The organism is Streptomyces musisoli (assembly GCF_016741855.1).
Taxonomy (GTDB): domain Bacteria; phylum Actinomycetota; class Actinomycetes; order Streptomycetales; family Streptomycetaceae; genus Streptomyces; species Streptomyces musisoli.
Genome location: NZ_JAERRH010000002.1, coordinates 973,354 through 1,017,252 on the forward strand (window position 1 = coordinate 973,354; position 43,899 = coordinate 1,017,252).

The following is a 43,899-nucleotide window of genomic DNA, read 5'->3' on the forward strand; positions in this document are numbered from 1 at the left end:
CCGGAGGCGCGGGTCCGGTCGGGTCCGGTCGCGTTCGAAGGCGCGGGTCCGGTCGCGTTCGGTCGGCGGTGAACGGCCGCTCAGGACGAGAGCCGTAGTGCGGCACCGGTTGCGGAATCAGATCTTGGTCGTGGAAGATCACGCCCTGCAGGGGGATCCGATGCGCGGTCCAGGGAGCCCGTCTTCCCGTCGCGCGCCTGCTTTCCTTTCTCCAGACCACGTACACCGGCAACATCAGGGGGGACCATGACCGCTCACGACCACGACCGCACGACCAGACCAGGCACGCCGAGCACACCGGAGGAACCCGCGGTACGGGCCGACGAGCGCCCGGCGCCGCCCGCCCGGTCCGGGGGCGCCGCCATGCTCGGCTGGGTGCTCACCATCTCGCTCAACGTGGCCGCCCCGATCCTCACGTACAACGCCCTCCGCGACCAGGGCTGGAGCGAGTTCGCCGCGCTGCTGGCCGGCAGCGCCTGGCCGGTGCTCGACAGCGCCGTACATCTCGCGTGGCGACGTCGCCTCGACGAGTTCGCCGTGGTGACGCTGGTGTTCCTGGTGATCACGGCCGTGGTGTCGCTCGTCGGCCCCCATTCGGCCAGGGCGCTGCTGATCAAGGACTCGGCCGTCACCGGATTGTTCGGGCTGCTGTGCCTGGCCACACTGCTGGCGCCGCGCCCGCTGATGTTCTACTTCGGCCGCAAGTTCGCCACCGACGGCACCCCCGAGAGCACCGCCTGGTGGAACGGCCTGTGGGCGTTCGAAGGGTTCCGCCAGACCGTGCGGACGATGACGACGGTCTGGGGCGTCGCCTACTGCCTTGAGGCGGCCGCGCGGATCGCCTTGTCCTTCGTGCTGGGCACCGACACCATGGTGACCTTGAGCCCGGTCCTGATCTACGGCGTGCTCGGCGCCCTCATCCTGTGGACGACCATGTACGGCAAGCAGGCACGCCGCCGGGGCGAGGAACGTGCCGCCGCGGCCATGGCCCAGGCCTGAGACCGCGTCCGCGCGGCGAGGCGGGTGAGCCGCTCGTAGCAGCACAGGGCGGCCGGAAGCGGCTGCCCTGACGCGCGGCACCACCGACGACGTACGGCCGGAGCGGCCGGCCGTACGTCGTCCCGGCGGGGCCGCCCGCCGCCGGTTGGAGTGCGATCGATAACGATCTCGGCGTACTCCTTGTGCGTAGTGTGATCCGTTTTAGCCTCCCGACATGGGATTTCTTTCAAACCGCCGCAAACGAGTTCGTCTCGCCCCGGAACTCGACGACCAGGAACTGGGCAGGCTGCTGAAGTCCCTACTGGCGACGACCAGGACGGGAACCATCGCCACCACTGACCTGTGCATGGCACAGATGTCACGGCTCCTGGAGCAGGGCCCGGACGACTGGGACCGCCGGACGCATCGCATCAGCGTGCTGGCCGACTTCCTCTCCGCATCACATCTGCCGAAGTCCTGGGCCGCGCGCGAGCCTCGCAATCCGACCGCGCTCGTGCTCCACGCCTGGTCCCAGGTCGCGCAGGCCGGCCCGCGGGCCCAAGGGGGCGACAGGTCCGACGCCGCGGAGAGCTGTCTGCGCGCCGCCGAGCTGGCGCCGGACGATCCCGCCCCCTGGGTGGCCCTGCTCAAGGTGGCCCGCTGGGAACGCTGGAGGCAGCCCCAGGTGTTCGGGGTGTGGAACGAGGTCCTCGCGCGTGACCGCTGGAACCGCGAGGCGTACATGAACATGCTGGCCTATCTCAGCCCGGAAGAGGGGGGCTCCCGCCTTCAGGTTCTGGACTTCGTCGATGCGCTGATCGCCCGGGTACCGGCCAACGCGCCCTGCGTGGCGACGGAACTCACCGCCCAGGTCTTCCAGTACCAGGCCATCCTCGGCCGGGGCGGCTACGAAGCGCTGGTGGCACGCACCCACTGGTCCCAGGGGATGGCCGCTCAGGCACTCGACCGTGTGGTGCACACCTGGGGGCAGCCGGGATTCCTCCGGCACGCCAAGGCGCTCGCCGACCTGAACCTCCTCGCCTACGCCCTGATGGCCGGCGACCGGCGCGCCGAGGCCCGTGCGGTGTTCGAGGCGATCGGTGGTGTCGTCACCGCCTGGCCCTGGCAGATCGGCGGCGACCCTCTCACCGAGTTCGAACAGGCGCAGCGCAGGGCCACCGTCGGTATGTGAGCGGGCGCGGGTGGGCTTCGCAGGCACGGATCCCTGCCGGCGAAGCCGCTCCGACCCGAAGTGGTCCATACCTGATGCCCCGGAGAAGCGCAGGGGCAATGCCGGCGCCTGTCCTTCAGGTTCCGTTGCCGAGCCGGAGCCTCATCGGTCGGTCAGAGTGCGGTCCAGGAGGGAAAGCAGACGCTCCCAGTGGCGCTTGGTGCCGGAGGCGCTGAAAGCGTCGGTGTCGGACATGGTGAAGCCGTGGACGGTGCCGGGGTAGATCTCGGAGGTGCAGTCGACCCCCGCGGCGTCCAGTGCCTGGTTGAGTTCGCCGAGGGCCTCGGGTGTCATGTCGCCTTCGGCGTGGCCGAGGTGGACCCGGGCGGTGATCTTGGAGAACAGTTCGGGCCCGGCGGCGCCCACGGGGCCGTGGAACGCGGCGACGGCGGCCACCTGGCCGGGGTGCGCCGCGGCGGTGCGCATCGCCAGGAGGCCGCCTATGCAGTAGCCGGTCACCGCGACCGGCCCGGTGCCGACCTCGGGACGGGTGGAGAGGAACCCGAGGTAGGCGTCGGCGTCGCGCAGGACACGTTCGGTGGTGTGTGCCTCGACCAGGGGCATCACCTGGGCCATGACCCGGGGCCGGATCTCTCCTCCGATGTGCTCGGGAAGATCGATCACCGGTGCCGGGCCGTGCCGGTAGAAGAGGTTGGGGACGAGCACGTAGTACCCGTGCCCTGCCAGTTCCCCGGCCATCTCCCGCAGTACGGGCCGGATGCCGAAGCCGTCCGCGTACATCAGCACCCCGGGGTGCCGCTCGCCGTCGTCGGGGAAGGCGGCGAACGCGTCGGCCCGGCCGTCCTCGGTGGGAATGTGTAGCGTCTCGATGGGCATGAACTCTCCTGTCGGGTTGATGTGTCGAGCTTGTGATCAACACCGACGGAGGCGGATCCCGTGCGGCAACGCGGGAACCTCGATCGGACAACGGGCCCGCTACGGCCCGTACGGCGCTCAGGAGAGCACCGGGTCACCGATCCGTGTGTGGCGCGACGCCGTCCCGGTAATCATGGTCGTAGAACTTAGTCCACCGGTCCGGGCCGAGGCCAGCCGTTTGGCGCACGGTGCGGCACGGGGGACACTTCCGGCCAATACCACTGACCGCGCGGCAGGTTGAAGCCTCCGCGCGGGCACACCGGCCTCGCGGCTGCCGTCCTCACCGCACCTGCGAAGACCCTGGGCCGATCTCGTCTCGGCCTTGTCGTACAGCCGGGCCGGGAGCAGGGCTCGACCCGCTGTGTCACTTCTCCTGCATCCAGGCGAGCGAAATCCGTACTTCGCTGAATCGCCAGCCCTCCGGCGTCCGCACCGCCGTGTTGGCAACGCGCAGGCCGCTGGTCCGGTAGGGCGGTTCATCGTCGCGATAGAAGTACGTGAGTTCGTTCGCCGTGGCCTTCGCGCGGTCACCGTCGACCTCTATCAGCACGTCGCCGTGCAGGTGGAACGTGCGTTCCCCCTCGACCTGGCTGCCCTTGAGGTAGGCGGTCACCTTCTCCAGGCCGTGCAACTCGCCGCCGCGCGGGGAGTGCACCACCACGTCGTCGGTGTAGACGGTGTGGGCATCGCCGTGACGGTGCTCGTCCAACAGGTTGGCCAGACGGGCGAACAGTTCGACGATCTCGGCGCGGTCGGCGGTTCGGGTGTCAGCGGACACGACGTCTCCTTCGGAGGCAGCCCAATGTTGGTGCGACCAACATTAGTGGAGTGTGTTGGTTCCGCCAACACTGTTACGGTGGTTGCCATGGAAGAAGTCCCCGAGCGCCTGGCGGCGAAGCCGAGCTGGCTGATCACCCAGCTGGCCGTCCACGCCCGTCGGCTGGTGTTCGACGGTTTCACCGCTGCGGGTGCGCGCGGGTACCACTACCGCATCCTGGCCGCACTGGACGAGTTCGGCGCCGCGAGCCAGGCCGAACTCGGCCGGCGGTGCCGCATGGACCGCAGTGACGTCGTGGCGGCGGTCGGCGGACTGGTCGATCAGGGCTTCGTCGACAAGGCGCCGGACCCGGACCACGGCCGGCGCAACAAGGTGACCCTCACCCGGGCCGGTGCACAGCAGTTGCAGCGTCTGGACCGGGCGCTCGACCGGGCGCAGGACGACCTCCTCCAGCCACTGTCCGCCGAGGACCGTGAAGTGCTGACCCGCTTGCTCACCCGGGTCCTCGCTCGCCACGAGCCGAAGTGACCGCCTCTCGGGTAGCGGTGGCATCACGCGTGTGACGGGGGTTCGGGTCCGGGTGCCGGACAAGCCCGTGGCGGGGGGTGCGGTGGCCGGGTGGTCGCCCAGGGCGGCTGATGTCAGTGGCCTGTGGCAGTCTCACGGCCCATGCGCTACGACCGCCTTCATCTACTTCCCCATGGTCTACAGCATGGCGGAAGAAACCTCGGCCCACGCGGCGCAGGTCGCCTCGTCGCTGGGTCTCGTCTGCTACGACCCCCAGACTCAACGGCTCAGGTCATGAGCGCCCTTGGTCGGCGCGGCCGATGAGAACCGCGACCGCGCCGACGACGGCCAGGCGGCCTCAGCCCGCCGAGCCGGTCGGCGCGGGACCGCACCCCCCGTCCCTTCACGTCACATCGAACCGGAAGACCATGCCGGCCCAGTCAGGCACAGTTGCCGTGGCGTCGAGGGCTTCGCTGATCGTCCGTTCCTCATAGGTGAAATGGGATTCCATGATCGCCGCCAGTCCGTCGAGTTCGCGCCCGATCGCCTCCAGGGCCGCGTCGGTCGAGCCGGCAGCCCTGTCAGCGAGTTCCTTCACCCGGGACAGGATCGAGGAGATCATGGCGTGGTCCTCGACGAGGTTCGCGACGGTCGCCGCGAGATCCGGGCGTTCGCGGAGCAACCGGGAGAACATCCCGTCGTCCTCACCCTGGTGGTGTGACGTCAACGCGGCGCAGAAGGACAGGCAATGGGTGAGGAGGACGTCGTCGCTCAACCGGCGTCGGCCGAGACTCTTCCTGATGTCCGAGATCTGACGGCGCAGTTCTTGATGAGCTTGTGCGAGCTGATGACTCAGGGCGGCAACACGGCCGCCGTCGCGGGAAGCCACGGAGGGCGCCCCCTTCGGTTCCGCACCTCCATGCCTGGCGCAGTCCGCCACCGGCACGCGATGCTGTCGCCATCCGATCACGCGACACGGCCGACAGGCAACCGATCGCCTTCCCACCAGCATTCCGGGGGCCGTAAGAAAGTACGAGCGCGGATGGTATCGACACCCTCTCCGCGCGGCCCGCATCATTGGCTGGCAGCGCGGCCCAGGGGGAGGGCGGATGGAGCGGCACACGCCAGGCAACCCGTTTGCCGACTTTCTGTCACCCGACGCCGAACAACCGCCACAGCAGGGGCCGATCGGCAGTCTCGGTGAGAACCTGCTGGTGTACGAGGTGCTGCGCGGAGGCATGGGCGAGGTGCTGCTGTGCGGTGAACAGGGCAGCGGCGCACCGCAGTTCGCCCTGAAGACGTTCCAACGCCGGTTCTTCTTCGACCGTGCCGTCCGCGACGCCTTCGTGCGCGAAGTGGTCCTCTGGTCACGGCTGACCGGCCTGCCCCACATCATGCCCGCCCTCTCCCTGGAGACTTTCGAGGGACGCCCGTTCGTGACCATGCCGGTCGTCCCACCGGGACCACGGGGCGGCCGGACCGTACGCGACCTGCTCACCGACGGCACCGCCCTGCCCCCCTCGACCGTGTTGCCCCTGGCCTTCCAGACCGCCGTGGGCATGCACCTCGCCCAGCGGAAGATCCCCGGTCTCGTCCACGGTGATCTCAAGCCGGAGAACCTGCTCGTGCTGGGCCGGTGGCTCCTCGTCTCCGACCTCGGCCTGTCCCGGGTCACCGGTCGGCACGGCACCTCGGACCTGGAGAGCACCTGGGCCTACCGCGCACCCGAATGCTGGGACGCCGACGCCGACGCCGACGCCGACGCCGACGCCGACGCCGACGCCGACGCCGACGCGGAGGTGGGGGCGGACGCCGAGCCGTCCGTGGCGGCGGACATCTACGCCTTCGGCACTGTGCTGTTCGAGCTGCTCACCGGACACACCCCGTACACGGCGGCCGGGAGGCGGGAGTGGAAGGCCGCCCACCGCTCCGGGACACTGCCGGATGGGCCCCCGCCGTCGAACGGCTCGGCTGACGACCGTCTTGCCGGCACCCTGATGGCACTCGCCCGGGACTGCCTGGCCCTGCGTCCTCATCAGCGGCCGAATGACTTCGGCGCCGTCGTGGACAGGTTGCGGACCGCCGCGGACGCCCATGAACCGATGTCGTCACTGATGCTGATGCACGACAGCGCCGCTCTGGCCGCCGTACTGGCCGAGCAGCAGGACCGGCTCGACGAGCAGCGGATCATCAGCCTCTTCGGCATGGGCGAGTCCCAGCTCGGGCTGGAGGAGATCGACTCCCTGCCGCCCGAGAGGATCACCGCCACGCTGCGCTACCGGCGCGGGACCGCGCTGTCGCTGCTGGGGCAGGAAGACGAAGCCCTCGTATCGTTCCGGCAGGCGCTCGACATGGGGCTGCCGGAACGAACCGCCCTGGAGTGCCGGGTGGAGGTGGCGCTCTCGTACAAGCGGCTCGGTGACCTGGAACAGGCCGAGCGCCTGCTGAAGATGCTGGCCGTCGAGGCGCCGCCCGACATGCGGGCGGCCGTGCTGAGCAACCTGGCCACCGTGTACCTGGTGGCGGAGCGGCCGCAGGCGGCCGTGGACCTGCTGACCCGTGTGACCGCCGAATTCTCCGATGTGTGGCAGGCCTGGGGCAACCAGGGCCTGGCACTCGAACAGCTCGGTGAGTGGGATCGGGCGGTCGACGCGTACCAGCACGGACTGGAGATCGCCCCGCAGGAGACCTTTTTGCAGTTCCGGCTGGCCGTGGTCTGCATGGACCGCTTGCGCGACATCCACACCGCCTGGCAGGCCCTGGAGATGGCGCATGCCCAAGGGTTGTCCACCGAGGAGTGGTACGTCCGGTTTCTGGCCTGCCAGCTGCTGATGAACCGTACCGACGAGGCGCTGTCCCTGGACGCGGCGGCTCGCGACGACCTGGGAGAGGACGCGGCAACCGCCCTCTGGAACGCGGCGGTCGACCTGGCCCGCCGCATCGCCGAGCCCGTCGACGACCCGGCCGAGGCGAGCCCCCTCGATCCCGCCGAGGCAAGCCCCCTCGATCCCGCCGAGGCAAGCCCCCTCGATCCCGCCGAGTCGGGCCCGCCCGACCCGCCCGCACCGTCCGCCCCGTCCGGCCTGCCCGACCCGTCCGGCCCGCCCGGTCAGCCAGGGGCGGCGTCGCGAGGAGAGGCACCTCCCTCGCCCGCCGTGCCCTTCCTCAACATACGTCTCAACGCGGACACGTTGCTCTACACGGTCGACTTCTACCTGGACTGCGACGTCGGCCCCGGCAACTACGCGGACGCCTTCAACGACAACCTCCGCCGGTACAGCGCCCGACTGAGAGTGGAGTACCCGCGCGGGGAGCTGCGCGACACCCCGTTCTACTTCACCCGCTGTCCCGGCTGCGGCGGCGCCGTGCTGACCAACCGCGATCCGGGCAAGGAGCTGCGCTGCCGGTGGTGCGGAACGACCGCGCCCACCCGGGAGGAGGGGGACGGCGGACTGGACCGGCTTCGGCACGCGGCCGAGCAGGCCGCGGGACTGAACAGAGCCGACCTCTCCGGCCACGTCCTCTCGCTTCTCATCGAGACCGGGGACCAGGAACGTGCGAGCCGAGTGTGCTCGCTCGCCGCCGCCGCGGGGTGGGACCCGGTCGCGGCCGAACATCCCCTCTCCCTCTTTCTGCGCGCCGAAGCGGACCGGCGTGGCATGGCCGCGGCCGGCAGCCCCACCGCCCTCGTCCTGCGCAGGACCGCGCCACCAAGCAGCCACGCATACGCGGACCGGACCCCGCCCGACGTCGAGCGTCTGCTCGTCACCGTGCGCGAAGAACTCGGACACGTCGCGTCCCTGTCCCACGTGCACGACCCGGCCGGCGACGACCCCGTCACCCGCTCCCTGGAGGGAGACCGGGAGCACGCCGTCGGTTTCTGGCGGCGACTGGCGGACGAGCGGCCGCTCGACTCGCTGATCCACAGAGGACTGGCCGAGGCGCTGATGAGCGCCGAGCACTTCGACGAGGCCCTCGCCCCGGCCCGGCGCGCCGTCGGCCTGCTTCCCACGGACGCCGCCTGCTGGGCGACGCTCGGCCGAGTGCACCGGAGGAAGGGCGAGGCCACCGAGGCCGCGGAGGCCTTCGAGAAGTCGCTGGCACTGGATCCTGTGCAGCCCATGGTGTTGCTGATGCTCGCGGACTGCTACCGCGCACTGGACCGCCCGCAGGACGCGACGCAGGCGGCGACCCGTGCCGCCGCACTCGGCCGCAGCTGAGAGGAGCAGGCATTGGAACTCGTCACGCCGGTGGCCGGAGCGCTGGCCCGGGCGCTCCTCGGACCGGTCGGGGCCCGGATCGGCAGAGTCGTGCTCGGCCCGGCGGAGCGGCGTGCCCTGGAAAAGGCCTGCCGTGCGGCTCTGGAACGTGCGGTGGGCGACCTACGGGAGGAGGGCGCCACCCGGGAGGAGGCGGACCACGTCCTCGGCCTGCTACAGCGGCTCATGGAAGAGGTCGAGCCCGAGGACATGCCCCTGTTCGCACCGCTGCGCGCACCGGATCCGTCCGTGGCGGCGGCTCACGCCGGCACGGGCGGAGAGCCGGGGGCCCCGGACACCGAGCGCACCGGCGCCGTGCTGGTCTGGCGCCAAGCGGCCGAACGGGCCGGCCAGGACCCGGACACCTTTCCGATGGCGTTCGATCACCTGGTCGAGCGTCTCTTCACCCACATGCGCGCCGAGGTGACGGAAGCGGCGGCCACCCTCGGCAGCCCGCTGTTCCCCCGCGTCGTCCTCACCCGGCTCGAGCGGCTCGACACCTCCTTCCGGGCCCTCGTCGCGGCGGTGCACACTGCCGCCGCGCCGTTGATCCCGCTGGCGGAGCCGCTGCGCCAGGCACTCGACACCGCCAGGGAGGTCTGCCGCACCTCGCGACGGGCCTTCGTCACGCCTGATCTGCTGCTCGCCCTGTTGTCCATCCCGTACGGCAGGACCGCGGCGTGCTTCGACTCCGTCCGCCCGGCACTCGCCGACACCGTTCGCCACATGCTCCAGCGCTACCTGACCACCACGGAGTTCGGCCCGTTCCACCCGTTCGACTGGGCTGAGCGCGCCGACGTGCAACACGCCCGCGGTCAGGCCGCACGAGACGGGGCGCCCGTGGTGAGCGACGCCCATCTGCTGCTGGGCGTCCTGGAGGGCGAATCGGCGACCAATCTGCAACTGGCCAGGTGGCTCGGCCCCGACCACGGCAAGCTGCGTCGGGCCGCACTCGCCGCGGCCCGCGGCGCCCCGCCCGCCGCCGGAACTCCCGGCACCGTCTTCGGCGACGGCGACCCGTTCCCTCCCTGACCGGACCGCGGCCGCCCGAGAGGCGGGGGAGTGGATCGGATGGCCGTGGATGAGTACCTCAGCACGTCATCGCTTGATGCGGCCACGCAGGGCAAAGAGGGCGAAGCCGAGGAGGACGGGTTCAGCGATGCGCGAGCCCATTTCAATGTAGGTTCCGGCGGTGGTGAAGTTCTGGCCGCTGGAGCGGAAGACGACGCTGTTGATGAGCACGCGTTGGGCCTTCTCGGCGCGTTTCCCGGTGATGCGGTCGCCGTAACCGATGGTGAGCGTCGGGTCGGGGTTGTCGACGGTGAGCCGGACATTTTGGCCGACGGCAGTCTGTTTGCCGGTGATTTCGGGCTTGGGATCGGCATTGGGCAGGCCCCACAGCATGAGGGCGAAGAAGCTGAGGGTCATGGCCAGGATGAGCCAGGACAGGGCGCGCACGGCCCGGAGCGCGTAGCCGGACAGCGCCCAGTACAGGGTGAGCAGTATCCGTTCGCCGAGGGGACGTGCGGGGTCTTTGCGACGCATCTCCATTTCGCCGTAGTAGAAGTCGGCCGCGTCCGGCTCGTTCTTCGCATCCTCCGATCCCTTGCGCAACACCCGATACAGGGGCGCCAGGTCGTCCGGGTTGGGCGTGCGCGCAGGGTGCGTGGTGTGGTGGGGACCCGGCTTCCACTCGCGGGCGGTGGGAGCCGCCAGGTTCGCGGGCGGCTCCTGGAGGGCGCGCCAGGCATGTTCCTCGGCAAGTACGCGACGACGAGTCCATCGTCGTGGAACCCCCCACCTCCAGTGGACGCCGGCCGGCGGACAGGCGAATCGTGTGCTCCCTTCCAAACGCAACAAGTCCAGATGTGCCGCACCAGTGAAATGGCAGTCCGTCAGGTCCATGTCAGTCAGGAGCACGTGTGTTGCGTCGGTACTTGCCAGGGATACGACACGGACGTCCGGACTGCTTCCCCTGAACCAGGCAGTTTCCGCAGGGCGGGCGAACGGGCTGACCGAGACGGCGAAGGGCTGGGTGATGATGGCGCCGGTGAGGTCGAGATACGCGTACCGCAGGGCAAGCGAGGCGGTCGCATCCCACCGTGTCCGGTGGCACATCACGCGCTCCGCGGCTGCATCGATCCGTGTCGGACCTGCGAACTTCGCGTTTGAAAGGGCCAGCACCTGCCGACAGGTCACGTGCTCGATCCGAGCGTCGCCGCTGAATCGGGAGCCTACGAAAGTGGCAGTCCCGTTGACCACCATGCCGTTGAACGCGGCATCGGAGAACGTCGTGTCGTGGAAGTTGACGCCGCCGCGGGTGAAATGGGAGTCGTTGAAGCAGGCAAAGCCCGTGAAGGAGGCCAGATAGAAATTTGCGTCGCTTCCGGTGAAGTCCACTTTGATGAAGTCTGCACCGTCAGGGAAGTCGACGTGGCTGAAGTCGACTTCGCCTAAACGGGGGCGCCCGGCAACGCGAACCGCAGCAAGAAGTTGGCGCAGGAGGGGGGCGGTGATGCGAGTTCCCCGGACGTTGATGTCGGCGCCGGGGGCGAGGCCGGCCAGGTAGGCGGCGCGGTCGGCGGGTACGAGGTGGGCCAGGCACTTCGTGTGAGCGCCGATCGGCGTGCCGGAGCACGGGTCCGGCGTCGTTACGTCGCAGTGCGACCAAGGCGGCGGCCAGAGAGAAGTCATGTCTCCTGGGACAGCATGGTTGATCGGGTGGTTGCACTCAGGCCAGCGGCAGAAGTACCGCGACGAAGCACCACACCCCGCGCTTCATCGTCGTCCCCGCGCTCCGCGGGGAACTGTCGCGCCACCGCTGTACCGATGTTCCCCAAGCCCAAGCAAGATCAAGCGCTTGGCGCCGACGGCTGTCCCTTGTTCCCCGAGGCCGCACACGCACAGCCCTCACGGCGCGCGCACGCGCGGCTGTTCGGCAACGCTGGTGGCATGACAGTGCGTGTCGTCGTGTACGAGCCCGCCGAGGACGGCGGGCGGCGTGTACGTCTTGATGAGCGGTTCCTGGGTATGGCGTACACGCTGCTCGACATCGCCGAGTTCCTGCGCGCGGCCGGCCTGCCCGACGTGGAACCGGGTGAGGTGGCGAGCGCGAGCTGGGTGGAATGGCGTGGTGGTGGACCGGGTGCCTGGCAGCCGTGACCGCCTCCCCGGGGCGTGCCGGTGAGCCGTGCCCCCATCGGGCCGGCCGGCCCGATGGGGGCACGGCGCCGGAGGTGTGCGCCGCTCAACGGCCGGCCGGGCCCAGTACTCCTTCCACGAGCCGGCGCGCGTAGGCGGCGTCCAGCCCGTCCGGGCGGAAGAGGATGCGGTACATCAGGGGGGCGACGACGTGGTCGACGACCGTCTCGACGTCGGAAGTGTTCTCCCCGCGTTCGGTCGCGCGGGTGAGGATGACGTCGATCTGCCCGGCGGCGTACGCGGAGCACCGGCCGGCGTTGCCGCCGTCCGGGTCGCCGAGCAGAGCGTCGCGGATGTGGGCGCGGCCGGTGGGGGAGGACATCTCGTCGAGGAACTGTTCGGCCCAGGCCGTCAGATCGGACGACAGGGCGCCGTGGTCCCCCGGTGCGGTGTCGGGCCGTAGACGCTCGACCGCGACGTCCGACAGGAGTTCCCGGAGGTCGCCCCAGCGACGGTAGATCGTCGACGGTGTCACGCCCGCGCGCTGGGCGACCAGCGGCACCGTCAGGGCGTCGCGACCCAGCTCGGAGACCAGCTCCCGGACGGCGGCGTGCACCGATGCCTGGACCCGGGCGCTGCGCCCACCGGGTCGCACCATCTGCCTGCTCATATCACCCACCTTAAAGCCAAGTCGTTGCGTCAAGCGGGCCGCGACTGAGGAGAATCGGCGCGCTTAAAGCTAACTGATTGCGTTAGGTGACTGGAGGAACTAGGCTGCCTAAGGCAAAGAGTTTGCGTTTGGTGTCAGGAACGCCGCATCCCGAAGACCAGAGGAGCCGAACCGAGCATGGGTACCGCCCCGGCCGTCGACCCGACCGCGATTCCCGTCTGGAACGTGGGTGACGTCGCCGTACACCGCGTCGACGAGATCCCTTTGCCCGCCGCCACCGGACCGTGGCTGCTGCCGGATGCCACCCCCGACGTCGTCGCGGAGCAGGAATGGCTGCGTCCCTGCTTCGCCGATGACGACGGCGTCCTGCACATCGACAGCCACAGCTTCGCGTTCACCCTGGGCGGCCTGCGCATCCTGGTGGACACCGGCATCGGAAACGGCAAGGAGCGGGCCAATCCCGCCTGGCACGACCTGAACACCGGCTTCCTCCAGCGCCTCACCGCCGCCGGATTCCCCCCGGACTCGGTCGACCTGGTGATCCTCACCCACCTGCACGCCGACCACGTCGGCTGGAACACCCGTGAAGCGGACGGCGAATGGGTGCCCACCTTCCCCAACGCCCGCTACGTCACCTCCCGAGCCGAGCGGCAGTTCTGGGCCGGATACGACTTGGAGGAAGCGCGCGAGCAGATGTTCCGGGACTCCGTGATCCCGGTGGAGGAGGCGGGACTGCTCGACCTCGTCGACGTCCCCGCCGGGGGCGTCGACATCGTCCCGGGGCTGCGCCTGCTCCCCACTCCCGGTCACACCCCCGGCCATGTCGCCGTCGCCCTCACCAGCCGCGGCCGGACCGCCGTGATCACCGGCGACTGCGTGCACCACCCCGTGCAGTTCGCCCACCCCGGCATCGGCGCCTGTGTCGACATCGACCCCGAACGGTCCGAGGCTTCGCGCCGGGCGCTGCTCGACTCGCTGGCCGGCACGGAGGCCCTCGTCCTGGGCACCCACTTCGCACCGCCCACGGCGGGCCGAGTCGTCTCCCACGAGGGCGCCTACCGGCTCGTACCCGTCCCCGCCGACGCGTGCTGATCCGGCGCGTCCCCTTGGGTCCGCGGAGGGCAGGGCCCCGCACCTGATCCACGGCGCGGCGAGTGTTCGGCGCGTTGTTCCCGTCACTCCCTGAGCGACGCACGTGTGCGGTGCGGCCCGGGCCGACGGCCCGGACCGCACTCCGGAGGTCGCTCCCATCAATCTGGTCCAACCAGTTGACCAGTGGGTCGCCGTCGTCCACCCTCTGCGTCATGACTCAGCGACCCGTCCGGCGAGAGGCGGTCTCCGACCAGCTCTTCGCCCTGTTGCGCGACAGGATCCTCGGGGGCGCGCTGCCGCCCGGCTCCGCCCTCACCGCCGAACGCGACCTGGCCGCCGAGTTCGGGGTGAACCGGCACGCCGTCCGGGAGGCCGTCAAACGGCTCCAGCAGGCCAGGCTGGTCGAGGTCAGCCACGGTGGGCGCACCCTCGTCCTGGACTGGCGGCACACCGCCGGTCTCGACCTCGCCGTGGGGATCGCCGCCGCCGACGGTGGCCCGTCGGTGCAGGACCTGACCCGGGACGCTCTGGAGATGCGGGCGTGCATCGGCGCCGACGCGGCCCGCCTGTGCGCGCTGCGGCGCTCCGACTCCACCGCCGCACAGATCGTCCAGGCCGCCGACCGGTACGCCCGCAGCGGCCCCGACCTCGCCGCACTCGGCGAGGCGGACGTCGCCTGGTGGCGGCTGATCGTGGAGGGTTCCGGGAACCTCGCCTACCTGCTGGCCTTCAACAGCCTGGTGGGCGGTACGCTCCCGGTCGCCGACGTGCCGAACGACCTGCGCACCGCCGAACTCCTCGACGTCGAGGCCCACCTGCGGCTCGCGGCACACATCGAGGCACACGAGGCAGAGGCGGCCGAGCGGCTCGGTCGCGAACTGCTGTCCCGCAGCGTGCCCGCGGTCCCGAAGGCGGTGCGCTGAGATGATCCCGGCCGTGGTCTACGCGATACCGGCGTTCGTGCTCCTGGTCGTCGTCGAGGCGCTGTCCTACCGCTTCCTCCCGGACGACGACGAACGCGGCTACGAACTGCGCGACACCGTGACCAGCATGTCGATGGGTGCCGGCAGCCAGGTCGTCGCGGTGCCGTGGAAGGCCGCGACGATCCTTCTGTACGCGGTCCTCTTCACCGCCGCCCCCTGGCACCTCTCTCCGGCCTCCGGCTGGACCTGGGTGCTGCTGTTCTTCGCCGACGACCTCGCCTACTACGCCTTCCACCGGGCCCACCACCGGGTGCGGGTGCTCTGGGCGAGCCACGTGGTCCACCACTCCAGCGTGCGCTTCAACCTCTCCACCGCCCTGCGCCAGAGCTGGACGCCCATGACCGGCCTGCCCTTCTGGCTGCCGCTCGCACTGCTCGGCGTCCCGCCGTGGATGATCCTGCTCCAGCAGGCCGTCAGCCTCGTCTACCAGTTCTTCCTGCACACCGAACGCGTGGACAAGCTGTGGCGGCCGGTGGAGTGGGTCTTCAACACCCCCTCCCACCACCGCGTCCACCACGGTTCCAACGACGTCTACCTGGACCGCAACTACGGCGGCATCCTCATCGTCTGGGACCGGCTCTTCGGCACGTTCGAACCCGAGGGCGAGCGCGTGCGGTACGGCCTGACCAAGAACATCGACACGTACAACCCGCTGCGGGTGGCGTTCCACGAGTTCGCCGCGGCCTGGCACGACGTCCGCGCGGCACGACGCTGGCGCGACCGCGCCGGATACCTGTTCGGGCCGCCCGGCTGGACGCCCCGGACGCAGGGCTGACACGCGGGACGAGGCGCTAGCGGTGCTCCGGGTTCTCGTAGTCGTGGCGGCAGCCGGCGTCCCAGGCGGTGCGCTGGTTGCCGTACGCGGGAATGCCGCCCAGGTCCTTCAACGCCCGGGCCAGGTGCAGCAGGTTCCAGGTCATGAAGGTGGTGTTGCGGTTGGTGAAGTCGTTCTCCGGCCCGCCCGATCCGGGATCGAGGTACGACGGGCCGGGCCCCGCCTCGCCGATCCACCCGGCGTCCGCCTGGGGAGGGATGGTGTAGCCCAGGTGCTGCAGGCTGTAGAGGACGTTCATGGCACAGTGCTTCACCCCGTCCTCGTTGCCGGTGACGAGACAGCCGCCGACCCGGCCGTAGTAGGCGTACTGACCGGCGTCGTTGAGCAGGCTGGAGCAGGCGTACAGCCGCTCGATCACCCGCTTCGTCACGGAGCTGTTGTCACCCAGCCAGATGGGACCGGCCAGCACCAGGATGTCGGCCGCCATGACCTGCCGGTACAGGTCCGGCCACGCGTCCGTCTCCCAGCCGTGCTCCCTCATGTCGGGCCATACGCCGGTCGCGATGTCGTGGTCCACCGCCCGTACGACCTCGACGCGCACCCCCTGCGCGTCCATGATGGCGGTGCTCCGGTCGATCAGTCCCTGTGTGTTGCTCGTCTCCGGCGAGCGCTTGAGGGTGCAGTTGATCACCAGGGCTCGCAGGTCGTCGTACTGAGCGGGCGGGGCGTCCGCGGCGGGCGACGAAGCGGTCACACGATCCTCCCAGAGCCTTGCCGGCACCTGGTGGGCGGCGGCGCGTCCGTATCCAGCGTGCGGGCCGGCCGTGGCAGGCGCCATCACGGCACCTCCGAATGGCTGGGACGGCGGCCGTCGCCGGTCACCGTCCCCCTGCGGCGGAGCCCATCGCTTCGGCATCGCCGGAACGAGCGTCCGTGCCGCCGGCCTCCAGGAACCGTCGGCGTCCACGATCCGCCGGCCTCCAGGATCCGCCGGCCTCCAGGATTCGCCGGCCTCCAGGATTCGCCGGCGTCCGCGATCCGCCGGCCCGGAGTGGCCTTGAACTCGCGGCGGTTCAAGGCCGTCCGGGGCGTTCACGCCGAGGGGTACATCAGGGGCGCCAGTCCGCCTCCATGTCGTGGGAGTCGGTCTTGGTGAGCTTCGTCAGTCCGGTGCCGTCCGCGCGGACCAGGTAGAGGTGCTCGGGGTCCGCGTCGTCGCCACCGCCCCGGGTGAAGACCAGACGGCGGCCGTCCGGGGACCACGAGGGGTACTTGTCGTTGTAGCGGGCCGAGGTGATGCGGTGCACCCCGGTGCCGTCGGGACGGACGACGTAGAGGTGGGCGAAGCCCGTGGAGTCCACGCGGCTGAAGACGATCCGGTTGCCGTGCGACCAGTCGGGCGTCCAGTCGTGGGAGCCCGAACCGGTGACCGCCGTCTGGGCCAGGGTGGACAGCAGGATCCGCATCACCCTGCTGTGTCCGCTCGCGTCCGCGCGGTTGAACGCCAGGTACTTGCCGTCCGGGGACCACGTCGGATGGAGGTCGTCCGCCGCGGTGTGGGTGAGCCGGGTGGCGGGGGTGCCGTCGATGTCGGCCACGTAGATCTCGCGCTGGGTGCCGACCGGCTTGGCGTAGGCGATCCGCTTGCCGTCGGGGGACCACGCGGGGTCGGAGGCGCCCTTGGTGCCGGGGACGGCCTTCAGGTCGCCCCCCGAGGTCTTCATCGTCCAGATGCCGTCGATGGCGCCACCTGATCCGTAGCGGACGAAGGCCACCCGCTTGCCGTCCGGCGACCAGCTGGGCATCACGTCGCTGACGGTGGCGGTGTGCGTGAGCTTGACGGGCGTGCCGCCGCCGGCGGAGATCGCGTAGAGGTCTTCGACGGGCGCCGCCGCGGTGTAGCGGGCGAAGACGATCGGATGGTCCGTCGCCGCTCCCGCGTTCCCCGCGGTGTCGAGCGTCAGCGGCGCGGCCATGGCGAGCGCGCCGGCGATGATCGCCGCCCGGCGGCGCCGTGTCGTGCCGCCTGCGCCGGTCCTGCCGCTTCTTCGCGCCCGCCCGGCGGTTCCGCCGTCGCCGGTGCGGTGGTGTCGGTGTGTCAAGGTGCCCCCCGATTCCTGCCCGCGGCCCGCTGCGGGCCGCTCCGGCGGGTAAACATCCCACCCGGAGGGGCTCCGGGGAAGCGGCGGAACCCGGCCGTACGAGCTCTGTGACGTGTTCCGTACGCCGCTGTCACACGCGGTGCGGTGCGGACCCGCGGTGATCCCGGATCAGGGTGTCCCGGCCATGAAGTCGGCGACCAGCTCCGCAGGATTGGCGCTCGAGGTCAGCTCGAACATCGTGTCCGGGTCGAACATGTCGTAGAGGACCACCGGGACCGGCCGTCCCAGCACCTCCACGATCCGGCCGCTCTCGTGGAGGTGTCCGGCCGTCGCGACGCACACCTCGTAGAACCACTCGACCAGCCGTTCGTCGCGACCGTCCGGCTCGTCGTCGTCCTCGTACCAGAGCCCCCGGGACTCGGCCTCCCGCCGGTGCGACCGCGCGCCGTCGGGATCACGCCCGACGATCCTCACCCCTTCGAGCCCCGTCTCCGGGAAGAACGCGTAACTCCAGCGCGCCTCCCAGGCGTCCGGCGTCTGCCGCGCCGACAGCGTGGCGTCGGCCTCGGTCGTGTAGCCGATCGCCAGGTACGGAAACCGCGGATCCTGATCGACGCTGTCGATGCGGAACGTCACCGCGTGGATCCCGCTGTCCGCCGGGAATCCCCCGACGACCTCGCGGGCGACCCGTTCCACATGTTCCTGAAACGTCATGTGAGCCCCTCCTCGACCAGGTCGGAGATCATAGACGCAGCCGCCGCCCGGGCCCGCTACGGTTCCAGGTCGGTCGCGAGGCGGGCGTGCAGATGACAGTCGCGGAAGGCGTCCCGGCGGCCCTCCTCCCACATCGCGCCGCGCAGCGTCCCCTCGTAGCGGAAACCGCACCGCTCGGCGACCTTGCACGACGCCTCGTGACCGACGGCGTGGTCGAGTTCCAGGCGGTGCAGGCGCAGTCCGCTGAACACCCAGCGGGCGGTCAGCGTCAGGGCGCGGGTGGCGACACCCTGGCCGCGTGCCTCGGGCAGTACCCAGTAGCCGATGGAGGCCGACCGCATCGCGCGGTCGATCCGGGCGATGCCGACGTGTCCCAGCGGTGTGCCGCTGTCGGCGTCCTCCACGCAGAACGACGCGCCGGTCCCGGCGTCGGCAGCCTCGGCCTTGCCGTGCAGGGTGGCGCGGGCGGCCGTCAGATCCGTGACGGGACGCAGCGGAGTGTTCCAGCGCAGGAACTCCGGGTCGGAGCAGCCCCGGAGGAACGTTTCGACATCGGCCTCGTCGGCAGGGTTCCACCGACGGAGCCGCAGGCCGCGGCCGCGTATGGGCGGGGTGAGGGTGGGCGTGGGGGTCTCCTGTGTCATTCGGTCATTGAACAACAGGGGGTGGGGCGGACGGCTGGAATTTCGCGGAGGCGGAGCGCCGGGGGCCGCCGCCGAAGAACACCCCGTCGTTGATCCGTTCCGACTGTACGAACTCGAACCGGCGGCCAGGGTGCGCGCCGACGAACGCGAACATCAGGCCGCGGTCCGCGCCGTCGTCCTCCAGGACCCCGTCGGGCAGGGGCGGCCCGTAGACGCCGCCGCGCCTGATCATGCGGTGCAGACGCACCTCGCCGGCCACCCCGAGCATCTCGGACAGAGCGCTCTTGACCCGCGGCGCCTTCTTGAGCGGACCGTCGTTTCACTCGTTCGTCGATTGCGCTTCCGGTCGAATCCGCCCGGCGCCGTGAAGCTCTGCGGTGGCCAGGTACCCGGTGCCGGAGTAGACCGGAAGAGCACTGTCCTTCGGAGCGCGAAGGAGGCGACTCGGTGGTCGACACCGACGAAACCGCTGGCACCGGTGACGCCGGGACCGCGACATTGGACGCATTGTTCACCCAGGCACCGGTCGGGCTGGCCGTGCTGGACAGCGAGCTGCGCGTCGTACGCATCAACACCGCCACGCCCGCCATGCAGGGCATGCGCGAGGAAGAGGTCGTGGGGCGCAGGTTTCCGGCCTCGCACCATGTGGTCGACGGGGCCGCCGCCGAGGCCCTCGCACGGCAGGTACTCGAAACCGGCGTGCCCGTGCGCGAGCGGATCGTACGAGCACGGCCGCCCGCTCACGGCGGTCAGGAGCGTTTGTACGAGGTGTCCGCATTCCGTCTGCTGGATCGTGGCGGTGCGGTGCTCGGCCTGAGCATCACCGTCGTGGACGTGACCGAACGGGAGAGGGCCCAGGCCCGGCTCGCCGTACTGGACAAGGTGCGGGAGCGCGTGGGGGGCACGCTGGACATGGTGGCGACATGCCAAGAACTGGCCGACGCGCTCGTGCCGGCCTTCGCCGATGTCGCGGTCGTGGAATTGGTGGACGCGGTCATCGCGGGGGACGAGCCGCCGCCGACGCCGAACCTCAGCCGCCTCACACTGCGCCGGGCCGCCTTCCGGAGCGCCGCGGGGGAGGACCAGCCCCAGGCCCATCCGCTGGGGCACGTGGGCATCCTGCCGTTCCCCAGCCCCTACAGCCTGGCTCTGGGGGAGCGACGCCCCGTGACCGTCTCCATCGCTTCGGAGGCCGCCTGGCTGGACGCCGACCCGGATCGCGCGCGGGCCATCCGCGCGTCGGACGTCCGCACTCTCCTGGCGGTCCCCTTGACGGTGCGGGATGCGGTGGTGGGGCTGGTCAGCCTGTACCGCACCGCTCAGGGCAGCCCCTACGACGACAACGACGTCCTCCTGGCCCGTGACTTCGCCCGGCACGCGGCGCTGTGCATCGACAACGCCCGTCGCTACGCACGAGCCCACTCGGTCGCCGCCACCGTGCTCCGCCACATGCCTCCTCTGCACGTCGCTTCCCAGACGGCACTGGAAGTGGAGGGAATGGCACGCCCCGGCGAGGACGAGAGCGCGTGGTACGACACCATCCCCCTGTCCGGCGCGCGGACGGCTCTGGTGGCGGGGGCGGTCTCCGGGGGAGGCATCCACGCCACGGCGGCCATGGGCCAGCTGCGTACGGTGATCCACACCTTGGCCGCCCTCGGCCTGGAGCCCGCCGACCTGCTCGCGCGCCTCAACGACACCGTGAAATTCCTGTTGACGGAGCGGGGATCGTCCGCGACGGGCAGCCGGACGCTCACCGCCGGATGCGTCTACGCCGTGTACGACCCTTTGACGACGGTCTGCACCATCGCCCGCGCCGGCCACCCCGGCCCGGTCATCGCCCACCCGGACGGTACGGTCGACCAGCCCGAGATCCCTTCCGGGCCCCGGCTCGGCAGCCCGGACGATGCCCCTTTCGCCGCGACCGAGATCCGCATCCCGAGCGGCAGCGTGGTCGCCTTTCCCGCCACCGCCGCACTGACCGCCCAGCTGACGAACACCACCAGCCTTCTGCGCAAAGGCCCTTCACTCGCCGACGTGATGCTTCATGAGCTGTGCGACGACATCCTCTGCGCTCTCCCGCCCGACGCCGTGGCCGGCGGCGCCGTCCTGCTCCTGGCTCGCACCCGTGCCTTTCCGGCCGACCGGGTCGCCACGTGCCCGCTCGACAACGTACTCACCGCCGCCGCATCGGCCCGGGGCTTCACCGTCGACAAGCTCTCCGGCTGGAGAGTGGCGGCGGAGACGGCGTTCAACGCCGAACTCATTGTCAGCGAGCTGGTCACGAACGCGGTCCGTTACGGCAGCCCGCCGCTGGAGTTGCGCCTGATCCTGGACCGCACCCTGACCTGCGAGGTGAGCGACGCGGGCGCCAGCGCGCCACACCTCAGGCACGCCCGCACCACCGACGAGGGCGGGCGGGGGCTGTTCATCGTCGCGCAGTTGGCCGAGGCATGGGGAGCCCGTTACTCGGCCGAAGCGAAGACCATCTGGACCGAGCAGGCACTGGAACCGACGTGAGCGAGGCCTGCCGCTGAGCAGACCTGGACGGGCCGGCCCTGGACCGCGGACGAGGGCCGCGTCGTGGAGTGAGACGGATCACATGCCGGACACCGCATCCCTTTGTGTCGCTGTGGAGTCGGACCAGCGAACAGGATTGTTTAAGGGGTAATTAAGGTGACCAAGCGCACTCTTTTGGCGACGGCCGTACTTTGCGTGACGGCCGTGACGACGCTCACCGCGTGCGGAGACGACAAGAAGGCCGAGGACAAGGGCGCGGGCACCGCTGCCTCCGCCACTCCGTCGCCCGCCAAGCCGGCGGATCCGTTCAAGGGACTGACCGCGGCTCAGATCTCCGAAAAGGCCCGAGTGGCCATGACGAAGCTCGACTCGTTCAAGGTCAAGGGCGGGATGACCGTCGACGGCAAGCAGATGACCTTCGACTTCTCCGTCGCCAGGAAGGGCGACTGCCAGGGCACCTTCACCTCCAGGGGTGCGTCCGCCGATGTCCGTCAGGCCGGCGGCCAAACCTATATGAAGGGTGACGACAAGTTCTGGCAGCAGATGGGCGGTGAGCAGGGCTCGTCGGCCGAGGAGACGAACGCCCTGACGGAGTTGCTCAAGGGACGTTGGCTCAAGATGCCGGCGGGCGACGGGCAGGCGGACGACCAGTTCCCCTTCTGTGACATCGGCGCGATGTTCGAGAAGGACAAGGAGGAAACCCGCCTCACCAGGGGCGCGGACACCGAGGTCAACGGCACGCCCGCCGTGACGCTCACGGGGAAGGACGGCGCCGAGACGCAGACCCTCCTCATAGCGGCCGAAGGAGAGCCCTACGCGCTCAGGATGTCCGCCAAGGGCGGCAAGGAGCCCGGCTCGTTCGACTTCTCGGCGTTCAACGAGCCCGTGACCGTCACGGCCCCGCCGGCCGGTGAGGTCATGGACCCGTCCAAGCTCAAGGGCTGACGCCCCGGGCTCGCCGCCGCCCCCGTCCGCAACACTCGATACCGGATCAGCGGCGGATGAGGCCGAGGCCGGTGGCTGCGGCCACGGCGGCCGTGCGTGAGTCGACGTCGAGTTTGGTGTAGACGCGGGCGAGGTGCGATTTCACCGTTCCCTCCGTGAGATGGAGGCGCACGCCGATCGCCTGGTTGGACAGGCCCTCGGCGACCAGGGCGAGGACCTCGGTCTCACGAGTGGTCAGTGCGGTGCCGGGCGCGCGCAGCCGGTTCATGAGCCGTGCGGCGACCGTGGGGGCCAGGGCGGTGCGGCCGGCCGCGGCGGTGCGGACGGCGGCGGCCAGTTCCTCGGGCGGTGCGTCCTTGAGCAGGTAGCCGGTGGCCCCGGCTTCGATGGCGGGCAGGGTGTCGGCGTCGGAGTCGTAGGTGGTGACGATCAGCACCCGGGGACCGCCGGGCCGGGCGGTGATGGCGGCGGTGGCCTCGGCCCCGCCCATGCCCTTGCCGAACTGGAGGTCCATGAGGACGACATCGACGTCGCCGGCGGCGGCCCGGGCCACGGCGTCCTCGGCGGTGGCGGCCTCGGCCACCACGGTGAGACCGGGTTCGGTCTCCAGCACGGCGCGCAGACCGGCCCGGACGACCGGGTGATCGTCGGCCAGGAGAAGGCGGATGGGAGTGGCGGTCACAGGCAGGCCTCGGGCTCGGTCTCGGCGGACGGGGTCAGGGGCAGCCGGGCGGTCACGCTGGTGCCGTGCCCCGGGACGGACGCGACGGTCAGGGTGCCGCCCAGGGCGTGGGCGCGTGCGCGCATGGTGGTCAGACCGAACCCGCCGCCTTCGGAGCCGGAGTCGGAGTCGGGGCCATAGCCGGAGCCGGGGCCCGATCTGGGGCCGGGGCCGGAGCTGGGGCCGAGGTCGGGGCCGGGGCCGGGGTCGGAGCTGGGGCCGAGGTCGGGGTCGGGGCCGAGGTCGGGGTCCAGGTAGGGGCTGGAGCCGCGGTCGGTCTCGGTGTTGGTGTCGGGCAGTCCGTCGGCGTCGAACCCCGTGCCGTCGTCGACGACGTCGAGGGCGATCCGGCCATCCGTGTAGTCCAGGGTGATGTCCGCGCTGGTGGCCCGTGCGTGCCGGACGGTGTTGGCGAGGGCGGACTGGGCTATGCGCAGGAGTGCGACTTCGTGCGCGGTCGACAGCGGTGCCGGGGTGCCGGTGAGGTGGAAGCGCACGATGAGCCGGTGGCGGGCACCGGTGGTGGCGCACAGGCGTCGCAGCGCGTCCGCCAGTGTGGCGCCGTCCAGGGCGGGCGGCGCGAGGGCGGCGACGAAACGGCGGGCCTCGGCGAGGTTGTCCACCGCGGTCTGGCGGGCCTGCTCCACGTGCCGGGCGGCGGCCTCGGGCCCGTCGGGAAGAACGCGTTCGGCCGCCCGGAGCAGCAGCTGGATGCTGGTCAGGCCTTGGGCGAGGGTGTCGTGGATCTCGCGGGCCAGGCGTTCGCGTTCCGCCAGGACACCGGCGGTGTGCTGGGCGTCGGCCAGCTCGGCACGGGTCGCGGTGAGCTCCTCGATCAGCCGGCGACGATGCTCGCTCTCCCGGTACAGGGCCTGATAACCCCGCACCACGGCGACGGCCACGGCGGCGCCCAGCGCGGGGCCGATGGCCATGGCCGGGCTGAAGACGTCCTGGTGGGCCGCGAAGCCTGTGATGGCCGCGATCGCGGTGGCCGCCACCGTGACGAGGCCGGCGCGTCGGGACAGCAGGTGCAGCTGGAGGAAGTAGAGCGGAAAGGCGACCCAGACGCCGTCGGCGGACAGGGCCAGCAGCGCCAGCCAGACCACGCCCACGGCGGCCAGCCACAGTGCGGCGGCCCGGCGCGACCCGCGGACGCGGGGCAGGAGCGGCCCCACCGCGTAGACCAGCGCGCAGAGCACCGCCACGGCGACGATGAGCCCCGAGTACGGCCGGCTGTCGGCAACGGCGCGGACCGAGGCCAGGGCGAGCAGGGCGACGACCAGCAGGTGGAGGCACCAGGCCAGGGCCCGGGTGGTCGGGGTCGGGGTGAGGGCGGTGGTGTTCACGGTCCTCACAGGCTAAGGAAGGCCGGGGGCTTACGCCTCTGCCGAAAGTTACAACTCGTGTGCCGCCTTTCGACCTCCGGAATGCCGTCCTGGGCCGGATGCCCGTGCGGCGGGCTTGCGGCGACGGTGGAGGCATACCGCTTCCACCGCAGGAAAGGGCAGGACCGAGGCCGTGTTCGTCGCCTGGAGAGACCTGAGGTTCGCCAAGGGGCGCTTCGCCCTGATGGGGACCGTCATCGTACTGATCACCCTGCTGGTCGGGCTGTTGTCCGGCCTGACCGCGGGCCTGGCACGGCAGAACACCTCCGCGATCACGTCCCTGCCCGCCGACAGGATCGCCTTCGGCGCACCCGGCGGCGGGCAGGCTCTGGCATACGCCGATTCCACCGTCACCGAGAGGCAGTGGCAGCAGTGGGCCGGGACGCCGGGCGTCACCGCCGCCGAGCCACTGGGGATCACCACCACCAGGGCCACCGCGGGAGCCAGGAGCGCCGGGGTCAGCGTCTTCGGGGTACGGTCCGGCTCCTTCCTCGCGCCGGACGGGGGCATGCTCGACGACCACACCGCGGTGCTGACCGCCACGGCCGCCGACGAGCTGGGCCTGGAGCACGGGGACGCCTTCGTCGTCGCCGGGCAGCGGCTCACCGTCGGTGCCGTCCGCGGCGACGCCCACTTCAGCCACACCCCGGTCGTCTGGACCGACCTCGGAGTCTGGCAGCGGACCGCACCGCCCACCGGCGGCCGGCCCTCCGCGACCGTGATCGCCCTGCGCGCGGCCGCCGGCACCGACGTGAAGGCCGCCGACCGGGCCGCGGGCACGAGGACGGTCTCCAAGGACGACTCGCTCTCCGCGATCGGCTCCTACACCTCCGAAAACGGCTCCCTTCAGTTGATGCGCGGATTCCTTTTCGTCATCTCCGCGCTGGTCGTCGGGGCCTTTTTCACCGTGTGGACCATCCAGCGCAGCGGCGACGTCGCCGTGCTGAAGGCGCTGGGCGCGTCCACGGCGGGGCTGCTGAAGGACGCGCTCGGTCAGGCCGCCGTCCTGCTCGTCTGCGGGACGCTGACCGGCACCGGCATCGCCGCCGGCATCGGTGCCGCCGTGGCCGGCTCCGCCGTGCCCTTCGTCCTGGACCCCGCCACCGTCCTCGTATCGGCAGCGGTGATGGTCCTGCTCGGCGTGCTCGGGGCCGCCCTGGCCATCCGCCGCATCACCTCCGTCGACCCGCTGACCGCCCTGGGGAGCGCCCGATGAGCCTGACCCTGACCGGTATCACCCTCACCTATCCCGACGGCGACTCCCGTCTGACCGCCCTCGACCACGTCGGCCTGGACGTCCCCCGAGGCACCCTGACCGCGGTCGTCGGACCTTCCGGCTCCGGCAAGTCCAGCCTGCTCGCCGTAGCCGCCACCCTCATCAGCCCCGACGCCGGCACCGTGGCCGTCGACGGCATCCGCACCACCGGCCTGTCCCGCGGCGAGCTGACCGAGTTGCGCCGCCACAAGATCGGCATCGTCTTCCAGCAACCCAACCTGCTGCCCTCCCTGACCGCCGCCGAACAACTCCAGGTCCTGGCACACATCGCCGGCCGTCCGCCGGCCGAGGCGCGCGGCCGGGCCCTTGAGCTGCTCGACGCCGTCGGCCTGGCGGGCTTCGCGCACCGCCGCCCCCACCAGCTCTCCGGCGGCCAGCGCCAGCGCGTCAACATCGCCCGCGCGCTGATGAACGATCCGACCGTCCTCCTGGTCGACGAGCCCACCAGCGCACTCGACCATGAGCGCGGCGCCGCCGTCGTGGACCTGATCACCCGCCTCACCCGCCGACAGGGCACCGCCACCGTCCTCGTCACCCATGACCGAGCCCATCTCGCCGCCGTCGACCAGATCGCCGAGATCCACGACGGGCGCCTCGCGGTGTCGACACCGACGGGCCCCGACGGCACCCATGGGACGAATGGGACGAACGACCCGTGTGATCCGCCGCCGCGACAGGGAACGCTATGAACGGGAGCAAAGACGTGACGCTCGGGACCTGACGACATCAGTGGCGGTGAAAACCATGGCCGTACTGGACGAGAACGGACCGGAGCCACCCACCCCGCACGCGGACCCCCGAGGGAATCCGCTCCTCCGGACGCAGTTCGTCATACCGGCGCGCCCCCCGACCTTCCTGCGCCGCGAGAGACTGCACAAACACCTCGGTGAGGCCCTCGCGACGCCGCTGACCGTGGTCGACGGAGCCGCAGGGGCGGGCAAGACGCTCCTGGTCGCCGACTGGGCCGCGGCACAGGAAAGGCCGGTCGCCTGGCTCACCGCCCGGCTGGCGGGCAAAGGATGCGGAACCTTCTGGGCCTACCTCCTCCAGGCACTGCGCCTGGCCGACGTGCCACTGACCGGTGACATCGGCACCCCCGCCGGGCCCGGCCGCGTGGACGACGCGCTTTTGACACGCCTCGCCGGAGAGCTGAGCGCCAGGGACGCACCGGTCGTCGTGGCGATCGACGACTACGACCAGGCGACCGACCCGGAGATCGCGGATCAACTGGACTTCGTGCTTCAGCAGGCGGGCCGCGGCATGTGCCTGGTCCTCGTCACCCGCACCGAGCCGCTGCTGCCGCTGCACCGCTACCGGGCGGCCGGCGCGATCACGGAGATCAAGAACGCCGAGCTGGCCTTCACCCCCCGCGAGGCAGCCGAACTACTGACCCTGCACGGACTGCAACTGCAGGCCGACGACGTCGGCGCCCTGGTGAAGCGCACCCAGGGCTGGGCGGCCGGACTACGGCTGTGCGCCCTGGCCGCCCAGGGACAGACGGATCCGCGTGAGTATCTGAAGGGGTTCGAGGCCGACCGCACCACGATCGCCGACTACCTGATCGCCGAGGTGCTGAAGCGGCAGAGCCCCAGGACGCAGGATCTGCTGCTGCGGACCAGCATCCTGGAACGCTTCCGCCCGGACCTCGCCGACGCCCTCACCGGGCGTACCGACGCCGGACTCATCCTGACCGAGCTGCACCGCGAGAACGCGTTCGTCGAGTACCTCGGGCACGGCTGGTTCCGGTTCCACCCGCTGTTCGCGGAGATCCTGCGCGCCCACCTCAGAGTGTGCTGCCCCCGTCTGGAACCCGAACTCCACCGCCGTGCGGCGCACTGGCTACGACGCTCGGGAACCCTCGACGAGACACTCGGCCACGCGGTCGCGGCCGGAGACTGGGAAGCCGCCGCCGACGCCCTCGTAGACGACCTCGCCATCGGCGAGATCTTCACCGGCCTCCGCTCCGACGCGCTGTCGGAGCTGTTCTCACCCATGGGGCCGGAGCCCACGAGTCCCGCCACGGACCTCGTCCGCGCGGCCCAGCACCTGTCCCGGTGCGACCTCGAGCGCGGCCTCAGCTGCCTGGAACGGGCCGAAGACGCCCTGGCACGGCAGAACGGACCGTCCGCGGACGACGGACCCGGCCCGGCCGCGGCCCGGCTGAGCTGCGCCCTCCTGGAGACCCTGGCCGCACGACTGACCGGCTCCCCAGGGCGGGCGGAGGCGGCCGCCCGGACCGCCGAGCAGCTGCGGAGCGAGGTGCCCGGCCGGCTTCTGGAAGACCATCCCGAGCTGATGGCTCTCCTGGTCACCCACCTCGGCTCCGCCCGGCTCTGGGCGGGCCGCTTCAGGGACGCGCGAGCGGCCCTGACCACGGTGGCCGACTCCGGCCGCGCGGCACCTACGGCACATCTGCGCGAGGAGTGCATGGGCCACCTGGCCCTGATCGACTACCTGAACGGCTGGGCGGGAAGAGCCGAGCGCAAGGCAGCGGCCGTGGTCGCCGCGGCCGACCGCTGCGATCCGCCGCCGGTACCCGGTCCGGGGCTGGCCTCGCTCGTCCTTGCCGCGGTGGCCGTGGACCGCAACGAACTGGACCGGGCCGAGACACTTCTGGACGCCGCGGTGGACGCCGGGCACCCGCTCCTGGATCCGGTCGCGCGAGCCGTCCACGTCCTGGTGAGCGGCCGTGTCCTGCTGGCCAGGGGCGACGCGCGGGCCGCCCTGGAGGCGGCGGACCGTGCCGTCGTGGCCGACGTGGCGTCCCCGTGGGCCGAAGCCCACACGACAGCGGTGGCCGCCGCCGCTCACCTCGCCGAGGGCCGGCCGGAGATGGCCGTCAAACTGCTCGAGGAGGAGCCCGACGGCGAGCCAGTGTGTCTGGCGGGAGCCGTGCGGGCGGAGCTGGCCGCGGGCAGGACCGGCGCCGCGATCGAACTGCTGGAGCGAGTGCGGCCACAGAGCCAGGTCGGACCCGCGATCACCGTGGGGACCGCATTGGCCCGGGCGCAGGTGGCGGGCGAAGTGGGGGACCTCGCCACCCAGCGCAGGCTCGTGGCCCGGGCCCTCGAGGAAGCCCGGCGCGAGCGGCTGCGGCGCCCCTTCCTCGAATCCGGACCGTGGCTGCGGACACTGCTGCGCACGGTCCCGCTGCGCGGACTGGCCGAGGGGTGGCTCGTACCCGGATCACCGTCATCCGGTCACCCGGAGCCGGTCCGGGAGCGGCCGCCGCTGCCGGTGGTGCGGGAACTCAGCGGACGCGAACGCGACGTGCTGCGACGACTGGCCCAGATGATGTCGACCGAGGAGATCGCCGCGGACCTGTACGTGTCGGTCAACACGGTCAAGACGCACATCAAGAGTGCCTACCGGAAACTGGCCGTGAACCGGCGTCATGACGCGGTGCGTCGTGCCCGCGAACTCGGGCTGCTGTGACGTTGACATGGAGGCGGTCGTGACCGCGGCTTCCGACGGCCATGCGCGGCGAGGCGCGGTATCGGAGCCGGTATCCCCTCCTGGGGGTGAAGCCGAGCGGTGTGCGAAGGGCACAGGATCACCCTTACAGCGAGTGGTACGCCTTTTCCGAGGCACGTGGGGGAGAGCACCTCATGCGCTATGAGATCCGCGTCGACGGACAGATGACAGAGACGCTGGCCAAGGCGTTCCCTGAACTCGACCACGTGGTGATGTCCGGGCAGACCGTCTTGTTCGGGCCGGTCGTCGACGAGGCGCAGCTGTTCGGTCTGCTGGCCCGCTGCCAGTCGTTGGGCCTGCACGTACTCGAAATGCGGCAGATGCCGGAGTGACCCGCCCGCCGATCCGCCGGCCGCCTCTTCCTCGGCCCCCGCCGGACCGCCCGGCCCGGCACCCGGCCCCGGATCACCCGCACAGGGTGACGCGGACAGCGACGGGCCGGCGGGACGCTGGTCCGGTGAGGTCCCCACACGGGCCCCGCCGGGCCGTCCGGATACGAACCCTCCCATCACGCGAGGAGGAGCCATGACCGAGTCTCGTGATCACGGGGCGTATGCCGGAGCGGAGCAGGATCCCGGCGGGGCCCCCTCCATGGCCGCCACCGAACCGTCGGACGTGCTGGCGAAGCTCGGCGGCTCCTGGACGTGGATCCTGGGATCGGCCGTGACCACCCTCGTGGCCGGCATCCTGGTCCTCGTCTGGCCGGACGCGACCCTGCACGTGGTGGCCGTCGTCATCGGCCTGTACCTGCTGGTGGCAGGGGCGTTCCGGTTCGTCGCGGTCTTCGGCAGGCAAGCCCAGGGGGACCGGCTGCCGGTACTCCTCGCCGCCGTGCTGTTCGTACTGGCCGGTGTGCTGTGCCTGCGCCACCCGCTGCAGACCATCACCGCCCTGTCGCTCATCGTGGGTATCGTCTGGCTCGCCTCCGGCATCCTCACCCTCTACACGGCGATCGCGGTCCGTGGCCTGCCGCATCGCGGCTTCGTGGCCGGCAGCGCGGTGGTCGGCATCGTCGCGGCGATCGTCGTACTCGCCCTGCCGGCTGAGTCGGCCCGCGTACTGACCCGGCTGCTGGGCCTGTGGCTCGTCCTGCTCGGCCTCGCCGAGGCCGCGCTCGCCCTCGCCTGGCGAGCCGCACTCCGCAGGTCGGGCCTCACGGGTGCGAACGCCCGCGGCGCACATCCCTGAAACGCCGCTCGGAGCGCCGACCGCGGTCCTCGCCGCCGCGAGCGTCCGGGCCGGCCGGCGGTAGGGCGGCGCACCGCCCCGCCGGACCGACCCGGCGAGCCCTGTTCACCCGCTTAGGGTGAGGCGGCCGGGCTCCTGCCCGGCGCACGCTGAGTACGGTCCAGAACGACTTCCGGGCTCTCAGCCGGGACGGAGGAATCCATGAGCGCGCAGACCAACCTCGCGTATGACTATCCGGTGCTGGGCTTCTTCTGGTCCATGCTGGTCCTGTTCCTGTGGATCATGTGGTTCATCCTGCTCTTCCGGGTCATCGTCGACATCTTCCGAGACGACGACCTGGGCGGCTGGGGAAAGGCCGGCTGGACGATATTCGTCTGCATCCTGCCGTTCCTGGGCGTGTTCGTGTACCTGATCGCCCGCGGCAAGGGCATGGGGAAGCGGGAGATGGAACACGCCCGTGCCCAACAGCAGGCAGTCGACAGCTACATCCGCCAGACCGCCCTGGGCGGCGCCGGCACCAGCAGTGTCGACGAACTCGCCAAGCTGTCCGAGATGCGCTCCCGCGGCGACATCACGAACGAGGAGTTCACCCGGGCGAAGGAACTGGTCCTGGCCGGCCGCAGCCCGTCCGAAGCAGCGGGAGCCACCCCGTCCGCCTCCCCGAGCTGACAGCCTCCCACCCAAGGAGAGACGAAACGGCAACATGCCACCGGGGGAGAGGAGAAGCGGCGCCATGCCACCGAGGGGGAGGAGAAACGGCACCACGACGGCCGCCCCAGGCCCCGCCAGGGCCTGGGGCGGCCGTCCTGCTCGGGCGATAGACGGGTCCGACTCCTCCTGCACCGTCCATGGCACCCCGACCGGGAGGGCCTGGGACGCCTCCCCGATGCCGCGCCCCGGCAGCACGACGACCGAGACCGCGGCCAGGGCGCGAAGAAGCCAGTCGACCGCCCAGGGCATCCGGCCACTACGCGTCGCCAGGCCGGCCGGGCGCACCCAGGAGCGGGAAAGTCCTCTCCTCCTCCGTGACATCGGCCGGCACAGCCGTCGGCCACGCCCGGTCCGCCCTGTCCGGTCCGGGCGGCTCCGTAGACCGCCAGGCATCCATGGAGGCATCCATGTCGAGCAATGAGCCGACGAGCGCCGGGCAGCAGCCGCGTTCCGAAGCGTGGAAGACGGCACTGACCCTGCTCCAGATGGCGAAGCCGCTGTCCATCCCGGAGGGGGCCGAGGCGATGACCGTGATCGTCGAGTTCCCGCCGGGCGACCCGGGCACCCCTCCACACCGGCACTCCGGTCCCGCATTCGGCTACATGCTGGAAGGGGAGATGCTCTTCGAACTCGAAGGCGAGCCGGAGCGCGTGATCAAGGCCGGGGAGACGTTCTGGGAGCCGGGTGGGGACGTCATCCACTACCAGGACGGAAACAACCGGACGGACTCCTGGAGCCGCTTCCTGGTGACGATGATGTGCGCGCCGGATCAGCCCATGCTGACCCTCGTCGACGACGAGGAACTGGAGCGGCGCAAGGACCGCCGGGCCCCCCGCCCCACCTGACGGCGCAGGCGCGCACCCCGTCCGTCAAGCCTCCTCACGGACGATCAATTCCAGGAGGAGACGGTCAGTGTCGTCCTTCCCGAAGAGCGTTGCTTCGTCAACCGGCGTGAGCGGAAGCGCCGTTGGGAGGCGGGCCTGGACCCCTCCACGGGCGAGCCCTGGCGATAGCCGCCGCGGAGGGCCGCCTGCCGCATCGGCCGACCGCAGGTGTGTCCGAGAGCGGTTGCGGGACCCCGGGCGGCGACCGCCCCTCCGCGGCCGCGGGCGGGGCTCAGCGGTCGCCCTCAGTGGGCTGCCCGCCGAGGGCCGCGCGGGCGGGGCTCAGCGGGCCGCGGGGTTGCCCTGGTGGGTGAACGCGGCCCACAGGTGGATCTCGTGCAGGTCGGCGCGGGTGGCCTCGCGGTGCAGCGGGTCGCCCAGGCCGGGCGGGGGCCGGCGGTCCGGGTCGAGCATCCACAACTGGGCTGCCCGCAGCGCGTCGCCGGGAGCCAGACCCCGGCCGGTGAGGAAGTGGTGGAAGACGGCCATCATCAGCGCGGTCGCGCTGTCGTCGACCGCCCAGCGGGAGCCGACCACGTCCGCCGCGCCCCGCGCGACCAGGGCGGTGGAGAGAGTCAGCGCCTCGTCGTGGTCGCCCGTACTCAGGTCGGTCTCGCAGGCGCTGAGCACGACCAGCGGGCCGTCCGGGCCGGGCGCCGCGGCCGCGGCGTGGTCCAGGATCCGGGCGACGGTCAGCTCGCCGTCGGCCAGGGACAGCGCCGATCGCGTGGGACTCGGACCGGCCACGCCGTGGCAGGAGACGTGCAGGACCGACGCCGGCCGATCGCCGCCCGGCAGCACGGCCAGCAGGTCCTCGCAGCTCCCCGGCGCATCCGGCACGCCCTCGGCCACCACGAACTCACCGTAGCGCCGGGCGTCCGGGTAGCAGGCCGAACGCAGCGCCTCCGTCTCGATCTCGGCCCATGTCAGGCTGAGCCGCGGATCACTGACCAGCACCGGGAGCCCGGTGGCGGGCAGCCGGTCACGGGCGGCGGCCCGCAGGAACTGCGCCCCGGACGGCGCGTAGCTGAACACCGCGTCCTGGCAGGCGTACCGGTGGCCCCCCAGCGGAACGTGCGTGCGCGCCGCGTGCCAGGGGACGACCCCGAGGGGACCACAGGGGATCAGCACGATCCGCGGCGGCCGGCCGAGGGGTTCCAAGGAGTCGAGGACCGGCCCTACGGCGGCGGGCCACGCCCAGTCGCACAGCTCGCCCAGTGCCGCCTGCCATTCCTTCTCGGCGGCCTCCCGCGACGCACGCGACGCGTCCGGGTCGGCCGCCTTGCGGGAACGGTCGGCGGCGGCGGCGAGGTAACGCTCCAGCTGGTGGCTGCCGGGGGAGAGCAGCAGCGGCAGGGAGACCACGGCGGGCTCGGCACCGCCGGGGCGCAGGATCAGCGCGCGGCCCGGGATGTGGGGGCGGAAGCCTTCGCCCGGGACCAGGTAGACCAGCGCGTCGGCCCCCGAGACGGCCAGCGCGGCGGTCAGCGCCGCGGCGTCCGGAGTACGGAGCAACTCCCGCGCCCCTGTACCGTTTCCCGCTCCCAGCGCGGCGAGCGCCTTGCGCCGCAGGCTGCTCGGCAGCTCGGCACCGGGGGCCGGGGCCACCACCACGGCCGCCCCCCTCGGCCGGAGTGAATCCCTCTCGCCCCGATCCCACTGGCCTGGGGCCGTCTCGCCCTGATGTCCCCGGACTTGGGCCTGCTCGCCCTGACGTCCCCGGCCAGGGTCCTTCTCGGCCGGGTGTCTGTGGCCTGGGTCCTTCTCGGCCGGGTGCCCCCGGCCAGGGTCCTTCTCGGTCAGAGGTCCGCAGCCCGCCTCCCCCTCGGCCGGGTGTCCCCGGCCCGGATCCTTCTCGGTCAGAGGTCCGCGGCCCGCCTCCCCCTCGGCCGGAGGCCCCTCGTCGGCGTCCCCCTCATCCCGGTCCTCTTCGCCCGTACCCTGCTGGAACGGATGCCGCGGTGCCTGCGCCCGCCACCGCTCGGCCAGGTCGGAGTGACCCCGGTCCGCCAGCAGCAGGGGCACGCCGTGTGCGGCCGCGGCCGTCTGGAGCACCAGGGCCCGACCCAGCTCCAGCGCCTCCACGGCCTCGGCGGGGCGGTGGTCCTCGGCGCACCGCAGGGCCAGCCACAGCACGTGTCCGGTCGCGGCCCGGGCCACCGACAGCGAGTGTTCGGCGCCGAGTTGGAGGAGGACATCGGCGGCCATCAGTTCCAGTGCCTCGCGGCGGGTGTCAAGGCTCGCCTTCCGGTCCTCGGTCGCGCGCCCGCCGCCGGTCGTCGCGCTCATCCAGTACGCCCCGGACAGCTCCGTGAGTACCTCGACGTTCAACGGAGGGCCATAGCCTTCGGCGGCCAGGGCACGGACCCGGCTCAGCTCGGCGATGCACGGGTCGAGCAGGCTGAGGTCACTGCGGTGGGTGGTCGCACGCAGCATGACCTGGCCGAGGGCGAGCCTGAGCCGGGCTTCGTCCCAGGGCGACGTCCGCGATTCCCCGATCACCCGGTGGACCTCCCCGATGGCCCGGTCGACGACCTCGCGGCGGGGGTCGGCCCTGGCCAGCTCGATCATCAGCTGGGCCCGCACCGCGGGGAAGTACGCCGCGTAGAGCGGCGCGATCGTGCCCGGATCGATCTCCACCGCCTCCCGCAGATACCGCGCGGTGGCGCGGAGATCGGCCTGGTCTCCGGTGCGGGCGCCGCGCTCGCAGTGGGCCATGCCGAGCGTCCCGGTGACGACGAAGCGCGTGACCGCGTCGGGCGCGGGGGAGGCGTACCGGCCGCTCAGCGTCCGGATCAGGTCCTCTGTCGTGCGGGCCAGCGCGGCCTGGTCCCGGCTGCGGCGGGCCAGTTGGGACCCGGTCAGGAGGCTGAACAGCGCCTGGACGTCGTCGCGTTCATCGGCGGCGGACAGCCTCTCGGCCATCGACTGGGCGGCGGCACCGTCCTGGAGGCTGCCTCCGAGTGCGGCGGCGGTGGCGATGCGGTGGGCGAGGAGGCTCGTCAGGTACCGCCGGGCGGCCGCGGCCCCGTCCGCCGGAAGGGCGTCGATCCACTCCCGGAGCCATGCCGCGCTGCGCTCCACTCGCGCGATCTCGCCGTTCGACACCCACAGGTTGTCGATCGAGGTGGCAAGGATCAGTTCCAGGCTCAGCTCACGCCGCCAGACCCCACGCGCCGCGGGATCGGGATCCGGGCGTATCGAGGCCTCGTCCACCTCGCCGAAGTCCAGCGATTCGGGCATCCGGAGGTTTCCCGCCACCAGCAGGGCCGCGTGGAACTTGGCGACGCGGATCCGCTCGGGTGTGTCCGCGGGCAAGGCGAGCAGGGCCTCCCTGGCCGCCCGCGCGGCACCGCGGACGCGTTCGACGAGCGACCGGGTATCCGGCCGGCCCGATCTGAGTGCGACGAGCAGTTCCCGCAGCGGGGCGAACTCCCGCTCATCCAGTCCCAGTTCCGTCAGCTCCCGGCCGGCGTCGGTCATGGAGACCGGGGATTCGTGCACGGTGACGCACAGCCACTCCAGCAGGCGCGCGACACGCACCCCGTCCCGGCGCGCCCAGGCCACCATCTCCTGGACAGCGCCGGACAGCGCCTCCGGCACGGGCTCCCCGCGGGACCCGGCTGCGGCCGGCCCCACCGCATCCCCGCCCTCGTCGCCCTCTCGGGGTGGAGGCGGCGTCTTCCCCTCGGGCGGGTCGGGGAGCGAGGACAGCATCGTCGCGACGTGCTCCATGAGGGTCAGTACGCTCGCCCGCATCGTCAGGTCACCGGCCACGATGCGGGCGAGAACGTTCAGGGCCTCGGTCAGCTGTTCCCGCAGGGACTCGGCCAGGGCGGGCGGACCCGAGCCGTCGCGTGCCTCCGGCGGAATCCCCGGCGGGATGAGCAGCCCGGCCAGGTTGCTACGGGCCATGATGGCGAGCCGGTCGTCCAGCGGCCTGGCACGGTCGGTCCACCGGAGATGGCTCAGGGCGGCCGCCCGCTCCCGCCGGCCGGCGTTCGGCCGGCCCCCGAGCCGCACCCGTAGCAGCAGCCCGAGCCAGGGCACGACGGCCGCACGGGCCGGGTCCTCCGCCGGTAACAGCCTCTCGACCGTGGCCAGATGCTCGATCACGAGCGGCAATGCGGGCAGCCTCGGATCCTTCCGCGCGCCGGGCCACAGCTCGTGCGCCTGGCGAACGGCGACGGCGGCCCAGGCACGGAGCCCCGCGAGGTCCTCCCCGCCGTGGTCCCGCCGCTTCTCGTCGGCCATGCATCCCCCCGGCGACCGATGATCCCAGCCCCACTTCCCCGCAACGGTCCGCGGCCGGGCGGGCGTGCTGGCTGATCGAGAACAGGTTAGTGCCTTGGCCATCACCCGACACCGGCCAGTCCGCGGGCCTCCCAGACATTCCGCGCCGGTGCGCGGCTACCGGTCCTCGTCCGTGACCTCCAATGCGCCTCGCGCCAGGCCGATGAACGAGATGTAGGCCTCCCGGAAATCCTGGTACGCAGCGTCGTACTCGCCCCGCCGCCGGTCACTGTCGTCACCGATGAGCGCCTTGAGCAGCGACTGCACGCGCCGCGCCATGTCCCGCACACGGTCCGCAGCGGCGGAGACCTCGCCGGGACCGTCGAGCCGGACCTCGTGCATCGCCCGGTTCATGTCCCCGATGGCCGGACCGATGCGCTCGTACATCTGCTCCAGGAGCCGATCCCTGCGGTCGCGGTCCTGCGTCGCGTCGACGTCATCGATCTGCCACGTGATCGCAGAGAACGCGTGCGCGCAGCCCATCATCTCCCGGTAGGCGGACCGGCGGCGGTCCCGCTGCTCACGAAGGGCCTCCGCCCGCGCCGCCGTACGGGCCTGGACCAGCGCTGCACGCGACGCCGCCTGCGCGGTGATGTAGCTGGCGCCGAGCGCGGTCAGCGCGGTGAGGATGCCGACCCACAGTCCGCTGTTCGCCATGGCCGAAGAGTCTGTCAGCCGGGGTGTGAGCGAGACAGTCCCGGGGACTGCTTTCAGCTGGGACGGGAGCCGCCACGGCACTTACGTCAAGGTCCCACGAGTCGATCGACGATCGCCGCGGCCTCGCCTACGCCCCCGCATGCCCCGCGCCGTCCTCCTCCCCCTCATAGCCACCGGCCCCCGGAGATGTCATGGCCACAGGGACCCACCGGAGGGCGCCGTCGGCCCGTGATGCAGGATCGACCCATGACCGACACCAGCAGACGTACCGTCCTCGCCTCCGTCGCGGCCGTCGCCGCCGCCCTGCCGACCCTCAACGCCGTGATGGGCAACGGCGCCACGCCCGCCGCGGCAGCCGACCTGTACAAGTCGAACACCGACCTGTACACCCGCACCGCCGCCAAGGAGGGCACCGACTGGATGCGCCGGTTCCGCATCGGCGCGCCGGCGCAGCTCACCGACAACGCCCGCAGCACGAGCATCCCCGTCAGCAGCACGGCGGTGATCGCACCGCACGGCGGAGGGATCGAGGCCGGTACGAGCGAGCTGTGCATGGCCGTCGCCGGTTACACGCCCTTCGACGCCAACACCGACCCCGCGACCGCGGCGGTGGACGGGGAGCCGCAGCGGGACTACTGGATGTTCGAGGCCCTGGCCAACTCGTCGGCGCAGCACGTCACCTCCACCCACTGTGACGACCCGGCCGCCCTCGCCGCCTGCGCCAACAACCTGTACGCCGTCTCTCTGCACGGCTTCGACGACACAGCCGTGAAGAAGATCATCATCGGCGGCCGGGACGAGCGGCTCAAGCGCAACCTGCTGGCGGCCTTCACGAAGTACGGTCTGACCTCCCCCGCGACCAACCCCGACTGGAACGTGACCGTGGTCTTCGCGGGCGCCACCGACCCCATCAACGGCGACGACCCGGCCAACATCGTCAACCGCACCCGCACCGGTGCGGGTGCCCAGATGGAGCTGTCCACGGCGCTGCGCGAGGCGATGTTCGGCGACTTCTCCGGTGGGGCCAAGCGCAGGACGACGGCCGGCGTGCCGAGCACCGACAGCCCCTACGCAGACCACTTCTGGAACGGTTTCGTAGGCGCTGTCCGCGAGGCGATCAAGAACCACGAACTGGGCCTCGACTCCCTGTAGGCCTCGCGTGATCCGGTGAGACGTGAGCCCCCCCGGAAGCCTCCACCACCCGCCCTCCGGTGGGAACAGGTCCCTGCCGGCCGTGTCCTCGTAGTGGCTCCAGGACACCCGCACCAAGCGGTCGGGAGGGAAGTTCATCGTCAACCGCAGCCGCGAATCGAGTGGGCGCCCGACCGGCAGGGCTGCCACATGCCGCAGAGCCTGCTTCCGCAACCACCGGGAGTCGTCACCACCCATCCCCGCAGAGTGCACGGACGCCTTCCGTCACGGCACCTCGAAATTCGGGGCTCACGCCATCGAGCCGTAGTCCGGTCAATCGTCGGCCATGACGTCCGCGTCGGCCGTCGGTACGGGCACTGAGTACGGATACTCATGACAGCCGCCGACGGTGGGCACGAAGATCCGCGACATGAACATGAACGGGGCGGGACCGGTTCGGCTGGGGATGTTGCCGGTGGCGATGTTCGCCGTGCTGGTGGCTGGTTGCGGTACGCAGCGGGCAGGAGACGTGACCACCGGGGGTGCGCCGCCGACGGCTGCGGCGACTCCGAGCGTCCCTGCCGACCACCTCTGCCCCGGCGAGCGCCCCTCACCCCCTCCGTCGTCCACCCCGACGAGTACCACGCCGCCGACGGACCACTACGCCGAGAACCACGGCTTCATGGTCCCCTTCAAGCTGCACGGTGACCGCCGCTGCCAGGGCCTCGCCGTCGTCGGGCGGGTGAAGAAGGCACTCCGACCGCTGCGGGAGAAGGGCGGTTTCACGCCCGAGACCGTCTCGCACACCATCACGGGCCTGGGCTACTCGAAGGTGCGGACGTACGCGGACGGCTCCGGCGTCGGGTTCCTCATCGAGGTGGACGACTACCCGGTGTGCGTGGAGGGCGCAGTGTCCCCCGTCGCGACCGAGGCGGACGCGTTCGGCGGTTATCCCGACCACACCGGGTGCGAGCAGCCCTCAGGTGGTCACTGAGCGTACGCGGGAGCGCGGTTCACACATCACGCGCGGGCGACGGCCGGCCGCGGGCGACCTACGGCCGTGCGCGCGGGCTACGGCCGCCGGGCCCGCTCACGGTCCCGGACGACCCAGCGACCGGCGCTCTGCCGACCGTATCCGCCCCACGTCATCCCGGGGGGCGCCGTCACCGCCGCCGCTCCCCTCATCCGGCTTCGATGCCGATCCGGAGGGCGAGGGCGGGGGAGAGGGCTCGGCGAGGGCTAGAGCGCGGCGAGTTCGCTCAGGACCCGGGCCGCCGCTGCCGGCTCGACCAGCCACTTCAGGTGGCTGCTGGTGAGTGTACGCACGTCGTAGGGGTTCTCCGGCGTCAGCGCGTCGCCCTCGCGGATCATCCGGTCCTGCATGGCGAGCGGCACGCTGGTGTCCTCGGTCAGCCGGATGTACGACTTGGGGATCCGCCCCCAGGTGTCGGCCCGCGCCCGGTCGTCCGGGGTGCCGACGTCGAGGTTCTCGTCGGGCTGGAAGGTGTTGAGGAAGACCATGAACTCCTCGTCGGTCCCGTCGGCGAGGAGGGCCGCCTTGAGGGCCGCGAGGACGACGGGGTCGGCGGTTCGGAAATTGGAGCGCAGCAAACCGAGTTCGGCAGGGTTCCCGGCCATCGCCGAGGCCATCCCCGTGTGGTCGACGGTGGCCATCTCGGGCTCGGCGTAGTAGGCACTGACGTCGAGGTCGACGGGGCACCAGGCGGAGACGTAGACGATACGGTCGATCAGATCGGGCCGTTGGTTGGCCGCGACCGTGGCCGTCATGCCGCCGCGGCTGTGGGAGACGAGGATGACGGGCCCGTTCTGCTTGGCCCGCTCCAGTATCCCGATGAGGTGCGCGGCGTTGTCGGCGAGCGTGACGCCCTTGATGGCGCCGGGCGTGGTGGCGAGCCCTTCGAGGTCCTGCGGCGCCTGGTAGGCGCGCGGGTACGTCGCGGCAAAACCGTGCCCCGGAAGGTCGACGGCGACGGATCGGTGTCCGAGGAGGCCGAGTTCGGCTTGGAGCGGCGCGAAGGAGAAGGAGCTCGCGAAAGCCCCGTGAACCAGTACGAACGTCGGTTGCATCAGTCTGCTCACTTTCTGGCCTCTGCGGCGTCGGCGGCACGCGCATCGCCCGTTCCGGCGCCGCGAACCACCTCGCGTCCCAGGCCGGGGAACGAGTCGTCGTCCCGCGGCACACCATCACCGCCGCGGAGGCGTCTTCAAGCATGGCAAGCGCCAGCGGTCAAGCGCGGAGTCACGGGCGTGGCTTACGAACAGCCGCCCATCGGCCGCTCCGTCACAGTACTCATTCAAGATCATCCGCACTACTCGGACGACTCATTCCGCTTGTGCACTTCGCCGCCGACGGCGGACAGCCGCAGGGACTCGGACGCCCGCGTTCCGTATTGACGCGGCCAGCTATGTGCCCTGGTGGCCACGCCCCAACCTGATGCTGTTCAACAGGACCACGAGGCAGCCTGGACGACACCGACCAGGCATTCGTCCCGTCACGAATGCCGTGGCGGGTCACCGCCACGCCGGCGCCGTGAATCTTTGCTGTACCTGTTCCGGCGGCCCGCAAGACGCTAGCGTCGAGTCCCATGATCGTATGGCTCAACGGCACCCATGGCGCAGGCAAGACGACGACCAGTGCGCTCGTGCAGCAGCTGATCCCGGATTCACGGGTGTTCGACGCCGAGAAGGTCGGCGAGACACTCATGGACATCACACCCGGGCTTCCCGCGACGGACAACTTCCAGCACTGGCCGCCATGGCGGCCGCTCGTAGTCGAGACCGCCCGACGCATCCTCGACTACACCGGCGGCACTCTTGTGATGCCCATGACTGTCCTGGTCGAGCAGTACTGGCGCGAGATCAGCTCGGGACTCGCCCAGCATGACATCCCGGTCCGGCACTTCGTCCTCCATGCCGACCAGGACACCCTCCGTGGGCGCATCGCGGGCGACACCGTGCTTGGCCCCGACTCCCCGTTCCGTCTGCGATACCTCGAGCCCTATGCCGAGGCGGCCCGCACCTGGCTGCACGCCGAGGCCGAGGTCGTCGACACCACGCACCTCACACCCGCTCAGGCCGCCCTGCAGATCGCGGAGGCCGTGACAGCGGGTCCCGCTGGTCTGACCGGCCCTGGGAGCGGGATGACCGGAAGCCGCTCGGACCGGCCGGACCAGCCGCCCACGGTGGAGGCCCGGGTGGCGCGGCTCCCGGAGGACCGACCGACTCATCCGGCCCGATGATGCGGTGCCCGGCGTGCCTCGGCCGGCTGTTTGCTCGTAGTGACGATGGGTTCGAGGCCGCCCCCTGCCGCACCCTGGGGTGAGCTGCTGGGCCTGTCTCCGGGCCTGTACGCATGGCTGTCCGGTCGACACCCGCATCAGGGAGGGGGACGATGGACGGAGCGGCGCCTTTCCGATCAATTCGGCGCCACAGCCGTACATCCGTTGTCGCGCTGTGGCTGGAGGGACCACTCCCGGAGCGCTGGCGCGACGACTTGCCCCGTGCTTCCGCGGCGCCCGCCACTCAGCGCGAGGGAGGACACCCATCATGGCCCGGCGCATCCGACGCAATGCCGTCAGCTCGCTCGTCGCTTCATCGTTCGTCCTGGGAGTCACGGTCGGCCTGACGCCTGCCGCCACCGCGGCACCCGCTCCGGGGACGTGCACGGTCAAGACCGAGACCAACGGGACGCGGGCACTGTCCCGCACCGACGGTGAATTCATCCAGCCGCGCGCCAGGATCAGGCCGCGGACGGGCGACGGCCCGCTCGAGGTCACCCAGGAGGGGCAGGGCGTCGTCATGCGCATACCGCTCGAAGGCGGCAGCCGGCTCGTGGTCGAACTGACCCCGGACGAGGCCAGTGCCCTGGCCGACGAACTCAGGAACGTCGGCAACGACGATGAATCCACTCTCTCGCTGAGCGCCAAGGCCAGGATCAGGCCGCGGACGGGCGATGGCCCGCTCGAGGTCACCCAGGAGGGGCAGGGCGTCGTCATGCGCATACCGCTCGAAGGTGGAGGCCGGATCGTGGTCGAACTGACCCCGGACGAGGCGAGTGTCCTCGCCGACGAACTCAATGACGTCGGCGGCTGATGCCGTACCGGATCACCGCGCGCCTGGGGTGGGTGGGATGGGCCGCTCCTGTCTGGGTCGCTTTGCGAGTGGACGCGCCGTTGCGTACTCGGTACCAGCTGTCGCGGACGGGACGGTCTGCTCGGCAGCGACGACGACCGCCTCTGTGCCTTGGACGCGGGCAGTGGCAAGAGGCGCTCGACTGTTGGAGCCGACAGTGCGGGGGTGTCACTGATGCTCGGGGAAACCGACCTGGTTGAGGTAGAGGGGCATCTTGTCGTCCGCGACGGCCCGGTCTGCCGCCGCCGGGGTGATCCTGGCCGCCTTCCCCTCGAAAAGGCTGTCGACGGGCTCGCCCAGGTTCCCCTGAAGGGACATGGAGGAGAAGACGAAGGGCAGTCCGTTCGAGGCGAGCGGGTCCGGCCCGTCCATCACCTGGAAGTGCAGATGCGGGGCGTCGCTGTTGCCCGAGTTCCCGAGCTGCCCGATCTGGGCGCCGACAGCGACCTGCTGACCGGCGTGCACTCTGCCTCCGGTCGAGCCGGGCTTCAGGTGGGCGTACAGGACGTACTCGCCGTTGCGCAGCCTCTCGACGACGTGATTGCCCGCGTAGTCGTCGAGCGGGAGGTTCGCCGGAGACGTGCCCGGCGTGGAGTCGGGCAGGTTGTCGACGACCGAGACGATCTCGCCGGCGGCGGCAGCCCGGACGGGGACGCCGTAGTACGGATAGCTGCCCACCTTGTCCACCGCACCGGTGTAGAGCCGGTTGCCGGAATCCAGGCGCACGAAGTCGATGGCGAACCGTTCGGCGAACCGAGCGGTTCCGTCGAGCGGGGACACCGCGGCCCGGTGCGGAGTCACCTGCTCGCAGCAGCCGTTGCCGTCGAGCCAGCCCGCGCCGGCGAGCGGTGACCGCAGGACGACCGGATGCCGGTCGGGAACCGTCATGGCGGTGACCGACTCCGTCAGCCTCTTCGGGACGATGCCGACCGCCTTCGGATAGGTCACCGAGACGAGGTGCCGCAGCCGCAGCGGGAACCGCGTACCGGTGGGGAGCACGGCATCGATCCACACCCGCCCCTGCCGCCCGGGCGACAACTGGTCGGTCGGTGCGGCGTCCGGTGCCGAACCGGACGGCCGGAAATGCGTCTTCAGTGAATTCCCGGTCAATTTCAGCAGCGTGCGGTGGCCGTTCTGTTCCGTCACGCTCACCGAAGTCAGCGTGGCCGGCAGCGGACTCTCGTTGACGAGGGTCAGTTCGTACGCGAGGTGTGTCCTGCCGTCCGTGCCCCGGACCGGAACGGGCACGGTCGTCGGCGACGCGACGACCGGCGTGATCGCGGCCTGTCCGTCATTCGTTGCGAGAGAGGGCGCGGCGGCCGGCATCGGGGCCGCGGCAGCGGAGGTGAGGCCGAGCCCGAGCCCCGTTCCGAGCAGAGAAACAGCCGCCGCGGCCGCACACGCGCGGCCCTTCTTTCGTGTCCTGTGCATATTCGATTCCCGGTGCGGTAACCGATCTCCGGGGAGGAAACCGAAATCAGGTGGGAATTAGTTTCCGCTGCAAAGATCGGGCATGTCGTCCCACTGTGTCAGTGTGCCATTGCTTTCGACGGTAGGCGGAATGCCTTGCCATCGTGACGGTCTGCTGGAGGGTTGGGGCTCCTGAGACCGCAGTCCATCGACCGGGGGACTGGCCGTCCACCGACCGGGAGGGGGCGTCCACCGACCGGGGGAGGGGGCGTCCATCGACCGGGGGAGGGGGCGTTCACCGACTGCACGCAAACCGATCGTCAAGCACGACGGTCCGAGCCCTACCGCGACGCACACGGATCCCCCCTCCTTCGGTCCCCGGACGTCGCGGCCGAACCCCCGGCG

Annotated in this window: 36 protein-coding genes and 3 pseudogenes; 23 read left to right on the top strand and 16 right to left on the bottom strand. The window is 71.2% G+C overall.

Annotated features, from left to right (window positions below):
- The first annotated feature begins 246 nt into the window (after window positions 1–246).
- Window positions 247–999, top strand: a complete 753-nt coding sequence (locus JK361_RS08040) for a VC0807 family protein (protein WP_307787213.1) — start codon at window positions 247–249, stop codon at window positions 997–999.
- Window positions 1,000–1,213: 214 nt separating this feature from the next.
- Window positions 1,214–2,170, top strand: coding sequence for a hypothetical protein (locus JK361_RS08045; RefSeq protein WP_201814936.1), 957 nt, complete (start codon window positions 1,214–1,216; stop codon window positions 2,168–2,170).
- A 141-nt stretch (window positions 2,171–2,311) separates the two neighbouring features.
- Here the strand turns inward: JK361_RS08045 and JK361_RS08050 are convergent, their stop codons facing one another.
- A complete protein-coding gene (locus tag JK361_RS08050; RefSeq protein WP_201814937.1) occupies window positions 2,312–3,046 on the bottom strand; it encodes a dienelactone hydrolase family protein in 735 nt (244 codons plus the stop codon).
- Between the two features lie 403 nt (window positions 3,047–3,449).
- Window positions 3,450–3,863: a nuclear transport factor 2 family protein gene (locus JK361_RS08055; protein WP_201814938.1), complete on the bottom strand. Its 414-nt coding sequence runs from the start codon at window positions 3,861–3,863 to the stop codon at window positions 3,450–3,452.
- Between the two features lie 87 nt (window positions 3,864–3,950).
- Here JK361_RS08055 and JK361_RS08060 point away from each other — a divergent pair, with 87 nt between their 5' ends.
- Window positions 3,951–4,391 carry a MarR family winged helix-turn-helix transcriptional regulator gene (locus JK361_RS08060; protein WP_201814939.1) on the top strand — a complete coding sequence of 147 codons (441 nt, stop codon included), beginning with the start codon at window positions 3,951–3,953 and terminating at the stop codon, window positions 4,389–4,391.
- 382 nt (window positions 4,392–4,773) lie between these two features.
- Here the strand turns inward: JK361_RS08060 and JK361_RS08065 are convergent, their stop codons facing one another.
- The gene (locus JK361_RS08065; RefSeq protein WP_201814940.1) at window positions 4,774–5,259 is read right to left on the bottom strand and encodes a hemerythrin domain-containing protein; all 486 of its coding nucleotides are present in this window, start codon (window positions 5,257–5,259) and stop codon (window positions 4,774–4,776) included.
- 220 nt (window positions 5,260–5,479) lie between these two features.
- Here JK361_RS08065 and JK361_RS08070 point away from each other — a divergent pair, with 220 nt between their 5' ends.
- Window positions 5,480–8,590 carry a tetratricopeptide repeat protein gene (locus JK361_RS08070; RefSeq protein ID WP_201814941.1) on the top strand — a complete coding sequence of 1,037 codons (3,111 nt, stop codon included), beginning with the start codon at window positions 5,480–5,482 and terminating at the stop codon, window positions 8,588–8,590.
- A gap of 12 nt (window positions 8,591–8,602) precedes the next feature.
- Complete coding sequence (locus JK361_RS08075) at window positions 8,603–9,661, top strand: hypothetical protein (RefSeq protein ID WP_201814942.1); 1,059 nt, start codon at window positions 8,603–8,605, stop codon at window positions 9,659–9,661.
- A 66-nt stretch (window positions 9,662–9,727) separates the two neighbouring features.
- On the opposite strand, the gene JK361_RS08080 is transcribed toward JK361_RS08075, so the two are convergent.
- Window positions 9,728–11,323, bottom strand: coding sequence for a pentapeptide repeat-containing protein (locus tag JK361_RS08080; RefSeq protein WP_236052536.1), 1,596 nt, complete (start codon window positions 11,321–11,323; stop codon window positions 9,728–9,730).
- 258 nt (window positions 11,324–11,581) lie between these two features.
- On the opposite strand from JK361_RS08080, the gene JK361_RS08085 reads away from it, so the two are divergent.
- Window positions 11,582–11,791 (top strand): hypothetical protein, encoded by a 210-nt coding sequence (locus JK361_RS08085; protein WP_201814943.1) that lies wholly within the window; start codon window positions 11,582–11,584, stop codon window positions 11,789–11,791.
- 85 nt (window positions 11,792–11,876) lie between these two features.
- Here JK361_RS08085 and JK361_RS08090 read toward each other — a convergent pair whose 3' ends face one another.
- The gene (locus JK361_RS08090) at window positions 11,877–12,440 is read right to left on the bottom strand and encodes a TetR/AcrR family transcriptional regulator (protein WP_201814944.1); all 564 of its coding nucleotides are present in this window, start codon (window positions 12,438–12,440) and stop codon (window positions 11,877–11,879) included.
- Window positions 12,441–12,617: 177 nt separating this feature from the next.
- Here JK361_RS08090 and JK361_RS08095 point away from each other — a divergent pair, with 177 nt between their 5' ends.
- From JK361_RS08095 to JK361_RS08105, 3 genes are all read left to right on the top strand, one after another.
- Window positions 12,618–13,532 carry an MBL fold metallo-hydrolase gene (locus tag JK361_RS08095; protein WP_201814945.1) on the top strand — a complete coding sequence of 305 codons (915 nt, stop codon included), beginning with the start codon at window positions 12,618–12,620 and terminating at the stop codon, window positions 13,530–13,532.
- Between the two features lie 212 nt (window positions 13,533–13,744).
- On the top strand, window positions 13,745–14,455 hold the full coding sequence (locus JK361_RS08100; RefSeq protein WP_201814946.1) for a FadR/GntR family transcriptional regulator: 711 nt from the start codon (window positions 13,745–13,747) through the stop codon (window positions 14,453–14,455).
- A gap of 13 nt (window positions 14,456–14,468) precedes the next feature.
- The gene (locus JK361_RS08105) at window positions 14,469–15,290 is read left to right on the top strand and encodes a sterol desaturase family protein (protein WP_307787214.1); all 822 of its coding nucleotides are present in this window, start codon (window positions 14,469–14,471) and stop codon (window positions 15,288–15,290) included.
- 16 nt (window positions 15,291–15,306) lie between these two features.
- On the opposite strand, the gene JK361_RS08110 is transcribed toward JK361_RS08105, so the two are convergent.
- The 5 genes from JK361_RS08110 to JK361_RS08130 form a co-directional block, all read right to left on the bottom strand.
- Complete coding sequence (locus JK361_RS08110) at window positions 15,307–16,044, bottom strand: flavodoxin family protein (protein ID WP_201814947.1); 738 nt, start codon at window positions 16,042–16,044, stop codon at window positions 15,307–15,309.
- Window positions 16,045–16,399: 355 nt separating this feature from the next.
- Window positions 16,400–17,392, bottom strand: a complete 993-nt coding sequence (locus JK361_RS08115; protein WP_201814948.1) for a beta-propeller domain-containing protein — start codon at window positions 17,390–17,392, stop codon at window positions 16,400–16,402.
- Window positions 17,393–17,560: 168 nt separating this feature from the next.
- Entirely contained in the window at window positions 17,561–18,106 is a 546-nt protein-coding gene (locus JK361_RS08120; RefSeq protein WP_201814949.1) for a hypothetical protein, read from the bottom strand.
- A 56-nt stretch (window positions 18,107–18,162) separates the two neighbouring features.
- Complete coding sequence (locus tag JK361_RS08125) at window positions 18,163–18,750, bottom strand: GNAT family N-acetyltransferase (RefSeq protein WP_201814950.1); 588 nt, start codon at window positions 18,748–18,750, stop codon at window positions 18,163–18,165.
- Between the two features lie 4 nt (window positions 18,751–18,754).
- Complete coding sequence (locus tag JK361_RS08130) at window positions 18,755–19,018, bottom strand: hypothetical protein (protein ID WP_236052538.1); 264 nt, start codon at window positions 19,016–19,018, stop codon at window positions 18,755–18,757.
- A gap of 179 nt (window positions 19,019–19,197) precedes the next feature.
- On the opposite strand from JK361_RS08130, the gene JK361_RS08135 reads away from it, so the two are divergent.
- Together JK361_RS08135 and JK361_RS08140 are read left to right on the top strand one after the other, a co-directional pair.
- Window positions 19,198–21,267 (top strand): SpoIIE family protein phosphatase, encoded by a 2,070-nt coding sequence (locus JK361_RS08135; RefSeq protein ID WP_201814951.1) that lies wholly within the window; start codon window positions 19,198–19,200, stop codon window positions 21,265–21,267.
- A gap of 156 nt (window positions 21,268–21,423) precedes the next feature.
- The gene (locus tag JK361_RS08140) at window positions 21,424–22,212 is read left to right on the top strand and encodes a hypothetical protein (protein WP_201814952.1); all 789 of its coding nucleotides are present in this window, start codon (window positions 21,424–21,426) and stop codon (window positions 22,210–22,212) included.
- Between the two features lie 46 nt (window positions 22,213–22,258).
- Here JK361_RS08140 and JK361_RS08145 read toward each other — a convergent pair whose 3' ends face one another.
- Both JK361_RS08145 and JK361_RS08150 read right to left on the bottom strand, forming a co-directional pair.
- Window positions 22,259–22,894, bottom strand: a complete 636-nt coding sequence (locus JK361_RS08145) for a response regulator (RefSeq protein WP_201814953.1) — start codon at window positions 22,892–22,894, stop codon at window positions 22,259–22,261.
- On the bottom strand, window positions 22,891–24,279 hold the full coding sequence (locus JK361_RS08150; RefSeq protein ID WP_201814954.1) for a sensor histidine kinase: 1,389 nt from the start codon (window positions 24,277–24,279) through the stop codon (window positions 22,891–22,893). Before JK361_RS08150 ends, JK361_RS08145 begins: the two co-directional genes overlap by 4 nt.
- A 172-nt stretch (window positions 24,280–24,451) precedes the next feature.
- Here JK361_RS08150 and JK361_RS08155 point away from each other — a divergent pair, with 172 nt between their 5' ends.
- From JK361_RS08155 to JK361_RS08185, 7 genes are all read left to right on the top strand, one after another.
- Window positions 24,452–25,534 (top strand): ABC transporter permease, encoded by a 1,083-nt coding sequence (locus JK361_RS08155; protein ID WP_201814955.1) that lies wholly within the window; start codon window positions 24,452–24,454, stop codon window positions 25,532–25,534.
- Window positions 25,531–26,283: an ABC transporter ATP-binding protein gene (locus JK361_RS08160; RefSeq protein WP_201814956.1), complete on the top strand. Its 753-nt coding sequence runs from the start codon at window positions 25,531–25,533 to the stop codon at window positions 26,281–26,283. The genes JK361_RS08155 and JK361_RS08160 overlap by 4 nt, the downstream gene beginning before the upstream one ends.
- A gap of 55 nt (window positions 26,284–26,338) precedes the next feature.
- Window positions 26,339–29,029: a winged helix-turn-helix domain-containing protein gene (locus tag JK361_RS08165; RefSeq protein ID WP_201814957.1), complete on the top strand. Its 2,691-nt coding sequence runs from the start codon at window positions 26,339–26,341 to the stop codon at window positions 29,027–29,029.
- A gap of 173 nt (window positions 29,030–29,202) precedes the next feature.
- Window positions 29,203–29,400, top strand: a complete 198-nt coding sequence (locus tag JK361_RS08170; protein WP_201814958.1) for a DUF8691 family protein — start codon at window positions 29,203–29,205, stop codon at window positions 29,398–29,400.
- A gap of 193 nt (window positions 29,401–29,593) precedes the next feature.
- Entirely contained in the window at window positions 29,594–30,256 is a 663-nt protein-coding gene (locus JK361_RS08175) for an HdeD family acid-resistance protein (protein WP_201814959.1), read from the top strand.
- 201 nt (window positions 30,257–30,457) lie between these two features.
- Window positions 30,458–30,925 (top strand): SHOCT domain-containing protein, encoded by a 468-nt coding sequence (locus JK361_RS08180; protein ID WP_201814960.1) that lies wholly within the window; start codon window positions 30,458–30,460, stop codon window positions 30,923–30,925.
- Between the two features lie 449 nt (window positions 30,926–31,374).
- Window positions 31,375–31,812 carry a cupin domain-containing protein gene (locus JK361_RS08185; protein ID WP_201814961.1) on the top strand — a complete coding sequence of 146 codons (438 nt, stop codon included), beginning with the start codon at window positions 31,375–31,377 and terminating at the stop codon, window positions 31,810–31,812.
- 321 nt (window positions 31,813–32,133) lie between these two features.
- On the opposite strand, the gene JK361_RS41090 is transcribed toward JK361_RS08185, so the two are convergent.
- Both JK361_RS41090 and JK361_RS08195 read right to left on the bottom strand, forming a co-directional pair.
- Window positions 32,134–36,105, bottom strand: a complete 3,972-nt coding sequence (locus JK361_RS41090; protein WP_236052539.1) for a CHAT domain-containing protein — start codon at window positions 36,103–36,105, stop codon at window positions 32,134–32,136.
- A 156-nt stretch (window positions 36,106–36,261) separates the two neighbouring features.
- Window positions 36,262–36,801 (bottom strand): hypothetical protein, encoded by a 540-nt coding sequence (locus JK361_RS08195; protein ID WP_201814962.1) that lies wholly within the window; start codon window positions 36,799–36,801, stop codon window positions 36,262–36,264.
- Between the two features lie 246 nt (window positions 36,802–37,047).
- Between JK361_RS08195 and JK361_RS08200 the strand changes: the two genes are divergently transcribed.
- Window positions 37,048–37,953 (top strand): poly-gamma-glutamate hydrolase family protein, encoded by a 906-nt coding sequence (locus tag JK361_RS08200; protein WP_201814963.1) that lies wholly within the window; start codon window positions 37,048–37,050, stop codon window positions 37,951–37,953.
- 508 nt (window positions 37,954–38,461) lie between these two features.
- Window positions 38,462–38,926: a hypothetical protein gene (locus JK361_RS41095; protein WP_307787215.1), complete on the top strand. Its 465-nt coding sequence runs from the start codon at window positions 38,462–38,464 to the stop codon at window positions 38,924–38,926.
- Window positions 38,927–39,171: 245 nt separating this feature from the next.
- Here JK361_RS41095 and JK361_RS08210 read toward each other — a convergent pair whose 3' ends face one another.
- Window positions 39,172–40,020: an alpha/beta fold hydrolase gene (locus JK361_RS08210; RefSeq protein WP_201814964.1), complete on the bottom strand. Its 849-nt coding sequence runs from the start codon at window positions 40,018–40,020 to the stop codon at window positions 39,172–39,174.
- 518 nt (window positions 40,021–40,538) lie between these two features.
- Between JK361_RS08210 and JK361_RS08215 the strand changes: the two are divergent.
- From JK361_RS08215 to JK361_RS41105, 3 pseudogenes are all read left to right on the top strand, one after another.
- Window positions 40,539–41,054 (top strand): annotated as a pseudogene (locus tag JK361_RS08215) (AAA family ATPase); the annotation flags it as partial.
- A gap of 619 nt (window positions 41,055–41,673) precedes the next feature.
- Window positions 41,674–41,841, top strand: a pseudogene (locus JK361_RS41100) (DUF3117 domain-containing protein); the annotation flags it as partial.
- 60 nt (window positions 41,842–41,901) lie between these two features.
- Window positions 41,902–42,045: pseudogene (locus JK361_RS41105) on the top strand (DUF3117 domain-containing protein); the annotation flags it as partial.
- A 207-nt stretch (window positions 42,046–42,252) separates the two neighbouring features.
- Here JK361_RS41105 and JK361_RS08225 read toward each other — a convergent pair.
- Window positions 42,253–43,515: a M23 family metallopeptidase gene (locus JK361_RS08225; RefSeq protein ID WP_201814965.1), complete on the bottom strand. Its 1,263-nt coding sequence runs from the start codon at window positions 43,513–43,515 to the stop codon at window positions 42,253–42,255.
- Window positions 43,516–43,899 lie beyond the last annotated feature (384 nt).

What these genes read in the sequence shown, in the direction of transcription:
- JK361_RS08125 (WP_201814950.1), bottom strand. Translation starts at nt 18,750, where the DNA reads ATGACACAGGAGACCCCCACGCCCACCCTCACCCCGCCCATACGCGGC.
- JK361_RS08210 (WP_201814964.1), bottom strand. Translation starts at nt 40,020, where the DNA reads ATGCAACCGACGTTCGTACTGGTTCACGGGGCTTTCGCGAGCTCCTTC.
- JK361_RS08160 (WP_201814956.1), top strand. Translation starts at nt 25,531, where the DNA reads ATGAGCCTGACCCTGACCGGTATCACCCTCACCTATCCCGACGGCGAC.
- JK361_RS08040 (WP_307787213.1), top strand. Translation starts at nt 247, where the DNA reads ATGACCGCTCACGACCACGACCGCACGACCAGACCAGGCACGCCGAGC.
- JK361_RS08085 (WP_201814943.1), top strand. Translation starts at nt 11,582, where the DNA reads ATGACAGTGCGTGTCGTCGTGTACGAGCCCGCCGAGGACGGCGGGCGG.
- JK361_RS41090 (WP_236052539.1), bottom strand. Translation starts at nt 36,105, where the DNA reads ATGGCCGACGAGAAGCGGCGGGACCACGGCGGGGAGGACCTCGCGGGG.
- JK361_RS08070 (WP_201814941.1), top strand. Translation starts at nt 5,480, where the DNA reads ATGGAGCGGCACACGCCAGGCAACCCGTTTGCCGACTTTCTGTCACCC.
- JK361_RS08175 (WP_201814959.1), top strand. Translation starts at nt 29,594, where the DNA reads ATGACCGAGTCTCGTGATCACGGGGCGTATGCCGGAGCGGAGCAGGAT.
- JK361_RS08060 (WP_201814939.1), top strand. Translation starts at nt 3,951, where the DNA reads ATGGAAGAAGTCCCCGAGCGCCTGGCGGCGAAGCCGAGCTGGCTGATC.
- JK361_RS08045 (WP_201814936.1), top strand. Translation starts at nt 1,214, where the DNA reads ATGGGATTTCTTTCAAACCGCCGCAAACGAGTTCGTCTCGCCCCGGAA.
- JK361_RS08225 (WP_201814965.1), bottom strand. Translation starts at nt 43,515, where the DNA reads ATGCACAGGACACGAAAGAAGGGCCGCGCGTGTGCGGCCGCGGCGGCT.
- JK361_RS08130 (WP_236052538.1), bottom strand. Translation starts at nt 19,018, where the DNA reads ATGCTCGGGGTGGCCGGCGAGGTGCGTCTGCACCGCATGATCAGGCGC.
- JK361_RS08170 (WP_201814958.1), top strand. Translation starts at nt 29,203, where the DNA reads ATGCGCTATGAGATCCGCGTCGACGGACAGATGACAGAGACGCTGGCC.
- JK361_RS08050 (WP_201814937.1), bottom strand. Translation starts at nt 3,046, where the DNA reads ATGCCCATCGAGACGCTACACATTCCCACCGAGGACGGCCGGGCCGAC.
- JK361_RS08195 (WP_201814962.1), bottom strand. Translation starts at nt 36,801, where the DNA reads ATGGCGAACAGCGGACTGTGGGTCGGCATCCTCACCGCGCTGACCGCG.
- JK361_RS08185 (WP_201814961.1), top strand. Translation starts at nt 31,375, where the DNA reads ATGTCGAGCAATGAGCCGACGAGCGCCGGGCAGCAGCCGCGTTCCGAA.
- JK361_RS08180 (WP_201814960.1), top strand. Translation starts at nt 30,458, where the DNA reads ATGAGCGCGCAGACCAACCTCGCGTATGACTATCCGGTGCTGGGCTTC.
- JK361_RS08100 (WP_201814946.1), top strand. Translation starts at nt 13,745, where the DNA reads ATGACTCAGCGACCCGTCCGGCGAGAGGCGGTCTCCGACCAGCTCTTC.
- JK361_RS08120 (WP_201814949.1), bottom strand. Translation starts at nt 18,106, where the DNA reads ATGACGTTTCAGGAACATGTGGAACGGGTCGCCCGCGAGGTCGTCGGG.
- JK361_RS08090 (WP_201814944.1), bottom strand. Translation starts at nt 12,440, where the DNA reads ATGAGCAGGCAGATGGTGCGACCCGGTGGGCGCAGCGCCCGGGTCCAG.
- JK361_RS08095 (WP_201814945.1), top strand. Translation starts at nt 12,618, where the DNA reads ATGGGTACCGCCCCGGCCGTCGACCCGACCGCGATTCCCGTCTGGAAC.
- JK361_RS08080 (WP_236052536.1), bottom strand. Translation starts at nt 11,323, where the DNA reads ATGACTTCTCTCTGGCCGCCGCCTTGGTCGCACTGCGACGTAACGACG.
- JK361_RS08165 (WP_201814957.1), top strand. Translation starts at nt 26,339, where the DNA reads ATGGCCGTACTGGACGAGAACGGACCGGAGCCACCCACCCCGCACGCG.
- JK361_RS08200 (WP_201814963.1), top strand. Translation starts at nt 37,048, where the DNA reads ATGACCGACACCAGCAGACGTACCGTCCTCGCCTCCGTCGCGGCCGTC.